We start from the raw sequence: 56,313 nt of genomic DNA, 5'->3' as shown, positions 1-56,313 counted from the left end.
AGCGCGCCCAGGCCGCGATGGAAAAAGGCTACTTTGATAACGAAATTATCGGTGTTGAAGGTCATGACCAGCGCGGTTTTAGGGTGCTGGTGCAGCGTGACGAAGTAATCCGTGAAGATGCCAGTCTTGAATCAATGGCGAACTTGAAGCCGGTGTTTGATCCCCGCAACGGCACCGTGACGGCGGGTACTTCTTCAGCGCTTTCAGTAGGTGCCTCGGCGATGGCCGTCATGAGTTACGAGCGTGCACAAGCGCTGGGCTTAGAGCCTATTGCTCGGGTGCTATCCACAGGGGTTGCGGGCTGTGATGCCTCGATTATGGGCTATGGCCCGGTGCCCGCGTCGAAGAAAGCACTCAAGATCGCGGGGCTGTCAGCTGCTGATATTCAGACCGTTGAGCTCAACGAAGCCTTTGCCGCTCAGGGTATTCCGGTGTTGAAAGATTTAGGTTTCCTGGACTCGCTAGATGACAAGGTTAACTTGCACGGTGGCGCTATTGCCTTAGGGCACCCATTAGGTTGTTCGGGCTCACGTATCTGCACCACGCTACTTAACGTCATGCAGCAGCGCGATACCACACTGGGCTTAGCTACCATGTGTATTGGTATGGGGCAGGGGGTTGCGACGGTGTTTGAGCGTTTGAAATAACGGCGGTACTGGCATTGCCAACGGCACCTTTCGAGGTGCCGTTTTTGTTTGTCAGGTTTTATTCAGAAAACCACTCTTCAGAAGGGCTCTATTCAGACTCAAAAGCCGTGCGGTGGAAATCCGCCGCGGCTTGGACTTCTGCAATACCGCAGGTGTCGGGTACCGGCACGGTGTTGCCTGCCAGTACCGCAAGCACGGCCCTGGTGCCGTTGGACAGTGATTCCAAGTTGTAGCCGCCTTCAAGTACGAAAACCAAACGGCCCCCACAGTACTGTTCGGCCAGCTGTTGCATAAAGCCGGTCAGCGCGCCGAACCCTTCATAGGAAACGTTAAGCGCTAAGTCATGCCAGTGGGGATCAAAGCCTGCCGACACTAAAATAATATCCGGCTTAAACCACTCAGCCGCTGGGGCCAGGATGTCGTGAAACGCTTTCAAGTACGCTTCATCACCGGCGCCGGCGGGTAGCGGTACGTTGATGGTGGTGCCTTCGCCTAGCCCAGCACCCACCTCTTCCAGGTGACCAGAGCCCGGGTAGAAGGGGGCGGCGCGGTGGATGTCGAAAAACATCACATCGGGCTCTGCCCAGAAAATGTCCTGGGTACCGTTGCCGTGGTGAGCGTCCCAGTCAACAATAAGGACTCTTTCGCAGCCCAGCGCACTACGGGCATGGGCAGCTGCCACCGCGACATTATTAAATAAGCAGAAGCCGCGTGCGCGCACGGGTTCGGCGTGGTGCCCAGGCGGGCGTACGAGCGCAAACGCCGTTTTAGTACGCTTCTCCATTACCGCTTCTACCGCTGCAATGGCGGTGCCCGCGGCGACTTCTGCGGCATCGACGCTTCCTGGTGAGACCGCCGTGGTATCTACATCCAACCAAGCATTTTTACCGCGCAGGCTAAAAATGTCGCTGAGATAGGAGGTAGTATGCACTCGTGCTAGCTGCTCATGGGTGGCTGCTTTGCCACCTTCAAACTGGAGGCCATCAATGGGAGCTTTCTCAAGCAGATGATGAATAGCTTTCAAACGGCCTGGATGCTCGGGATATTTCCATGGCACCGGGAGCCCTGCAAGCAGGTGCCGAATGCGCTTATCGATTCGTTGGGGTAGAAAATCGGCGTCAATGTTGGGCTCGTGAGCGAGTACCCGATCATCATAGAAAGCAATGACTTTATGCATAATGGCTACCTAATGTGCGTGCGATAAGTCACAGCAGTAATTTCAAGCAAGATACTGCAGCCCTTTAATCGCACAATGGGCACGAAATGCTTATCGACAGTAAGGCAGGCTGGGCGAGGTTATTCAATGTCACTCTCAAACAATGCCACTCTCAACGCTAAACGCTAGGGTCATGCTGAGTTCTTCTACTTGATCTGTAAAAGAAGGCTGCCATTCGCCGCGTAAAATGAGCGGCGGTTGTACCCATCGCCAACGCAAGCCGGTCACAATACTTTCTACTGCGCGCTGGGTGCCCGTGCCATCGTGCCCTGCGCGAATATAGAGTGCGCAGGGTAATCCCTGTTTCTTTTCAATGACAGAATAGTAGCTACGATCAAAAAAATCCTTGAGGGCGCCGCTCATATACCCCAGGTTTTCCGTGGTGCCGAGCAGAATCGCATCGCAGGCCAGTACATCCTCTGGGCCAGCTTCCAGGGGCGCTTTTACCACGCAGTGCATCTGTTCAAGGTCGGGATGGCTAGCACCCTGGAAGGCCGCATCGCGCAGTAGGCGCGTATTTGCCGAAGGGGCATGGGCAACAATTAATAGCTGTTTTTTGAACTCAGGTATCATGGTAGTAGCCTAAATCAGCATTGAAAATGTAAAGGTTTGCGACTAGTACTGAAAATGCCACACTGCTTTAGTGACGTTAACTAGAGAGGCTATATGCCCAAGAACACCTCTATCAATGTCTACTACGATGCGCAGTGCCCGCTTTGCCGTAAAGAGCGCCGCCGCTATGAACGATGGTCGGGGCGGCGTGCGGGAGAGATCGGTTGGCTTGATGTGAGCGAACATGAGCAAACCCTGCGGGAAAAAGGCGTAGTGCCGGCCATGGCGCTTCGTTCTTTGCATATTGAAACCGCTCAAGGCCAGCTTATAGAAGGCATTGACGCCTACCGTTTATTGATGAAGCGCATTCCCTTACTGGTGCCGATCGCCTGGATTATTAGCCTGCCGGGTATTAAATCAGGCTTGCGGACGCTTTATGATGTGTGGGTAAAGCATCGCCTAAAGAAACAGGGCCGGTGGCCCTCTTAAGATTTAGCATAGGAAGCCTGATAATGCAGCGAAGTGGGGTTTTAATATGGGCAGTATGTATTGGGATGGGGGGGAGCCTATTATTGGCGGGCTGTGCTAGTGGGCAACGCCCTGCACCAACTCCCAATCAAGCGGTGGCGGAGGCACCACCGAACACAGTGCAGCCTGTGTTAGGAACGGCTGCTAACAGTTCGGCACCTGTAATCGCCATGACGAGTGACTGGGTGCCACCCCTGTTTGTTAGCCCAGAAGAGGAAGCGTCCTACTACGTTAGTCGTTTAGCCGATCAGCGTTTTGTCGCCAGTTATGGTGACCGTGATAACCCTCGCCCTTGGTACATTGCTGCTGAGCGGCTGGGAGAAATTGGGCTTCCTTCAATTCCATTGCTATTTTCTCGTTTAGACACCTCCGATGCCTATGAGCAGATGCTCGTACTCTATGCCCTTCAACTAGCGACTCAAGACCCTCAGCTTATGGTCAGAACAGGCAGCGAGTACGTTCAATTAGGGAGCGTGCTGGACCCAGCGCATAATGCTGAGAATGTCGCTACTGCTCGGCAGTGGTGGCAAAAGCACGCTGAGCAGGTGACCCGCTGATAGACTCATAGCATTCCAGTTCAGCAACGACTCATTCGATAGATCAAGGAGCGAAGCATGGCATTTGCACTTTCAGCACTGAACGTTACCAGTCCGGCGTTTGCTAACCACCAGGCGATTCCTTCCAAGCATACTGGAGAAGGGGAAAATGTTTCGCCAGCGCTGGCCTGGAAAGATGCCCCAGAAGGGACGCAAGGTTTTGCGGTGATCTGCCACGACCCAGATGCTCCCTTGGTAAAAGAAGGCGTCTATGGCTTTGTACACTGGGTGCTATATAACTTACCTGGGGATATCACCGAATTAACCGAAAAAACTGCGGAGGGTACCCCTGGCGTTAATGATAAAGGCGATGTCGGCTATTTTGGTCCGATGCCTCCTGAAGGGCATGGTAAGCATTTTTACTATTTCTGGGTGTTGGCGCTGGATCATCAAACATCGCTGCCTGAAGGGCTCACTTTGGCTGAGTTGCTTAAAGAACTAGAGCCGAACCTGCTAGGCATGAACCGTTTGGTAGGCACGTATCAGCGTGACTAATATCGTCCTAGCTGGACATTTTGCTTAACCCGTGTAGGCTCCATCGCTTTCCAAGACATTGTTAGCGTCTTTTGTGTTAGCCAAGTGATGGAGCTGTTCCATGAGTGATATCCCTAACTGTCCTGCCTGCGCTTCTGAGTTTAGTTACGATGACGGCCTTCAATACGTGTGCCCAGAATGCGGCCATGAGTGGTCAAAAGTGGCAGCAGAAGAGGGCGCTGATGACGCTTCAGGCGTGCGCGATGCTAATGGCAATATGCTGAATGACGGCGATAGCATAACGGTCATCAAGGATCTGAAGGTTAAAGGCAGTTCACTGGTGGTTAAAGTGGGCACCAAAGTGAAGAGTATCCGCTTGGTAGAGGGTGATCACGATATCGACTGTAAGATTGACGGTATCGGGCCGATGAAACTTAAATCCGAGTTTGTTAAAAAAGCCTAACGGTTAAGACAGGTAGTAAAAAAATAGCCCCCTGGCATTAGTCAGGGGGCTATTTGCTTGCTTATCTTTCGCCACGTTGATTACGCAGTCGTATTAATTTGCGTACCCACACTGCCGCTCGTGGCCAGTTGAGGCATCTGAGCAACGCTTTCCATGAGTGCAGAAATGTGCGCTGCTTGACCGTCTAAAGCGTCTTTAAAAACGGTCAGTTGCGCCTGTTGTGCAACTTGTACTTGCTGCATCGCCAATGACGCATTGACCATATTGTTGACTGCTGAATCCATCTTAAATCCTCGAATAGCAAGCCGCCATCCAGGGTGATGGCACTCAATACTCAGTCGAAATTACCAGAAATCGCTCATTAAAGTAAAGCCGCGGATAATAACGGACTGCGTCATTGTATTTTTAAATGATAATGATTGTTGTTTTTGATGCGATTAGCGTCGATCGTGCTGTTATTTTGCTCAAATTGCCAACCATTTCGCTCAAGGGCTTCACATCAAATTTATACAGGACTAAAATGGTACTCAATTGATGCGGGCAGCCATTGTTGGCCTGCATACTCAGTACATAAAAGGGGAGTCGATATGCTCAAGCTTTCTCGGCTGACAGATTATGCCGCTGTGGTGATGGCGCAAATTGCCCGTCACGCTCACGCATCACACGCAGCGGCCGATTTGGCTGAGGCTGTGCAACTGCCACACCCCACGGTAAGTAAGACGCTTAAAATGCTGGCGCGTGCCGGGTTGTTAGTTTCCCAACGCGGTGCTCAAGGCGGTTATCGCTTGGCACGGCCAGCATCACAAATTACCGCTGCCGACATTATTGCGGCGATTGAAGGCCCCGTTGCCATGACCGAATGCAGCCAAGCAGAAGGGGATTGCGAGCTTGTCGCTACCTGCGGTGTGGCAGATAACTGGCAACGGGTTTCATTGGCGATGCGCACCTTGCTTGAAAGCGTGACGTTAGCGCATTTAGCCGATACAGCACCGATAAAATTGCCGGTGCAACTGCCTATTCAAACGATCAGCCTGTCGGCGGCGTCGGCCTAACCGCGGCGCAAGTACCACAGGCCTAATTTCTTATTAAAGGCGATGATTTCGCCACCCAACTGCCCGGAGGGTATCACCATGGCAAGCGAAGAAATGGAACAGTTGGTTCGTCGCGAATACAAAGACGGCTTCGTAACCGATATTGAGAGCGACACCCTGCCACCTGGCCTGGATGAAAACACCATCGCCTTTATCTCCAAGAAGAAGGGCGAACCCGAGTGGATGCTGGAGTGGCGCCTGGATGCCTATCGCCAATGGCTGAAAATGGAAGCGCCATCATGGGCGCATCTCGATTATCCGCCGATCGATTACCAGTCGATCTCCTATTTCAGTGCGCCCAAGCGCCCGGAAGACCGCCCCCAGAGCCTGGATGAAGTCGATCCTAAGCTGCTGGAGACCTACGAGAAATTGGGTATTCCGCTGCACGAACGAGCCGCGCTGGCTGGTGTTGCCGTCGATGCGGTATTTGATTCTGTTTCGGTGGCCACCACTTTCAAAAAGCAGCTTGGCGAAGCAGGGGTTATCTTCTGCTCTATCTCGGAAGCTATTCGCGACTATCCGGAACTGATCAAGCAATATCTGGGCACCGTGGTGCCGGTGGCGGATAACTACTTCGCGGCGCTCAACTCAGCAGTCTTCACCGACGGCTCTTTCGTATTTGTGCCGGAAGGTGTGACCTGCCCGATGGAGTTGTCTACGTACTTCCGCATTAACGCGGCCAATACCGGCCAGTTTGAGCGCACGCTGATTATTTGCGAAAGCCGCGCCCAGGTTTCCTACCTGGAAGGCTGTACCGCGCCGATGCGTGATGAAAACCAGCTACACGCCGCCGTCGTTGAGTTGGTCGCTCTGGACGATGCCTATATCAAGTACTCCACCGTGCAGAACTGGTACCCCGGTGACGAAAACGGCAAGGGCGGTATCTATAACTTCGTTACCAAACGTGGCGACTGCCGTGGCGACCGCTCACGCATCAGCTGGACGCAGGTAGAGACCGGCTCGGCCATCACTTGGAAATACCCTTCCTGCGTACTGCGCGGCAAGGACAGTATCGGCGAGTTTTATTCCGTTGCAGTCACGAACGGCCGTCAGCAGGCTGATACCGGCACCAAGATGATCCACATTGGCGAAGGCACCCGTTCCTATATCGTTGCTAAAGGCATCTCAGCCGGTAAAAGTGATCAGTCTTACCGTGGTCTGGTAAAAATTGGCCCGCGTGCCAAAGGGGCGCGTAACTTTACTCAGTGCGATTCGCTGTTGATTGGTGATAAGTGCGGTGCGCATACCTTCCCCTATCAGGAAATTGGCAACAGTACGGCGACTATCGAACACGAAGCGACCACGTCCAAAATCGGTGAAGATCAGCTGTTTTACTGCCAGAGCCGCGGTATTTCAGAAGAAGACGCGGTTAGCATGATTGTGAATGGCTTCTGTAAAGACGTCTTCCAAGAGCTGCCGATGGAGTTTGCCGTAGAAGCCGAAGCGCTGCTCAACGTCACCCTGGAAGGCGCGGTAGGTTAATCGTTAGCCGTTCAGTTCACTCATTTAATTAGTGTCGCCGTAGCGACTCGCCAGAATTAGAAGGTAATCAATATGTTGCAAGTGAATGATTTACACGTCACCGTCGAAGGCAATGAAATCCTCAAAGGCCTCACCCTGACCATCAATGCGGGTGAAGTTCACGCCATTATGGGGCCGAACGGCGCGGGTAAATCGACGCTATCGGCGGTTATCGCTGGTAAAGATGGCTACGAAGTCACCCAGGGCACGATTACCTTTGAAGGCAAAGACGTGCTTGAAATGGAAATTGAAGAGCGCGCCCAGGCGGGCCTGCTGCTGGGTTTCCAGTATCCGGTCGAGATCCCAGGTGTAAAAAATATCTACCTGTTGAAATCGGCGTTGAATGCCCAGCGCGTGGCGCGCGGTGAAGGCGAAATGCCTGCGCCGGAGTTTATGAAGCTGGTGAAAGAGAAGCTGGGCTATATGAAAATGGACGCTAGCTTCCTTCAGCGTGCCGTTAACGAAGGTTTCTCTGGCGGCGAGAAAAAGCGCAACGAAATTCTTCAAATGTTGGTGCTGCAGCCGAAGCTTGCCATGCTGGATGAGATCGATTCCGGCCTGGATATCGATGCCATGAAAGTCGTGGCGGACGGCGTCAACAGTATGCGCGCTGAAGACCGCGCCATTCTGCTGGTTACTCACTACCAGCGTCTGCTGGATTACATCGTGCCTGATCAGGTTCACGTGCTGGTCGATGGCCGTATCGTTAAGACCGGTGACGCCGAACTCGCTAAGCAGCTGGAAGCCAATGGGTACGAAGGTATCGAGGAGTCTGTGGCATGAGCGATACGCAAACCTTTTTAGACACATTGAAGGCGCGCAGCCCGCACTATCAGGCGGAGCCAACCTGGATTGCTGCTCGTCGTCAGGCGGGTGCCGCCCGCTTTGAAGCGCTGGGTTTTCCGACTCGGCGTGATGAAGAGTGGAAATACACCGACGTGCGCTCAATTGCACAAGGCAACTTTGCGCTCGCCGATAACGCCGAATTTTCTCAAGCCAGTGCTGCAGCGCTTACGCTGCCAATTGATGCTTATCGTCTGACGTTTGTGGATGGGGTCTTTTCGGCAGCACTCTCGGATGTGGACTCGCTGCCTTCAAGCGTTCAGGTGTTACCGCTTTCCAAAGCGCTAACGGAGAATCACGAAGCCGTTGGCGGCCCCCTTGGTCGGCTGACCGGGGTGGATTTTTCACCTTTTGCGGCATTAAACACAGCGTTTATGGAAGAGGGCGCTGTTGTTCGCATTGCACCCGGTACGGTGGTTGAGAAACCCATTCTGCTGCAGTTTCTGTCCCGTGCCGGCGAGCCGGTGATGAGTCACCCGCGCGTGCTGGTAGAGGCGGGTAGCCGAAGCGAAGCCACGCTGATCGAGCATTATACCGGTGAAGCGGAAGCGGCTAACTTCACCAACGTAGTTGGCGAGCTAATGCTCGACCGTGGCGCTATCCTGGCCCACTACAAGCTGCAAGAAGCGCCGCTTGGGGACATGCACGTGGCGAGCATTCACGTGGAACAGGGCCGTGACACGCGTTATACCTCCTACAACCTGAGCCTGGGCGGTGCGCTGGTGCGCAACGACTTGATCAGTGATCTTAATGGGCAAAGGGCTGAAACCAACTTTTTGGGCTTGTTCTTCGGTCAGGGGCGTCAGCACGTCGATAACCACACCAAGGTGAACCACAATGCGCCGCTGACGTTCTCTAACGAGAACTACAAAGGTATTTTGGATGATCGCGCCCACGGCGTATTTAACGGCAAAGTTTACGTCAAACGCGATAGCCAGAAGATTGAAGGTTTTCAAAGTAACCAAAACCTACTGCTGTCGGACCGTGCGCATATTGATGCCAAGCCTGAGCTTGAAATCTACGCGGATGACGTTAAGTGCTCACACGGCACTACCACGGGCCAGCTGGATGAAGAAGCGATCTATGCCTTGCGCACGCGTGGTATTGATGAAGCTACCGCACGCGGGCTACTAACCCTCGCCTTTGCTGGTGAAGTGTTAGATAAAGTTACCCTGGATGCGATTGCCGAGCGCGTTGAGCTAGCAGTAGCAGGCAAGCTGCCAGAACGCTTCAACCTTACGGGGCTTGTTGAAGCTGCGGTCGCACTCAACGACTAAAAGGAGGGTTTGATGCCACATTCCGTTATTGAGCCGACGCCTAAGCTTGAGCAAGCACCGTTTGATGTAGCACGTCTACGTCAGGATTTTCCGGTGCTGGCCCGTAAGGTACATGGCAAACCGTTGATCTACTTGGATAACGCGGCAACAAGCCAGACGCCTCAACAGGTAATTGACGTGTTTAGCGATTATTATTCACGTTATAACGCCAATATTCACCGCGGTCTGCATACGCTTGCCGATGAGGCGACGGCCGCGTTTGAAGGCACGCGTCACAAAGTGCGGGCGTTTCTCAACGCGGAGGATGCGCGTCAGATCATCTTTACTCGCGGCACTACCGAGGCCATCAATCTGGTTGTACAAAGCTGGGGGCGTAAGAATCTCGTCCCGGGCGATGAAGTGCTGATTTCCCTGTTGGAGCATCATTCCAATATTGTGCCCTGGCAACTGCTTGCCGCCGAAATTGGGTTTACCATCAAGGTCATTCCCGTTGAGGCTAATGGCGCGCTGGATCTGGGGGCTTACCGCGAGCTGCTGAGTGAGCGTACTAAGCTGGTCGCGGTCAATCACGTTTCTAATGCGCTGGGTACTATTAATCCGGTGCAAGAAATGGCGGCGCTCGCCCACCAGCACGGCGCGCTGATTTTGATTGATGGCGCCCAAGCAGCGCCTCACCAAGTGGTCGATGTGCAGGCAATCAATGCCGATTTTTATGCATTTTCGGGTCACAAAGTATACGGTCCCACCGGGGTGGGCGTCCTGTATGGCAAGCAGGCGCAGCTGGAGGCTATGCCGCCTTGGCAGGGCGGTGGGGAAATGATTAAAACCGTCTCCTTCGATGCCGGTACGACGTTTGCCGCTATTCCGCATAAGTTTGAAGCGGGCACGCCCGCTATTGCGGAAGTGATCGCCCTTGGCCGCGCGCTTGAGTGGGTGGAGAGCGTTGGTGTCAACGCGATCGGCGCATGGGAAGGGCAATTGCTCGATTACGCCACCCAAGCGGTTGGTGGTATCGATGGGCTGCGTATTTTAGGCACCGCGCCGCATAAAGCAGGGGTGTTGTCGTTTGTGGTTGAGGGCGCGCATTCGCAAGATATCGGCCTGCTGATCGATCAACTTGGCATTGCTATTCGTACCGGCCACCATTGTGCTCAGCCGCTACTGGCTCATTTTGGCGTGGATGCGACGTGCCGTGCATCATTTGCTGCGTATAATACGCTCGAAGAAGTGGATAGCTTTATTGAAGCACTACAGCGTGTCATTGGTATGGTACGTTAAGGTCAGTTCTTTAAGGCCAGCTCTTTGAGGAAAGTATTTAAGGACAGTATTTAAGGACAGTATTTAAGGACAGTATTTAAGGACAGTCATGGATCTTGAGCAAGTCGCCAGTCTCGAACGAGGCCAACAGTTACCGCTCCAGCGCGATGTGGAGGCTATTGCGATACCGTTTGGTAGTACGGAAACGCTGGCTGAAGACAGTGTTGTCAGCGTGATGCAGGCAAAAGGTAGCTCGGTCAGTGTTGGTTTCGAGGGGCGTCTTTACTTGATTGAAGGACGTAACCTTGATGCCTTGGGGCTTGAGTCGCTGCCTCGCCCTACGCTGCCTGAAACGGCCAGCGAAGAAGAGATAGAGCAGTTTGTGTGGGAACAACTACGCACCTGCTTTGACCCGGAGATCCCTGTCAATATCGTTGATCTGGGATTGGTTTACGGCTGTCGCATTGAACGCCTCATCAGTGGTGAGCGCATTGCTACTATCCGCATGACGCTGACGGCCCCCGGTTGTGGTATGGGCGATGTTATTGCAGCCGATGCGCGCAATAAGATCCTAGGCGCGCCGCAAATCAGCAAAGTGCATACTGAAATTGTCTTCAGTCCTCCCTGGAGCCGTGACATGATGAGTGACGAGGCCAAGCTTGAACTCGGCATGTTCTAACCCCGGCTGGGGAGCTGGATGCATAACGTTTTGTTGAAATGGTTAGGGCGTTTCTTAATGTCGCTAGGAGCTCTTTTGCTGCTGGCGACATTGCTGTTTATAGGTGGCAATTTTTGGGTATTGGCTACCACAGCTGCTTATATTGAGCGTCAGCCACAGCAATGCCGTCCTACCGACGTGGGTATTGTTTTTGGTACGTCGCACTGGACCCGTAGTGGCGTGCGTAATCCGCATTTCCATGCACGTATGCGGACTGCTGCCAGCTTAATTGAACAGTCTCAGGTCGATCATCTGTTGCTGTCAGGGGATAATCGTACCCAGGCGTATAACGAGCCACGGGCGATGTGGCGCGAACTTTATCGTCGCGGCGTAGCGTCTGAACAGATGACTATGGATTTTGCTGGCTTTAGCACTTACGACACACTGGTACGTGCGCGTGATGTCTTTCAGCTGGATAAAACGCTACTGATCACTCAGGGCTGGCACCTTCCCCGTGCCATATATATAGGCCGTGCATTGGGTATGGATGTCACGGGTTGTGTGGCGGATGACGCGACTGTAAACGTCGGGTGGCATTTGAAGTTGCGCGAATGGGCCGCACGCGTCGCCACTCTGGGTGATCTATATATATGGGGACGTGAGCCCTATTTTCTGGGTACGCCGGAACCTATTGAACTTAAGGAACGGGCACCCATAGACCTTATCCTGCCGTCGTTAAACGAACGCTTTACAGCCCCTTAGCGCTTCAAGCCAACAACTGTTTTCAACCCTTAGCGGTGCGTTTTGCGTTTTTGCAGCGCATACAGCTCGCGGATCAGCTTACGGCATCCCTGCATACATTCTTCTACCACCGGTTCGATAGGATCGGGTAAGGGATGCGTGAAGAGCGAGGAGAGAGCTTGCATCAATACGCGCTCTTGCTCTAGCAGTTCATTGATCAACACTTGGCTATCGTTACCCACAAAGCTTTTAAGGCGACTCCACAGCCATAAAAAGTCATCACGTTCAACGTCTGCATCACGAGGCAGCATTTTCAAATGTGCACGGGCAAGCTCCTGCAGTTTACGCATCTGCTTAAGCCGCTCAGTGTAATGGGGCTTTAAAGCGTCGCGCAGTGAGGGCCGCAGGCGTTCGATATTGTCTTGGAAATAATCAATGCTATCGGCCAGCGCTTCCAATACGCTGTCCATCGCCACTTGGCGATTATCGAGAAACATGAGCGTCTACCTCCTTCGGTGACGCAGATTGTGGGGGGGGCAGCGTCGATTTGCCACCCCTGAATCGGATTATTTTAATATTTTTGCCTTAGCCTTTAGGCTTGGGTGGCGCTTTACGGGCAGGCATGGCATTTTTTTCAATGTGTTCAATGATCATGCCAGCAATATCCTTGCCAGTGGCGTTCTCAATACCCTGCAATCCAGGCGAAGAGTTAACCTCCATAATTACCGGGCCGTGATTTGAGCGCAACAAGTCGACACCCGCCACGCGTAGGCCCATGGCCTTGGCGGCACGAATGGCCGTTGAGCGTTCTTCTGGGGTAATCCGAATGACGCTGGCGGTGCCACCGCGGTGTAAGTTCGAACGGAATTCACCATCCGCCGCCTGACGTTTCATTGAGGCCACTACTTTATCACCAATAACGAAACAGCGGATGTCAGCACCGCGCGCCTCTTTGATGTACTCCTGCACCATGATATTGGCTTTCATTCCCATGAATGCTTGGATGACGGATTCAGCGGCCTGGTTGGTTTCTGCCAATACCACACCAATGCCCTGGGTACCTTCAAGCAGCTTGATCACCAGCGGGGCGCCTTTAACCATAGTGATCAGGTCGGGAATATCATCAGGTGAGTGCGCAAAGCCAGTAATCGGCAGTCCCAGCCCTTTGCGCGATAATAGCTGTAGTGAACGCAGCTTGTCCCGTGAGCGGGTAATAGAAACGTTGTCGTTGATAACGTAGGTACCCATCATCTCAAACTGGCGCAGTACCGCGCAGCCGTAAAAGGTGACCGATGCACCAATTCGCGGGATCACTGCATCAAAAGGCTCAATCTCTTCGCCTTTATAATGGATTGAGGGGTGGTGCGAGGTAATGCTCATATAGCAGCGTAGCGTGTCCACTACACGGGCGGTATGCCCACGTTGCTCTGCGGCTTCAATTAAGCGGCGGGTAGAGTACAAGTTGCGATTGCGTGAGAGCAGAGCGATATGCATGTAAAGAGACTCCGAGCCTATAGTAAGGCGACTAATAAAAGGATTATGGCTCACCGTGCAAAAATGCAGCACCGGGTGCAACTAGCAGGCGACGCATGGCGCGGCGTCCTAGTAGCATGGGGTGGCGCATGTTGCTGCGGTCAGTCAGGGTCAGTTCAACCGGAAAATTCAAATCGCCCATTTGCATAGGGGTGCGTATAACATAGCGCCACTCACTATGGCCGTTGGAACTGGTGACTCGGCGTCGATCATGCAAGTGCAAACTGTATCGGTGGGCCGGTGTTGTTGGCCCGCCACTGTGGGTTATAAAACTGACCCACAGTTGACCATGTTCATCTTCATGCGTCTCTAGCTCTTCTGCATGCAACGCAGACGTCCGCGCGCCAGTGTCTGCTTTACAGCACAGGTGAAGCCCTAGCTCAGGTAACGTCACCATCTCACGGCGGCCGATGACCGCCTTGGCCTGATAGGGTAATTCCTTCACAGCTCACTCCTTGTCATTAAAAGTGGCAACATCAGATCATGCCTTTCTCTGCGAAAGCATCAAGTTCAAACGGCGTTGAATAGGAGAATCAGTCGGCGCATCCCGCAGTGCCATCATGACCGGTAAGCGTAACCGTGGGATAAGAGCAAGGTCACGCACTACGGCGGCAAAGTCGCTACGCGCATCTTCGGCCAAGCGTTGCAGAAAAAGTGGTAAACGCTGAGCATCTTCAAGATGTTGCCAGCCGCGCCCCGCGATGGCTGCTAGTACATCAGGACCACAGGCTGCTGTGTCGTTCAGTAGAGCCGTGTACCAATTGCCCACCGCTGAATCCTTTGTATTTCCCACTGCACGCAGGCAGGCGCATAAAGTCTCCATATCGCCCGTTTGTGCGGCGGACTCACCGCAACGATGCAGCGCGGCAACGAGTGACTTTGGCAATGGCTGGTGCTCTAAACAGTAACACACAGAGTGGATAACGGCGGTAGGCAACGTCGATAGTCGCAGCGCTAGTGATTCAGCGTCACATGTTTCCATCCTTACGACGTAATCGGCAATCCCTTGTAATCCCAACGCCTGCCAGTCAATCGCTTGTTGACCGCTGAGGTACGCGTCAACTGGCTCAAAATGCTGGCTGGCAGATAACCCTCTATCATGGTTAGCGCGCGCATTTAACATAGCTTGAAAGGTGACATTAGGCGTGAAAGCGAGTGGATTATCCTTCATTAAATGGTCCACGTCCGCTGTTTCTTCACGGCCTACCTGAGAAACAGTGCGGCCTAACGTTTCCAAGAGACGATTTAAAAACGCATCACGCTGAGCAGGGGAAAGCATGCCCTGTTCATCCAATGGCAGGGCTAGAAACCAAATGGCAGGTTCAGGCATATCGCCCAATTGAAACAGAATGGCTAAACGAGCTTGAGCTTGCCAAGGTTCTGGCCAAGCCATCTCGCCACGCTCAAAGGCAGCAAGTGACGCCCGCGGACAAGTAACGACGTGCCGGCCCATATGGTAGAGAGAGATCTCGGCGCCGCTGCGGGTAAAAAACTCATCAAGGGTTTGAATCGGTTGCATGACATCCTTCCGCGTTGCAAGCCTGCACTCTACCTTGATGATGTGTCACTGTCAGCCACAGTGATTGATAAACATTGCGCTAATGCCTGCCGTTAATGACAGTGCGGTTAAAAATTAAACAACTGGACGCAAGCCGCATGAGAGCAAGGCTTGCGAAACCTTTCCATAGTTTATCCACAGGCTCGTGCAAGTTTTCTGTGAGTCTATGGATAACTTTTTTCAGGCGATCTCAATTGGCAAGCCGTGCACTGAATGGGGATAATAACCAGGCAACAGAATTTTTCATTTTTTAAGGTGTTTATGGATACTTATCAGCCGCTGCAGACAGCGCTACTTGAGCTTGAGGCGTCGATGAAAGCCGCCAATTTATGGCGCATCCCGACACCGGATGCAGATGCATTTGCTAGCCAGCAGCCGTTTTGCATCGATACGATGACGCTGCCTCAATGGATACGCTTTGTGTTTATTGCTCGCTTGAACGCATTAATTGATGCACGGGCTGCCATGCCGGCCAAGTGCGAGGTTGCTCCCGCCGTAGCGGCCTATTTACAGCAGGAAAAAACGCCTGCCCATCACCAGCTGCTTGTGGTACGGGCGGTAGAGAAGGTCGATCAAATTGTGACCGAGAGCTGAATGGAAAGTATTGAGCGTTATATAGCACCAGCCTAAAAGCCTGCCGTAAGGCAGGCTTTGGGAATGACATATAAATGAAGTTTTTTTCAGGCGGCTTAGAAGCGGTAGCTAAGGCCTGCCATCACAACGACTGGGTCGATCTCAACGGTGCCAGCATCTGTGCCGTCCACTTTGGCATCGGTATCAATGTCGATGTACCAAGCTGCAGCGTTTAACGCCCAATGATCATCAATCAGAAGATCGACACCTACTTGACCCGCTGCGCCCCAAGAATCGTCGAGCTCCAATGACGCGCCGATATCGGTTTTTTCGTCAGAAAAACGGGTGTAGTTAATACCAGCGCCAACATAAGGCTGAACGCGGGCCTCGGTACCCCCTAGCGGATAGTATTGCAGCGTTAGGGTAGGCGGCAGGTGCTTGGTGGAACCATCGGTCACGCCTTCCACTTGCAGGTCGTGTTTGAAGGGAAGCGCGGCCAACAGCTCGACGCCCACCTTGTCGTGAAAGCGATAGCCCAGAGTGAAAGCAAAATTCGCTTCCGCATCGACATTAGTATCGGCGCCTAATACCTCACCGTTATTGCTTTTGGGGTCTACTTTCGCAATACCCACACGGGTGAAAAAGTCGCCAGCGCCGTAGGCGAATGCTTGGCTGCTGGTCATCAATGCCGCAGCGGCAATACTGGAAACGAGTAAGGTGGAAAGGGCGGCTTTACGCATGAGTTGACTCCTAGTGGCGTTGCTAAGCGGCTACTGATGAGCCACTTCATGATGCTTAAGAGTCTAATGAAGAGGAGACAACGGATTATTGATCTAGGGCAAGGGTTGGCTGTCTTCGCGCCAGATTCGCTGTTAACAGAATGATCTGAGGCCATGAAAAAGGCCACCCGAAGGTGGCCCGATCGCATACAGCTCAGAAGAGCTATAATGCATGGACCTTCCCAAGATCGGTGTACCTGACACGGGAAGGCCTCATAACCCACTTGTTGATTAGCGGGTAATGTGCTGATATTCACCTGCATCGGCAGTCATACTGCTGACGGCTATGATGGCGATCATAGAAGCGATGAAGCCAGGAATGATTTCGTACACGCCAGGGCCACCCATAAATTCACCGTTCCAACCCAAGGCAATCCAGATTATGACGGTAGCGGCACCTACCACCATACCTGCGATAGCGCCGGCACCATTGGTGCGTGACCACATCAGGGACAAGATAATCAGCGGACCAAACGCAGCACCAAAGCCTGCCCAAGCATTACTGACTAAGCCCAATACCTGGGAGTTTTCATCAGAGGCAATAATGGCGGCCACAATACCCACAAGCACGACGCAGACACGGCCTACGGCCACACTCTGTTGCTCGGTTGCATTCTTGTGGAAGAACAGGCGATAGATGTCTTCTGTCAGCGATGATGATGCCACCAGCAACTGACTGGAAATGGTACTCATGACCGCAGCAAGCAGGGCAGCATAGAGAAAGCCAGTGACCAGCGGATGGAATAACAAATTCGCTAGGATAATAAAGATGGTTTCCGGATCCTCGACATCCAACCCATTACGGATGGCATAGGCCCGACCAAATATACCCAGAGAAACGGCACCAATAAGGGAAATAAGCATCCAGCCCATGCCAATGTTACGGGCAATCGGAACATCCTTTTGTGACCGGATGGCCATGAAGCGCACAATGATATGTGGCTGCCCAAAATAGCCCAACCCCCAGGTAACCGCAGACAGCCAGCCGATAAAGGTGAGCCCCGACGTCCAGGATAGCAGCGTGGGATCGACCTCATTTAGGGTCTGTGATGCTTGGGAGAAGCCGCCACCGCCTTCGCCGAACAGTACCACCGCAGGCATGATCACCAGCGCTAACATCATGATGCAGCCCTGTACGAAATCCGTCATGCTCACGGCCAGGAAGCCACCTACAACGGTGTAGATAAGCACCACGCCGAGAGTGATCATGACACCCATGCCGTAGTTGCTCATATCGCCAAAGTTATAAACGCCTGTAAACGCGCTTTCAAACAGCTTGCCGCCTGCCACTAAGCCTGAGGCTGTATACACCGCGAAGAAGATAACGATAACGATGGCTGATACCGTGCGCAGGGACAGCGCGCGCGTTGGGAACCGGTTCGCCAGGAAAGCTGGAATGGTTATCGCATTGCCGTAGTGAATCGTCTGTTCACGCAGACGCGGTGCAACCAAAATCCAGTTGAAGAGTGCCCCTACGAGCAGGCCGATACCGATCCAGGCGGAACCCAGGCCTGAGACGAACATCGCCCCGGGTAAACCAAGCAACAACCAGCCGCTCATATCCGAAGCACCGGCCGAAAGGGCCGCCACTTGTGGGCTGAGGGTCCGGCCACCCAGCATATAATCTTCTGAGGAAGACGTAGATTTGCGCATGGCGTAAACGCCGATGGCGATCATGAGCGCAAAGTAACCAAATAAACTAATCCAAACACCAGTAGCCATGAAAGTTCTCCAGTTCGTTAGAACGGAACTAGGCTCTGTACGAAAATGCCTGCGTTCGCCGACTTTTCGTACAACCCTAGCGCCGCCAGGTTCAGCGCCTTTACCGAATGGAAATCGGTAGCAACACCGTCTTTTTTGTTAACCTATTTTTTATTCACGTGACTGGCCCCGGCGAGCGTCCATTAGAAATGTTGTCGGAGAGGTGGTTTGTACGTTGATACGAACGGTTCCCTATGCCCTGCATAAGGCCTAGATAGGCCATGAATGTAGAGGCAATCCCTATATTATTGTCGACCATAAGATGGTTTCCTGTTTAGGAGTTCAGGTTAGTGATTTTGATGAGCGACTTACTCATCACCTAGCGCCAGCAGCGACGCGTTCCCGCCTAAGGCAGCGGTGTTGTTAGTAATCGTTTTCTCAGTCACAAAACGATGCAGATAGTGAAGACCGCCGGCTTTTGGCCCCGTACCGGAAAGCCCTTGGCCACCGAATGGCTGAACACCCACCACCGCCCCGATGATATTACGGTTAATGTAAACATTACCGACGCGCATTTTCTGCGCTATTTCTGCGGCAAACGATTCGTTACGGCTATGCACACCAAACGTCAGGCCATAGTTGCGACCGTTAATGTCATTAATAACCTTATCAAGCTCGCTGGCTTTGTAGCGCACGATATGCAGTATGGGTCCGAACTGCTCACGGGTGAGCGAATCGATGTTATCAATAGTGAAGGCGACAGGCGCCACGAAAGTGCCATCTTGGGTATGTTCAGCGGCTATCGGCGTTTCCGCTACCAACCGGTTTTCGGCTTTTAATTTTTCGATATGCGCTAGTAAACCTTTACGGGCATCTTCGTCGATGACGGGGCCTACATCGGTACCTAAATCACGAGGATCACCAATATGTAGCTCAGCCATCGCGCCCTCAAGAATCTCGATCACCCGGTCGGCAACATCATCTTGAAGGTAAAGGACACGCAAAGCCGAACAGCGTTGCCCGGCGCTCTGAAACGCTGATTGAATAACATCAACCACGACCTGTTCGGGCAGGGCAGTAGAGTCGACAATCATGGCGTTCATACCGCCGGTTTCTGCAATCAGCGTAGCCAGCGGTGCATTTTCACGTGCTGCCAAAGCGCGGTTAATAATTTGTGCGGTATCGGTGCCACCAGTGAATACAACGCCAGTGATCCGCGGGTCGGAGGTCAACACGCTACCCACTGTGGGGCCATCACCAGGTAGTAGCTGTACGACATCACGTGGCATGCCCGCTTCGTGTAATAGCTCAATGACACGGTGGGCCACAATTGATGTTTGTTCTGCAGGTTTGGCCAGCACGGTGTTGCCTGAAACCGCTGCTGCGACAACCTGGCCGCAGAAAATCGCCACCGGGAAGTTCCAGGGGCTAATCGCCGCAAATACACCTTTACCCCCCATAAACAAGCGATTGGACTCGCCTGTGGGGCCAGGGAGCTCTATTACCTGGCCGAAATCTTCCTCAGCACGCATGGCGTAGAAACGGCAGAAATCGACAGCTTCTCGTATTTCGTCGACACCATCAGTGAGCAGTTTGCCGCCTTCACGCGAGCAAAGTGCCATTAACTCTGGCATATGCTCTTCCATCAAATCGCCCAGGCGACGCACGATAGCAGCCCGTTCTGCCACGGGGGTGGCATCCCAGCGGTGGAAGGCGGCCCAGGCAGCATCCAGCGCCTTCGTGGCTTGTTCTTTAGTTGCCCACTGGACGCTACCTACGGTTTGGCGTCGGTCATAAGGGGTCGTAACGCTATGGGTATTAGAGGCGTCGTCAGCGATATCAAAAGCGACAAGCGGCTTAACCGAATACTGCTTATCCATAAACGCAGCCATCTTCTCCATAAGCGGATAGTAGTGGCTACGGATATTCAGGTTCACACCACGTGAATTGCGCCGTTTGGGCCCATAAATATCCTTGGGCAACGGAATGTTCATGTTGGCCAGATGCTTCTGCTTGCGCAAGGTTTCGATTGGGTGCTGGCATAGCCACTCGACCGGGACATCCGGGTCGACCAACTGATGAACAAATGATGAGTTGGCACCGTTCTCAAGCAGGCGACGTACCAAGTAAGGCAGCAAGTCTTTATGCGCGCCAACGGGGGCATAAATACGGCAGTAGGTGCCTTTAGGCGCACGTTCAAGGGCAGCATCGTAAAGAGCTTCGCCCATGCCATGCAGGCGCTGAAACTCGAACGGACGGCTATCGTGGTTGGCCAATTCTAAAATAGTCGTCACGGTGTGAGCGTTGTGAGTAGCGAACTGCGGGAAAATACGCCCGCGGGTGTCATTGGAGAGCAGGAACTGGGCGCAGGCGAGGTAAGCCACATCGGTACCCGCTTTGCGCGTAAATACCGGGTAGCCGTCGACCCCGAGCTGCTGAGACTCTTTAACTTCGGTATCCCAGTAAGCGCCTTTGACCAAGCGCAGTGGAATTTCGTCTCCTTGCTGATCAGCCAAACGATTAATGTAATGCAGTACGGGCAGGGCGCGCTTGGAGTAAGCTTGAACGACCAAGCCGAAGTGCCCCCAGCCTTTAGCAGCCTCACTTTCGTAAACCGCACGGAAAACTTCCAGCGATATTTCCAGGCGATCCACTTCTTCCGCGTCAATAGTGACGGCTACCTCTAGCTCGCGCGCTTTGCTGACCAGCTTGATAACCGTGTCGACCAGTTCGGCGAGCACCTGCTCTCGACGGCCAAACTCATAGCGTGGATGCAGTGCAGAGAGTTTGATAGATACCGACGGCGCCGGGGTCTTATCGCTTAAGGTTTTGCACGTTTTACCTACTTGCTCGATGGCCCGGGCATAGTCGTCAAAATAACGCTTGGCATCATCACGTGTGCGGGCCGCTTCACCCAACATATCGTAGGAGTAGGTGTACCCTTTATTGAACAGTGGCTTGGAGCGCTTCAAGGCTTCGTTAATGTCGCGACCCAGTACAAACTGCTTGCCCATGATCTTCATCGCTTCATACATGGCGCGGCGAATAACCGGCTCGCCCATGCGGTTAACCATGCGATTAATGAAGTTGGCGGGCTGCCCTTCTTTAGGGTGGTCCATCTTCAACACGCGGCCGGTCATTAAAAGACCCCAGGTCGAGGCATTGACCATCCATGAATCACTTTTACCGACATGGGACTGCCAGTCGGCGGGGCCGAGTTTATCTTCTATCAAGGCATCGGCGGTGGCTTTGTCGGGAATACGCAGCATGGCTTCCGCTAGGCACATCAACATTAGGCCTTCGTGGGTATCCAGGCTGTACTGCTGCAGCAGCTCGTCGATGGTATCGACGGCCGTGTCCATTTTACGAACATCCTCAACCAGCGCAGCAGTGTTGGCTTCAATGCGGGCAAAGTCATCGCGGTCGGCATTCAGCACTTCGATCAGCTCGCTGACATAGGCACTTTCGTCCACTATGTAGTGGTCGCTAATACGATCCATGAGAGTGTCGAGATCAGTTTGCCAGATGGCAGGGTCACGCATTTTCTTGGCATTGAGCATTGAAGCCCCCGAAAGTCTGAACAGAACGAATGGGTAACAGGGCATGACGCCCAAGCTAATAAGCGAATGTAGAGCGGCGCCACTTCAGTTGTATGTTGGTTCCACGGTAAAACGTGTCAATTTCTCGGCAAGAGGAATAAGGTTACGACTTTAGTTGAGTCTCTAATGGCCTGTTAATGATCCTAGAGAAGAGTTCAAAGTACCAATCGCTACGGGCGACACATCGCCTTGGCGCAATTTGCGCGGCGACAGACCATAATTGCGCCGAAACGCATGGGAAAGCGCGCTTTGATTGGAAAAACCCGTTTGGAGTGCAATATCAGTAAGGGGGAGTCGGCTTTGCAGGATCAACTGACGAGCCGCATTTAGCCGCTGGCGCTTTACGTATTGCCAGGGGGAAAGCCCGGTTTGAGCACGGAAGCAGTCGGAAAAATGTGCCTCACTCAAGCAGGCAAGCCGTGCTAAATCGGCGACACGTAGTTCCTCTGCAAGATGCTGGCGGATAAAACGATTTATACGCGTCAAGTCTAAGCGTCGTTGGTTGGGATTGATTGCTGAGCCTAACCTTGCTTTGAGTGAGCCCAGTAGGGTGGCGGCTAAACGGTCTTGCTGAAAGGAATTGACGGAGGTGTCGATCCCTTGAGCAAGTTCGCTTTCCATAAAGGCTAGGTAATGACGCAATGCGTTGTCTAAGCCAAAGAAGCGGGGAGCGTCAAACAGTGCAACCAATTCGCGGTTTTCACCCGTTAAGGCAGGGGCATCTTCTGGCAAGTCGAAAATCAACTGCCGGTTATGTCCATGACCTGAGTAGTAGTGCTCATGGTTAGCGGGCACGATACATCCCGAAAACGCATTGACACGGCCACCCAGCCCTTCAATTTCAAATTCTGATGAACCACACATAGTAATAACGATCTGATGAAAATCGTGCGTGTGGTGGTGCGTGGCGCTGGCTAACGGAATTTGTCGAATAACGCTGGGCATAGCAGGTCTCCTGAACCGCAACAGCTACTGCTGTCGGAGGGCCGTATGGGCGGCCAAGTGATCGCGAAGGGCCTGAAGCTCTGCCTGACCCTCTTCATTGAGCAATGGTTTACCCTGAGCAATCATCCAGCGACGCCCGTGCTGCTCCATTAAATGCGCGGCACGTCGTCTAATGCCGTCCAAGTATTCGTTGTGTCGAATGGGGTAACCAATAATGGCATTCCACTCGGTTTCGCTCACTTGGCTGTTGAGTGCTTTATCAAAAAGCGCCAATAAATCCTTCGGTTCGGTGCGATAGCGGGGGGTGCTTGAGTTCATCAATACCAGTATCACCGCACCAATCACTAGTAAGCACACCCCAAATACTAATAAATACAGTGCCATTCGCTGTGCTCCCAGGCGTTATCAGTTGATGGATTGCCCTTTAATTATACGCCTGACGTCACCAAGGTCGAAAATTTTACTTTTTTGCGAACTTTTCCAGCACAGCGTGTCTGAGTAAGTACAGGCAACATCGCGATAGCAGTCGCTAAAGTTGTTGTTCTGGCTCTATTGTTTTGATCCCTTGCTACCGCTACTCATTGAGTAGCGGTTTTTTTTGGCTGCTACTTGGCTGTTATAGCTGGCTTAAAACAGTGTAACTACCATAAATGTTAATGGCTGCGAATAGTCAATAGAGCAATAAGGATATCACGTCGTGTTACGATTCCTATAAGCCGCTGCTGTTCAACGACCGGGTAAACTTTAGGTTTTTGACCACGCATTTCCTGCGCCAAGTCGGTAATGCATTTATTCGGCGACACGCAGAGTACTTCATGGCGCATCATCTCTTTAACCAGCGGTGCTTCGTCATCATGATAAATACTATCAAGTACACGGCCTATTACATCCTGCTCTGATATAAAGCCTATTAGACGATCAGCAGCATCAACCACCGGCGCACCAGGTAAGCGGTGCAGGGCTAGCCCCTTGGCTAAGGTAGTGATTGATGCCTCTGGTGAGACGCGGTAGCAATCACGGGACATGATGTCGCGGACGATGCTGGGGGCTGTTCTATTCATCATGGACACTCCTTGCTCATCGTAGTCAGCGCTGTGGCAACCATGGTGGTAACTAAGGCGCCGTAGGCAGTGCGTTCTGATAATTCGCCTGGCTAGGCATCAAGCTAGTATCGACTCTTTCACTGTAGGCGATTTAGCCCATAGCGTACTGCCTGCAAGGACTCTTTATTCAACGCTGTAAGTACTTGGCTAAAAGTGCTGGGTTGAAAGTGCTGGGCTATAAGTACTGGGCTATAAGTACTGAATTTTCTAAACCGTTAATTTTCTAATGCACGCGTTGTCTATTAATTAACGCATAAAGGAGCTTTCCATGGATGCACGTGAATACTTGAACCGTAAAGGGGTAGGTAATGACCGCGATCCCGATCGACCCAATACATTGGAAGAGAAAGCCTGGGAACGAGCCCGGGGCTCTGGACATCAGCGGCCTAAATCGGGTACGCCTCACGATTGGGAAGATTGGGAGCGCCATCACGATGACTTGGCAGAAGGGGCTGAAACTTTAGAGCAGAAAATTGATAAAGAAGCCCATCGTCTAGCCCAGGAGCGTGCAGCAAAAAAGGCGAAGGAACCCGCTAGCGTAGTGGAGCATTTTACGCCACCACCCAAAGCCGAGCAGGGAGCGGCATCGACCGTGCCATCCGAAACGACACTAGCAAGCCAGGAGGAACAAGCAGTACCAGAGCCCGCAGCCTTGAAGCTTGCCTACTATGCCCTGGCGGTATTTTTGCCACCCCTCTCAGTCGGCTTAACACAGGGCGGATCAAAGCGTGTGGGTATCGCGGTATTGTTAATGCTGGCAGGTTGGCTGCCCGGTGTTGTTTATGCGATTTGGTGGTTGCAGCAACGTTAGTCAAAGGTTGTTGCTTGCGTTTACTGCTTGGCAGCTTCTCCCATGTGCGTATAATCCGCGTAAACTAATTTATGCGCCGAGGTTTACAATGGGTTATCTGATTGCCGTCACCGCCCTGTGGGCATTCTCCTTTTCGCTGATAGGGGTTTATCTGGCGGGCCAGGTTGACAGCTACTTTGCGGTGCTTCTAAGGGTAACGCTTGCCATGCTGGTGTTTTTACCATTTCTACGCCCCAGCCTTCTTCGTGGTAAACAAAGGCTCGCGCTAATGGGCTTGGGCGCCATTCAGTTGGGGGTGATGTACACCTTCTTCTATCAATCCTTTCTGCTGCTATCGGTACCTGAAGTACTGCTGTTTACCATCTTTACGCCTATCTATATCGCCCTGCTGGATGATCTTTTGTTTGGGCGCTTTACCCCTATTTATATTGTAACGGCACTGCTTGCTGTCGTCGGGGCGGGGGTTATTCGCTATGACGGCGTTGATAGTGGTTTTTGGGCAGGTTTTCTTGTTGTGCAAGGCGCTAACCTCTGTTTCGCCATTGGACAGGTGGGCTACCGTCGCTTAGCGGCCGATTTACCCCCCAGCTTGGCATGGCATAACGTTTTTGGTTGGTTCTTTATTGGCGCGATGATAGTGGCATTGCCCGCTTATTTATTATTCGGCAATAGCGCAGCATTGCCCACCACCTCATTGCAGTGGGGTGTGTTGGCTTGGTTGGGATTAGTCGCTTCTGGCGTGGGTTACTTCGCTTGGAACCAGGGTGCCACTAAAGTGGATGCGGGTACGTTGGCGATTATGAACAATGCGCTGGTGCCGGCAGGTCTCATCGTTAACCTGGTCATTTGGAACCGGGATGCGGACATTCCTCGTCTGCTGCTGGGCGCTCTCATCATCGTGGCATCGCTATGGCTAAACCATTGGTGGTGCCAGCGTCGTCAAGCGGTCGTTAGTTAAGCCCATTTGCCCGATAGCTGACGTGTCTCCATAATGGCGGCTTATGCTAGCGAGAGTCGGCCCATGAGCAACCCTTTATCACCAGACGCTATGTCGCCTTCCGGCGACCGGCCAAGCAGACCCTTTAAAACTATTGGGCTGATTGGTCGGCTAGGCAGTGACAAGGTACTCGACTCTCTGCAACGTCTAGTCACCTACCTTGTTACCCATGAGTACTCGGTGTTGGTAGAAGACCGCACCGCGACTGCTTTACCGCACCATGGCCAACCGGAGGCTAGCCGTCGCATGCTGGGGGAGCTGTGCGACTTGGTCATTGTGGTCGGCGGCGATGGTAGCTTATTGGGCGCAGCGCGTACGCTTTGCCGAAGCGGGACACTCATTTTGGGAGTTAACCGGGGCCGCTTGGGTTTTCTCACCGACATCTCCCCCGATGAGCTGGAAACTCGCGTGGCCGAAGTGCTCGCAGGTGAATTTGAGATCGAACAGCGCTTTTTGCTTGACGCGGTGCTTTACCGCAATGGTGTCGCGGTAGGGAATGGCGATGCCTTAAATGAAGTGGTACTGCACCCTGGCAAAGCGGTTCGCATGATTGAGTTTGAGCTGTTTATTGATGGTCAGTTTGTTTACAGCCAGCGCAGCGATGGCTTGATTGTCGCCACACCCACGGGTTCCACGGCTTATGCACTCTCGGGTGGCGGGCCCATTATGCACCCCAAACTCGATGTGGTAACGCTGGTGCCGATGTTTCCTCATACGCTTTCGAGTCGGCCAATTGTGATTGATGCCGCTAGTGAAATTCGTATTCACATTGGCGAAACCAACCAAACCTATCCGCATATTAGCTGCGATGGGCAAACGCGGGCGGTGGCGAAGCCCAACGACGTGTTGGTGATCACACGCAAACCTGAGCGTGTTCAACTGGCGCACCCCATCGGACATAATTTCTACGAAGTACTACGTAGCAAGTTAGGTTGGAGCCATCGGCTGGGGGATTAAGTATGGAAGGATATGACCTGATTGGTGATGTCCACGGCTGTGGCGCTACGCTAGCTGCATTACTCGAAAAACTGGGTTACCACCAGCGCAGTGGCGTATATCGCCACCCTCGCCGCAAAGTGATTTTTCTCGGGGATTTAATTGATCGTGGGCCGCGTATCCGCCTGGCGGTCAATATTGCCAAGCGAATGGTTGAGCAGGGCGAGGCGTATATTGTGATGGGTAACCACGAATATAACGCTTTGGCCTACACCCACCCTGGGCCCCCAGGTAGCCACAAACGCTGGTTACGTGAACATACACCTCGACATAATCGAATTATTCAAGACACCCTGGAGCAGTATCGCGATTACACCAACGAGTGGGAAGATACGTTGGCGTGGTTTAAAACCATACCGCTCTGCCTTGAAATTGATGGCATCCGTGTGGTGCATGCGTGCTGGGATCAGGCGTTGATTGATGAATTTAAGCAGCGGCGCCCAGACCAATGCATGGATACCTCGTTTTTGGTCGAGTCCACAAAACCAGGTACACAGGCGTATAAGATTTTGGATCGGCTCACGCGAGGGCCCCACGTATCACTGCCTGAAGGGATTGCGATACATTCTGGTGATGGGTTTACGCGAAAAAGCTTTCGCGCCCATTTCTGGGCCAAAGATCCACAGCAGTGGGGCGATGTAGTCTTCCAGCCCGATAATTTGCCCGGCGATCTTGAGACACATGCTCTTTCAAACGAAGAACGCCAGCAGTTGAGTTATTATGGGCCGGACCAGCCGCCGCTATTTATCGGCCATTATTGGTGCGAGGGGATACCGGCATTACCTGCCCGCAATATCGCTTGTTTAGACTATAGCGCGGTTAAATATGGACGTTTAGTTGCTTATCGGTGGAACGGAGAAGCCACACTAAACGCTGACCACTTTGTTTGGATTAAGGTGCCGAAAGAAGAGAGGGCGTTGCCTAGGTCCTGGGAAATCGACTTTGATTAACGTTTCTTTCTTTAGGTTACGCTCCGTTACATTATTTTTGCAAATCGGCTGAACTAACCCTGCCGTCGGCTATCAGAGTAAGTGTTCCCTTGAATGATCCCTTGCTTTTATTCTCCGGCGGTCCCCACCGCCGGTTTTTTTTGCCTGTTTGTTGGTAGCTATCATTGCACTCAATTCTTACCCGCTGCGGAGAGCGTACCGTTAGCGCTTTGTTTAGAGAGATGTTATGCATCCAGTGATGCTTTTGCCCGACTATGCGGATACAAGCGAACTGCGCCAGGCGCTTTGGCGCCATCGAATTGGTCACCGCATTACCGACGAGGCCGATGGTCAGCTATTATGGATCGCTGACCCACGCCAATACGAAGAGCTTAAAGCATTGGTAGAACAGTGGCGGCGGGGTGAGCCCCTAAAGCTTCAGCAGTCTGCTAAGCGAGCTCATAACATGACTAGCTCCTGGGCCTCACTGAAACAAGTGCCGGTGACGGCACTGATGATTGCGATTAGCTTAATGGTGTTTGCATTGATTGGGGTGTTTGGCGACCAGTTGATCGTAACCTTGACCATCGTGCCAATCGGCATTTCAAGTGGCGAACTGGTGTTCGGCAATTTGATACAAACACTTTCGTCAGGGCAAGTGTGGCGTTTGCTGTCACCTGCGTTCCTACATTTTGGCTGGATGCATTTAATATTCAACCTGATGTGGGTGTGGTACTTCGGACGTCAGATTGAGGTGCTGCAGGGCAGCGGTACCATGCTATTGCTGCTTTTCTTGGCCGGTATCGGCGCGAATGTCGCTCAGTACCTGACCGGTACCGTGCTATTCGGCGGTATGTCCGGCGTGGTTTACGCCTTGCTGGCGCACGTTTGGTTGATGTCACGGCGAGTACCCCAAAGTGGTTTTTTTGTACCGCAAATGCTGGTGGTGTTTATGCTGGGGTGGATGGTGTTCACCATGACGGATATGGCGGGCAGTGTTGGCTTTGGTAACGTCGCTAATGAAGCCCATTTGGGAGGGCTACTCGTGGGGCTTGTCACAGGCTGGTATTATTCATCACGCCGTTTGAAAAATCGTTAAGAGGCTGGCAATGAGCGAAATGACGTTTGAAAAAATGATTAACCAGATGACCCCGGCGATCTATGAGAGCCTTAAACAAGCGGTATCGCTACGCAAATGGCCCGATGGACGCCGCTTAACGCCTGAACAGACCGAACTCTGTTTGGAAGCCGTGATGCGCTATGAAGCGGAGAATAACGTGCCGGAAGAGAACCGCGTCGGGTACTTGGAGCAGCGTACCTGCGGAGCGGCTGCCAGCGGCGCTGGTGTGATGCCTGAAATGGCGGGCTTGGCTCGGGATGCCACGCGTGATTGAAGCGGCAATACAAGGGTGTTTAAGCAAAATGGCGGCTGCGTTGCCTAGCCGCCAAGATGAGCAGGTGGTCTACCATTTGCGTGCTGGCGACCACCGTATTGCACTTAATGAACGTATCGGTGAGCCACTTAGTTTGCATTGGACAGGCGCTATTGCCTGTACTCATTGCGGACGCGCAACGAAAAAAAGCTTTGCCCAGGGGCACTGTTACCCCTGCTTCAAGCGGCTGGCGCAGTGTGATACTTGCATTATGAAGCCGGAAACCTGCCACTTTTTCCAAGGCACCTGCCGTGAGCCGGAGTGGGGCGAAAAACACTGTTTTCAGCCTCATATTGTCTATTTGGCCAACTCCTCTGGTTTGAAAATAGGCATTACCCGCAAAACTCAAATGCCTACCCGTTGGCTGGACCAAGGCGCCATTCAGGCGCTGCCAATCCTTGAAGTGAATACACGTCAACAGTCCGGCTTCGTCGAAATGCTGTTTAAAGAGCAAGTAGCTGATCGCACCAACTGGCGTACCATGCTGAAAGGTGAAGTAGAAGCACTGGATTTAATTGCCGAGCGTGACCGCTTGCTGAGTTTGTTAGCGGATGGATTGCGTCAACTGCGCGAGACCCATGGAGCGGATGCCATTCGCCTACTGGATAGTCCAGCGCAACATTTTTACTATCCTGTCAGCGTCTTCCCCAAAAAAGTGGTGTCACATAACTTCGATAAACAACCGCTGGTGGAAGGCGTGCTGCTAGGCGTAAAAGGGCAATATTTATTGCTTGATAGCGGCGTTATTAACCTCCGCAAATTCACAGGTTACGAGGTCCAGGTGAGTTAAACGGCTAGCCAGAGTGCGGCGTTTTGTCTAAGGTTAGGACAGGAATTATGTCGCCTTAAGCAATGCAAGGAAGCCCCGATGCCCTGGCTTAAACTGCTTCACATTGCCGCGCTAGTGATCTGGTGCGGTTCGCTGCTTTATCTGCCCGCCTTGCTGAGTCAAGCGCTGCAACTACGCAAAGATTCTGGTTTTGCTCAGGGCACACCTCCGATTCCGCGGTTTTTCTACAACTCTGTTGCTACCCCTGCCGCCTTGGTGTCCATTGCTTCGGGGACGCTGCTGTTTCTCGTCTATGGCATATTGGGCGGCTGGCTAATAATAAAGTTGGGTTCAGTGGTGGCCATGGTGGCGGCTCACGGCTGTTTTGGTTGGCTAATTCTGCGTGTGGAGAAGGGGCATTATCGTTGGATAAAAGCCGCCAACTGGGCAGCGCTATGCGTTGCGTTGGCGGGAATTTTAAGCGTTTTAATATTCGTGTTAGCAAAACCGCTGGATTGGAGCTAACCACGATGAAATTTAACCTATTTAGCCCAGACTTGTTTAGCTCAGTCGTCGATGTCGACGCCGACGGCATGTTCATAAACCAACTGGCCACCCAACAGGCCGGCCACCGAGATCAAGACGGCTGTCAACAGCGATACTGCCATCCCCCAAGGCAGAATGGCGCTGGGATCGTTGAAGCGCAACAACCAGTTCAGCGACGCCAACGAGAGCATTACGACCGCTACGATGGCATGGCTCCAGCCGGTAATCAGGCGACGGATACGCGGTACGGTTGTAAGGTCGATAATACCCGCCGTACTGGCTATCCAGCCGCCAAAAGCGCCCACACCTGCAAGCCACAAACTGGCACGCATCCAAAAGGGATCACCACTCAGCCAAAAACCAATGTCACTGGCCACCAGTGCCAACAACGCGGCGACGGGGAAATGAATCATCAATGGATGAAGCGGGTGGCCAGCGATAGAGGCGCGGCTGATGATCGAGAGTGGACGAGATTTTGCCATGGTCACTTCCTGTGGGCAGAAAAAGGAATTCAAGGATGAGGCTAATGATTCACCGTTTAATAAGTATTCAACGCTTAACCAAGCAGTGGGTCAACCGGCTGCTTGTAGCGTTCGCCCTATTAGCTGGATTGCTGCTAACAGGGTGCGCAGGTGATAAATCTATTCTAGACCCGGCAGGCCAGGCAGCGCGAGATATAGCGATGGTCTGGTGGGTGATGTTGGGCTTTAGCACCGTGGTTTTAGGGATGGTTACCCTCTTTTGGCTTTATACGTTTAAGCGTAAGGAGGTGACGCGAACACCCGTTGAGGAGCGTCGAATAGCGCGTCGTTGGATTGTTGGCGGCGGAATTATACTTCCAGTAGCCAGTATCATAGCGCTGTTGACCTTTGGCGTGCCGACTGGGCAGCGTATGTTAACGCTGCCATTGAGCGATCCGCCGGAAGTGATTGAGGTGATCGGACATCAATGGTGGTGGGAGGTGCGCTATCCGGGCGCGGAAGGTGGCGAAGTGGTTACCGCCAATCAACTTATCATGCCAGCGGGTGAGCCCGTAGATTTTCATGTCACCGGTGCCGATGTAATCCATTCCTTCTGGGTGCCGCGATTGGGCGGCAAGATCGATATGGTGCCCGGGCATGTCAACAAAATTCGCTTAGAAGCGGATGCGCCCGCGATATTTGGTGCGCAGTGTGCAGAATTTTGTGGTACTCAGCATGCTCAAATGCACCTTTATGTAGAGGCCGTTGAACGTGATGAATATGAAGCGTGGTTGGCAGCACGCCAAACGGATGAGCTGTCGTCGTTAGCGGTAAACGACCAACAGCATGAATTTGCCAGGGAGGCATTTATGAGTCATTGCGCGAGCTGCCATCGGGTAGCGGGGCTCTCAACCGGAGGAGAAGGGCCGGCTCTTTCTGATCTTGGTAGTCGAGCAAGTCTAGGCGCCGGTGTCATCGCTATGGAAGAAGGGGCGGTGAGTACATGGCTTAAACAGCATCAAGCGCTTAAACCTGGCAATAAAATGCCTCCTCACTACGATATTGATCCGGCTACCTTGGAGTCCCTGGGTGCATGGTTGGAGACGCTAACCCCATGACCAATATTAACTATGAAACGACTCCAGTGGGTGAGCTACCCGAAGATCCGCAGCGCCTACACGACCGTTTAAATGAAATATGGGGCAACCCGCGTGGCCTGAAAGCGCTAACTATCGTAAACCACACCACCCTTGGCCTGCGGTTTATGGTGACCGGGATGGTGTTTTTCTTGATCGGTGGCATGTTGGCCATGCTGATACGTTCTCAGTTGGCACTGCCCAATCAAGATTTCATGTCGCCCAATATTTATAACCAAGTCACCACCATGCATGGCACGGTGATGATGTTTCTATTTGCTATCCCGATCCTTGAAGGGTTAGCGATTTACATGATCCCCAAGATGATCGGCGCACGCGATCTAGTTTGCCCCCGCCTGACAGCGCTCGGCTATTGGTGCTACTTGTTTGGCGGCATCATTATCACCTTTAGTTTAGTGCTGGAAATGGCCCCTGATAGTGGCTGGTTTATGTATACGCCACTGAGCAGCAGTGAGTACTCGCCTGGTTTGGGCTCGGATTTCTGGCTGCTGGGTATCACCTTTGTCGAAATCTCGGCGCTCTCTGCCGGGGTTGAACTCGTGGTTTCCATACTGCGTACGCGTACTCAAGGCATGGCACTGCACAAGATGCCGTTATTTGCGTGGTACATTCTCGCCATGGCGATGATGATCGTGGTCGGTTTTCCGCCGTTGATTTTAGGCAGTATCTTGTTAGAGCTTGAACGAGCAGTGGGAATGCCGTTTTTCGACGTCGCTGGCGGTGGTGACCCCATTCTTTGGCAGCACCTGTTTTGGTTGTTTGGTCATCCTGAGGTGTACATTATTTTCCTGCCGGGGGCGGGTATTGTTTCCACATTAATCCCGGTCTTCGCCGGTCGTCCAATTGTGGGCTATGGCTGGGCTGTCTTCGCCATTCTTACTACTGGGTTTATCAGCTTTGGTTTGTGGGTTCACCACATGTTTACGGTGGGCATTCCCCAGTTATCGCTAGCGTTCTTTTCAGCGGCGAGCATGATGGTTGCCATTCCCACGGGGATACAAGTATTTGTATGGCTGGCGACGCTGTGGTTGGGTAAGCCTAAAATGAAACTGCCGATGCTATGGATCGTAGGTTTCTTGGTCATTTTTGTATGCGGCGGCTTAACTGGCGTTATGCTCGCCCTGGTGCCGTTTGACTGGCAGGTGCACGATACCCACTTTGTGGTGGCGCATATGCACTACGTTCTGGTGGGGGGGATGTTCTTTCCGCTGATCGCCGGGCTGTACTATTGGTTGCCCTTGTTTTCGGGGCGTATGCCGTCAGAAACCATAGGCAAATGGGGCTTCTGGCTCGTTTTTATTGGCTTTAATACTACCTTCCTCGTTATGCACTGGACCGGACTATTGGGTATGCCTCGCCGCGTGTATACCTATGAAGCCGGTACAGGTTGGGAAATTTTTAACCTCATCTCTTCAGTCGGGGGCTTCATTACGTCTGTTGGTATTGCCATGGTGCTGCTGGATATTGCGCTGCACTTCCGTTTTGGTAAACCTGCGAAACATAATCCTTGGAACTCAGACACATTAGAGTGGGCCAATAACATGCCCCCTCTTCCCTATAATTTTGTCAGCTTACCAACCGTCGACACACGCCATCCGCTATGGGATAGCCCAGACTTGCCACGCACTATGATGGAAGGCCGACATGGGCTGGCGATAGCCACTCATGGTCGACGCGAAATGTGGGGAACTGACCCCATCACTGGCAAACTGCGTGAAATCATTCACCTACCTGGTAACTCCTGGTGGCCGCTGTTCGCCGCGTTGGCGCTGGCTGTGGTGTGTTTAAGTTTGCTAACCCGTCTTTATCCATTGGCGGGTGTCGCCGTGGTGGTGGCGGTGATCTTTCTACTGCGCTGGTCTTGGGAAAATGGCGCGCACCCTAACGCTGCGCCGGATGCACGGGTAGAGCCAGGCGACCCACCATTACATTCGCGGACGATGGATGGCCCGGGCCTGTGGGCCATGGCGATTGCGCTGCTCGCGAATGGCTCGTTTTTCCTTTCCTATCTTTTTGGCTGGTTCTACCTTTGGACGGTCTCGCCTGAATGGCGAATGCCTGAGACATCACCGCTCTCATTGGTGGGGCTAATCGTCGCCGGATTGGCGTTGACCGCTGGCGCAGGATTACTGGAAAAGCTAGTGCGTGGTTTGCGCCGGCAACACGATGCAGGGCTGGCAGTGGGCATGTATAGCATTAGTGCGCTTGGCTTTGTGCAGGTAGCCATCACACTGTGGGTACTGTTTAACGCCAATCTCGCTGTCACTGAGACTACTCACGATGCGGTGATTATGGTGGGGCTGGCTTATGCGCTTCTGCACGGTGGGCTAGGTGCCATACTGGCCCTGTTGCAGGGCCTGCGAGTAGGCTACGGTTATGTCGGTGCCCACGCCCCATTCGAGCCTGTGGTGGTGGCACAATGGTGGCGTTATAGCGTGGTAACGTTTTGGATCATTGTGGGTTCGCTTGCCGTGTTGCCACGCGTAATAGGAGGCTAAGCCCAATGAGAGCCACGATGGAACGTCTGCATTTTACCCATCCGATTCATTTCATTGTCGGTTTAACGCTTTGGAGCGGTTGGTTCGTAACAGTTTACGGCGGGCATGCCCTGGCCTGTGAAGTGGCGCTCCCCGAACCAGAGCAGGGCGTGTTCACGTTGATTAACGCCACTCTACTGGTTATTAGCTTGCTGGCAGCGGCCCTATTGGCGTGGCTCACGTGGGGATGTTGGCAAGTAGCTAAACGTCACCATGGCAGACTACGCTTTAATGCTTGGCTCTCCACTGGCCTATATTTTTTCTCTACGCTAGGCGTTGTCTTTGCAGCGATGCCGATTGTTGGCATACCGCCTTGCCTGTAAGTGGCATGACGCAAGCCAACGCCGAGCAGCTCTATACTCTCCACGGTATGTGGTGCACCAGTTGCGCTCTCGCCGTGGAGGGTTCCCTCAATCGGCTTGATGGGGTTCACGAGGTAAGCGTGCACTATCCTAGTGCTACGCTTTGTATCAGCGGCACGCCTGCTGCGACTCAACTCTCAGTACTTGCCTCAAAAGTTAAACGTTTGGGTTATCGGCTTAGTGAACTTGAGCCGGTGGCCGATGCCCATGCGCGCCTAGAAGAGGAGAGCCGCTATTTAACCCTGAGGTTGATGGTGGGGGCGTTGTTCGGCATGTGGGCCATGCTTGCCTCACTATTAATATACGTTGGCGCGTTGCCCAGTGAGCAGGTTGAGCTAATAGTCGCCTGGGTGTCGGGGGCTTTTTCACTTCCCGTTGTGTTGTTTGCAGGTCTACCTTTTTACCGCGCGGGATGGCGTACCCTGCTTGCCAAGCGTCCCGGTATGGATGTGTTGATCAGCCTTGGCGTGTTTGGCGCGGTAATTGTCTCAGTGGTGCTTTTATGGCGTGGCGCCTCTGAAGTCTACTTTGATACAGCGGTCATGCTGATTGTGCTATTGCTGGTAGGGCGGCTGGTGGAAACGCTATGTCGCCACCGTGGGTTAAAAGCGCTGGATGCCCTTGCACTGCCAGATGACAACGTAAGCGTTTGGCAAAACGACACTTGTCGATCGCTCCCGGTGGGGGAAGTAAGCACTGGAATGCGTGTAGCGTTGGTATCGGGGGAGCTGTTGACGCTAGATGGCACCCTCGAAGCGCCCGGCTGGATCGATACCGCCTCCCTGACCGGCGAAAGCCTACCGCGCTATTTTAATGCAGGGCAAAAGGTATACGCGGGCTGCCGTTATCTTGGCGTAACGCCTGTCGTCATGCAGGTAAGCGCAGAGGTGGGCAAGCGTCGGCTGGATCGGCTATGTGATGAAATGCGCCGCTATCAGGCTAAAAAAGGTGAGCTTCAAAAACTTGCTGACCGGTTTGCTGCCTGGCTAAGCCCCCTTGCGCTGCTATTGGCGCTGTTAACACTACCGAGCGCGCTGCTAATGGGGCTGGGCTGGGAAGAGGCATTTGTTCGTGCACTGTCGGTGTTAGTCGTCGCTTGCCCTTGCGCCGTCGGGCTTGCAGTGCCGCTGGCAAGTCTTGCGGGTAGTGGCCAGGCTATGCAGCAAGGTATTGCGCTACGCGACCCGGCAGCGCTTGAAACCTTGGCGCGCATTCGCTCAGTCGCGCTGGATAAAACCGGTACATTAACCACCGGTAGCCATTCCGTGCTGCATTGGCAGGCCAGGGCGGGTATTGATGAGCATGCATTGCAACAAAAGCTCAGCGCTGCCGTTGCTGGAAGTGAACACCCGTTAGCCCACGCGTTGGCACGCTGGTCGAGCGATGAACGTTATCAGCACCCTGAGCAAAACCCCGGGCAAAACCCCGAGCAAAACATAGAAGTAAATGAATCGCCCGGGGAAGGGCGCCGTGTACGGTTAAATAGCGGCGAGTGGCTAACGCTAGGCAGCGCTAATTGGCTAAATCGACAGCAGATTGTGTTGCCATCCCAAGCAGAAGACCCCGCGATGGCGTTTGCTTCTCAGGTGATGTTGGCTGACAAAGCGGGCTGGCTGGCTACGTTCTATCTCACCGATCAACCCGTGGCTGATGCTGCAACTAGCGTAAAGCGCCTCCTTGAGTCAGGTTATGTGGTCGCCATGATCAGTGGCGACCGCCAGGGCGCAGTAAACTGGTTAGGTGAGCGGGTAGGGCTTACGCGAGACGCTTGCTATGCCCAACGCTCGCCTGAAGCCAAAGCGCGGCTGCTGCAGGCGCTGCCATCGCCAACGCTCTTCGTGGGTGACGGCTTGAATGATACGTTGAGCTTGGCCGCAGCTGATGTGGGTATTGCGCCACTGAGTGCCAGCGAGGCCGCCCGGGAAGGCGCTTCCGCACAGCTAATGACGCCCGGCATAAGTGGCGTGGTGCGATTGCTTAGTATCGCCAAGCGCACGCGGCGCATCATGGTGCAGAATCTGTTCTTTTCGGCGCTCTACAATACTTTGGCCTTGGGGTTGGTGGTGCTGATGGCGATACCCCCGTTAGTAGCGGTACTCGCCATGGCAGCAAGCTCGCTGACGGTGACCCTCAATGCTGCGCGGCTGGCTTGGGCGGAGCCGGATGAAAACGACTAACTAAATAGCATAGCCAAGCGCTTGCTTAAGTTGCTCGGCGTGTGTGGCTACCCAACGTGGGTCTATCGCTCCCCAGTCGCGTATCTGGTAGCGGCCAATATTATGGCGTTCGCCGTCATCTTTAGTGAACACGCACTCAATATCCAACTCGGCCAAGGACGCAATTGTGTCCTGGGCGGTGCGCCGTGGCATACCTGTGGCTTCGATTAATGCAGGCACGCTGGTAACACCTTGTTCGATCAAATGGGCAACATATAAACGTCGGTAAAAGCTCGACTTGGTTTTGCTAAGCGCGGTCATTCGGATTCCTTTGTAATAAATGAATTAACGTTGCGGCTTAGCTTAAAGGAATAAATCTCTCTGCGCGCGTGGTGGCCGGAAATCGCGTGTGTTTAAACCCTGCTCAGTGCGATCCTGCATGTTCCATTGGCGGCTGGCGCGGGCAAAGCGTTGCGCAATTAAATCGGCAAATACTCCTTCACCGCGAAAGCGCTTGCCAAACTTGGCATCGTACGCCTTACCGCCACGGCACTGACGCATTAGGCTCATCACTTTCGCCGCGCGCTCCGGGTAGTGGGCTTCCAGCCACGCCTCAAACAGCGGCGCTACTTCATAAGGTAAGCGCAGCAACATCCAGGCTGCCGTTCGTGCCCCTGCTCGGCTGGCGGCTTCGAGCAGTTTTTCAATTTCATGATCGGTCAGCCCTGGAATCACCGGTGAAATCAGGGTGCCCACTGGAATACTTGCGGTATTCAGTTCACGGATGGCTCGTAAGCGCGCCTGAGGCGACGCCGCCCTTGGTTCTAGCGTGCGCTTTAAATTGGCGTCTAGGCTGGTCAGGCTAACAAATACCCGCACCAAACGGTGCTCGGCCATTTCCGCCAGCAGTTCTAAATCGCGCAGCACTAGAGTGCTTTTGGTGACCAGCGTGACCGGATGGCGGCACTCCAGCAGCAATTCCAGCAGCCGGCGAGTGGTTTGGTAGGTAGCCTCTAACGGCTGGTAGCAGTCGGTATTGCCGGAAAGATTGATCGGGCGGCATACATAGTTAGGGTGACACAGCTCCTCCGTTAATCGCTCCACCAACCCACTACGGGCAATTAGCTTGGTTTCAAAATCTAGCCCGGGCGATAAATCCCAATAAGCGTGGGAAGGGCGAGCAAAGCAGTAAACGCAGCCATGCTCACAGCCGCGATAAGGATTTAGCGAGCGGTCAAAGGGCAAATCCGGCGATTTATTCCACGACAGTGCGCTTTTGCTTACTTCCTCGCGCACCTCGGTGGCGAGGGTCGTAGATGCTTCTTCCCGCCACCAGCCATCATCTTCTGCCACGCTATGGGTAGGCGCAAAACGATTGTGCGGGTCGTACGTTGCCCCGCGACCCTTATAGGAACTTGGTGGGCCAAGAGATGCCATGGTTCACCTTTTATAGTGGTTTTATATACAGTAGTTGTGAGATGGCAAGAAATCAAGAGCAAGTAAATGACTGAACTAGGCTGGGTGGCATGGTACAGCTACCCAAGCCACTATCACCGGGTTAATGTGCTAGGTGGGTTAGGTATCAAAAATAACGAGGAGGCACCATGTCGAAAGTAGTTATTGTGACGGGAGGAAGCCGAGGTATTGGGGCAGCGACATCTATGCTGCTTGGCTCCAAAGGCTATGCAGTGTGCGTTAACTATCTTGCTAACAAAGCACGCGCAAGTAACGTGGTTGATTCCATTATAAGTGAAGGCGGTCGAGCATTTGCTTACCAAGCGGATGTCAGCAGTGAAACAGACGTTATCCGACTGTTTGATGCCGCAGAGGAGCGCTTTGGCGGTGTGACCCACTTAGTCAACAATGCAGGCATACTATTTACCCAATCCAAGCTGGTCGACATCGACCTTGAGCGCTTCAACCAAGTGCTTAATAGCAACGTGGTCAGCTGTTTTCTTTGCTCCAGAGAAGCCGCCAGACGCTTTCCTGCAGGTAGTGCCATCGTCAATGTCTCATCGCTTGCCTCGCAAACAGGCTCGCCCTTCGAATATGTCGACTACGCTGCATCGAAAGGTGCCATGGACACCCTAACAAAGGGGTTGTCTCGTGAAGTGGCGGGTTCGGGGATTCGTGTTAACGCCGTTCGTCCCGGTTTTATCTACACTGATATGCATGCCGATGGTGGCGAGCCAGGACGGGTTGATCGTTTGGCTCCCCAAATTCCTATGCAGCGTGGCGGTAGCGCTGACGAAGTGGCTAATACCATCGCTTGGCTGCTGTCGGAAGAAGCCTCTTATGTAACGGGGTCATTTATTGATGTCGCAGGTGGGCGGTAACGCCGTTCTTCGCCTGTATTTCAAACGTTCTAAACGGGTGCTGCTTTTGACAAGGAAAGGTCTTAACTCATGACACTTCAACAACACTTCGAACAGTTAGCCACTTATAACCAGTGGATGAACGCTAAACTCTATAATGCCGCCGGTAAGCTGAGCGCCTCTGAACTGACTGAAGAGCGTGGCGCGTTCTTCGGCTCGATTTTTGGCACACTGAACCACATCGCGGTAGCCGACACGATTTGGCTCAAACGATTTGCAACACACGCCTCTTCTTCCGCAAGGACGCTTGAGGTAATGGTGGCACTACCTACGCCAGCTCGTCTTGACCAGATTCTCTTTGATGACTTGAAGGGATTGAAAGCGCATCGCCAATGGCTCGATACCGTGATTATTAACTGGGTAGCGGCGCTGACAGACGACGATTTGAGTACCACGCTGAGTTATCACAACACAAAAGGAGTGGCCTCAAAACGCCGCTACTCAAGCCTGATCGTTCACTTCTTCAATCACCAAACCCACCACCGCGGACAGTTAAGTACCTTGTTCTCCCAGGCCGGTATTGATATTGGCGTCACCGATCTCTTGGAACTGATTCCGAATGAGGCTTCAATATGATGGTTAATCACCTTTCTGACTTTCTAGTTCGTTGATGTTATGGAGCTTACCGTATAGGGGCAAGAATAAACGCCCTGGTTTTCTCAAACCAAGGCGTTCGTTTTTCTACCCGTTTACCAACCTAGCCTAGCGCTTCTTCTTCGCAGGCTTCTTATCGGCACTCCCTGAGGCGCTTTCCTTTTCGCCGCTACCGCCATTAGGGAAGTGAGCACGAACCAATTCCAGCAGGCCTTGAGTGGAGGCGTCGAAATCGGCGGCGTTGGTGTCGATGCGCTCGCTGATTTCGCCAGCGATGCGCTTGCCGAGCTGCACGCCCCACTGGTCAAAGGAGTTGATGTTCCAGATCACCCCTTGAACAAACACCTTGTGCTCGTAGAGCGCGATCAGCGCTCCCAGGTTTTTTGGCGTTAATTCGTCCAGCAATAAGGTGCTGGAAGGGCGGTTGCCGGGACAGCTGTAGGGGTCGTGTTGGCTGAGTTCTTTGCCATCCCCTTGGCTGCCTTCCATAAAGGCATTGGCCTGGGCGAGCATATTGGTCAGCAGAGCGAAGTGGTGGTCTTCCACGCCGGGCTCGGGCTTGAGAGAGGCAATAAAATCAATCGGCACGTAGCGGGTGCCCTGGTGGAGTAGCTGGAAGAAGGCGTGCTGGCCGTTGGAGCCGGTTTGCCCCCACACAATCGGGCCGGTTTTGTAGTTCACCGGGTGGCCGAAAATATCCACCGATTTACCGTTGGACTCCATATCCAGCTGCTGAAGGAATGATGGCAGTTGGTTCAGCGCTTGGTCGTAGGGCACGATGGCGTGGGTCTCGGCGCCAATAAAGTTGATGTACCAAATACCAATCAGCGCCATCAGCACCGGCATATTTTGCGAGAAGGGCGCGTTGATGAAATGGTTATCCATTTCATGAGCGCCTTCCAGCAGCTCGATAAAGCCTTCAAAACCGATCGAAAGCGCAATCGGCAGCCCGATGGACGACCACATGGAGTAGCGACCGCCCACCCAGGCCCAGAACTCGAACACATTCTCTTCGCGAATGCCGAACTCCATCGCTGCCTTGCGGTTGGTGGAAGCAGCGATAAAGTGCGCGCCCACGTCGGCGTCTTCGCCAGCGTTTTCCAGGAACCAGCGCCGTGCGGTTTTGGCGTTTAGCAGTGTCTCCTGGGTAGAGAAGGTCTTGGTAGAGACGATGAACAGCGTAGTCGCCGGATCAAGGCGCGAGAGCACCTTCTGAATATGCGTACCGTCCACGTTGGAGACGAAGTGGAAGTGCAGCTCCGGGTGGCGGTATTTGAGCAGCGCGCGAACCGCCATATTGGGCCCAAGATCCGAGCCGCCAATACCGATATTGACCACGTCTTTAATGCGTTTGCCGCTGTAACCTTTCCACTCGCCGCTGCGCACCGCTTCCGAGAATAGCTTTATCTGCTCACGGGTACGGGTGATCTCAGGCATGACATCTTCACCGTCCACATAGACCGGCTCGTCGCCTAAGTGGCGCAGGGCGGTATGCAGTACCGGACGGTTTTCCGTCACGTTGATAATATCGCCGGAGAACATCTGCGCTCGGCGCTGAACCAGCGCCGAGTGGTCGGCTAGCTCAATCAGCTTGGAAAGCACTTCGTCGGAGACGTGGTGCTTGGAGTAGTCAAGAAACAGACCGCCCACCCGTAAGCTCATTTTCTCAAAACGCTGCGAATCATTGGTGAAGTAATCACGAATGCGGTCGTTAGCGGTCTTGTCGCGCAGGCGGTCAAGCGCCTGCCAGGTAACACTACGAGTGAGCTGAAACATAGAGCGATCCGTTTGTTATAAGTGAACGTGGTAATCAAATACAAAAGAGGCGTTATGTAAAAATACTACATAAAAAATGACAAAGAGTAGAGGGTATAAGTGGCGTGACAAAGCATTAAATGCGTAAAGCGACGTATTTAAAAGGACAGGCATGTTCGCCTGCCCTCTCTTTTTGGTAGCAGCGGTTAGGTGGCGAGTGCTACCTGTGCCGCATCACGTTTGATAAACGCATAGCCTAACCCCGTCACCAACGAACCAGCCACAATAGCGCCAAGGTAGAGCAGGGCCGGGGTAATGGCGTTGGGGATCAGTAGTACAAAGATACCGCCGTGAGGCGCCATCAGTTTTGCACCTACCAGCATCGAGAGAGCGCCGGTGAGGGCACCCCCTGCGATACAGGCGGGGATAACGCGTAGCGGGTCTTTCGCCGCAAAGGGGATCGCGCCTTCGCTGATAAAGCACATGCCGAGTACAAAGGATGCTTTGCCCGCTTCGCGCTCCGGTGCTGAGAACTTGTTGCGCGCGACAAAGCTGGCGATGCCCATACCAATGGCAGGCACCATCCCCGCTGCCATAATCGCGGCCATGGGGCCGTAGGTTTCCGAGGCGAGCAGGCCCACACCAAAGGTGTACGCGGCCTTGTTGACGGGGCCACCCAGGTCAAAGCACATCATTGCGCCCAGCAGAATACCCAGCAGCACCGCATTGGTGGAGCCCATGGATTCCAAGAAGCTAGTTAGGGCACTAAGCAGCGCCGCGACCGGTTCGCCAATTACGTAAATCATGGTCAGGCCGGTGACCAGACTGGCGACCAGCGGAATGATCAGAATCGGTTTGAGGGATTCAACACTGGAAGGGAGTTTGACGTGGCGAGTCACCGCCAGCGCCACATAGCCCGCCAGGAAACCCGCCAAAATACCGCCGATAAAGCCGGAGCCGATATTAGCCGCCAGCATGCCGCCAATCATGCCCGGTGCGATGCCGGGGCGGTCGGCGATGGAGTAGGCGATATAGCCTGCCAGTACCGGAATCATTAGCGCAAAGGCGGTGCCACCACCGATCTGCATCAGCGCTGCGGCTAGCGTGCCTTCCTGCTCAAAGGCTTCAATGCCAAACACAAAGGAGAGCGCAATCAGCAGGCCGCCCGCCACGACCATCGGCAGCATGAAGGAAACGCCGGTGAGCAGGTGCTTATAAACGCCTTTTTCTTTGACACTCTTATTCGCTGTGCCTGCATTACTGCTGCCGTTCTCGATGACGGCCTCGCTGAGCGCCGCTTCAAGCGTGGGACGAGGCTTTTTTAGCGCGTTGCCGGTGGAGGTGCGGTAGATCCGCTTGCCGGCAAACCGCGACGGATCAACATCGATATCGCAGGCCAGTACGACCACATCGGCGTCGGCGATTTCTTCTTCGGTCAATTTATCTTGCGCGCCCACCGAGCCTTGGGTTTCCACCCGAATGGCGTGGCCCATGGCTTTGCCTGCCTCTGCGAGTGCTTCGGCGGCCATAAAGGTATGCGCCACACCGGTAGGACAAGCGGTGACCGCAACTATTTTTTTACCGTTCGCCGCGCTAGTGGAGGCTGGCGCACTGGCGGCTTTGGGGGCGCTGTAAATGGGCGCCTCGCGCTTGGCCTGGGCCAGAAAGTCGCTGGGGTCCGGTAGGGCGCTGGCAATCGGCGCTTGGAATAGGCGTTTGCCTTCGAAGCGTTCCGGGGCAGGCACGTAATCAGCGGCAACCACGATCAAGTCGGCGTTAGCAATCTGCTCGGCAGTAGCGGCCTGGAGCGGAGCCACTTCACCGTGCATTTCCACGTGTGCCACCCAGCCTTGGCGCTGGGCAGCTTGTTCCAGGCGCTTGGCGGCGAGGAAGGTGGTTGCCATGCCGCTGGGGCAGGCGGTAATCAGAATAATATTCATAGCGTGGCTCCCTCGGTGATGGTGTCATCAAGACGCCGTATCCGGGTATGTTGTTGGAGTGAATCGAAATCGGCAGCAAGGGGGGTGCCCACGCCAATGTGGCGCACGGCCTCGGCCGAGAGCGCGGTGGCAAAGCGCAGCGTTTGTTCCGGGGTGTGCTGATTCAGTAAGCCGTGGAGCATGCCCGCGACAAAGGTATCGCCAGCGCAAACGGTATTCGTCGCGGTAACCTTGGGTGGGGTGGCTTGCCAGGCACCTTGCGCGTTAACCCACAATATCCCTTCGGCACCCGCTGAAATCAGCACATTGGCGATGCCGCTTTCATGCAAGCGCTTAGCAGCAGTTAAGCGCGCATCGAAAGACGTCATGTTTTTACCCGCCCACTCTGCCAGTTCGTTTTCATTGGGTTTAACGCTAGCGGGTTGAGTCGCTATCGCCGCATTGAGTGCCGGGCCGCTGGTATCCACCCAAAGCGGCACGCCGCTAGCGTTTAAATGGCTTAACAGCTCGCTGAAATCGTCCAGCGATAGCCCAGGGGGCAGGCTACCTGCTAGAACGACGGCTTGGGGTGGCGCTGCGCTGCCAAGCTCAACATCCAGCGTGTCGATCAGCGCCTGCAAATGCGTGGCGTCAATGGGCATGCCGGGGCCGTTAATATCGGTAACGCGACCGCTCTGTTCAGCAAGTTTGGCATTAATGCGGGTTTCCCCCGGCACGCGTACAAAGGCGTCGGTTAAGGAGTACTTGGCAAATGCCAGCTCGAAGGGAGCGCCGTTATCGGCACCTAAAAAACCGCTGACGGTGACGGCGTGACCAAGACCTGCCAGTACGCGGGCGACGTTAACGCCTTTCCCAGCCGCTTCTAATTGCGCGCTGGTGGGGCGGTTTACGCTGCCTGGTACGAGCACCTCAAGATTAAAGGCTAGATCCAGCGCCGGATTCAGGGTAATGCACAGCACGCGGGCCATTATTGAGCCTCCAAGACATCGCGCACGGCATCACTGGTCGCTTGGGAAAGTGCTAGCTGCGCGCTGGCCTGGGCGTCGGCGAAATCAAACTCGCGCAGGCGGGCCTTGACCAAGGGAATCTGCCGTGCGCTGACTGAAAGCTCGTCGACACCCAGCCCCACCAGCACGGGAATAGCCATGGCGTCGGACGCTAGCTCGCCGCACACACCGACCCACTTGCCTTGGCTATGCGCTGCGGCCACGGTCATTTGGATTAAACGCAGCACTGCGGGGTGTAACCCATCAGCTTGAGCGGAAAGCTCCGGGTGGCCGCGATCAATTGCTAATGTGTACTGGGTCAAGTCGTTGGTGCCGACGGAGAAAAAATCGACTTCGGCGGCAAGGCTGGGTGCTAGCAGCGCGCTAGAGGGTATTTCAATCATCACCCCCAACTGCACATCAGTGGCGCGTTGAGACGTAGGGATCTCTTGCAGTAGGCGGTCATAAATGTTTTTGACCGCACGGAACTCGGCAATATCTTTGACCATCGGCAGCATAATTCGCAAAGGCTGATTCGTGCCAGCCATTAGCAGGGCGCGTAGCTGAGTTTCCAGTACGTCGGGTTGCGTCAGCGCTAAACGAATACCGCGCAGACCGAGGAAAGGATTGTCTTCTTGGGGCACTGGCCAGTAGGGCAGAGGCTTATCACCACCGACATCTAATGTGCGCGCGACCAGCGGGCGGCCATCGAGTGCGTCAATCGCCTGCCGGTACTCGCTAACCTGGGTGGCTAAATCCGGGGCGCTGGCGTGGGCCATAAATAGGAATTCGGTACGCAGCAGGCCAACGCCTTCGGCGCCGCGCTCTACCGCATCGGCGGCGTGGGCAGTATTGCCCAGGTTGGCGGCGACTTCGATACGGAGGCCGTCGCGGGTCTGCGCCACTTCAAAGCGGCTTTCCCAGGCTTCGGCTTCGCGTTGCTGATGATCGAGCAGGTGCTGCTCGGCGCGCTGTAGCCTCTGCTCTGAAGGCTGTGATGTTACCCGGCCACGGTCGCCGTCCAAAACCATCATGCTGGCGTTATTAAGCGCCATTACCGATTGACCCGCGCCCACCACGGCGGGAATACCCAGTGCGCGGGCCAAAATTGCGCTGTGCGCCGTGGCGCCACCGCGAACGGTCAGCAGGCCGCGGACACGTGATGTATCCAATCGAGCTACATCGGAAGGACCTATATCGTCCATGACCAGAATGTAAGGGTGATCCGGCGGTTCGGGCAGCGCCACATCACACAGAACTCCCAACACCCGACGGCCTACATCGCGCAGGTCGGCGGCACGTTCGGCCAGCAGACGGTCGGCAAGCATTTCCTGGGCGTGAGCAGCGGTTTCAATTGCCTCCCACCAGCCCGCTTCCGCCGTGCGTCCTTCACGGATAGCATCCGTAGCAGCGTGGTGAAGCTCTGGGTCGGCGAGCATCTCTTCGTGCATTGAGAGAATGTCGGCTACCTCGCCGCCTGGAGCATTGTGCACCAGCGCCTGTAGCTGGGCCCCGCCCTCCTTGATGGCGTGATTCAAGCGAATCAGCTGCTGCTCGGTGTCATCGGCATGCTGCGGATAATTAAACTGCATTGGGCGAATGACGAACACCGGTGCGATCGCTAACCCAGGCGATGCCGCGATGCCAACGTGCGGCGTATCCGCACTTAGCGGAATCACCTCGGCCTCAGGCGCAATGCCCGTTAGGTCGGCGTTCGCTGGGGCCGTGTCGCGTCCACCTTCGAAGGGCGTCACTTTTTCGCCCAGGCCCGCCTCAATTATTTCCGCCACATTCTCCAGCGCTTGCTGCGCGCCGTCGCCTTCGGCGGATAGCATCAGCCATTGGCCACGGCGTGCGCCAAGGCCAATCACTTTGGTCAAACTGGCTGCCGATACCGGTGTGGCGTTGCCTTCCTCTAAACGCACATTAATAGGCATGGCCTGGGCGCGTGCGATTTGCACTAACTGTTTAGCGGGACGGGCGTGCAAGCCATGGGGGTTGAGCACGCGTACACGACGGGTTTGGGTATTTGCGGTTTCGCCCGCCAGAGTGGCCAGTAGCTGCGCGCTGGTTTTGCCCACCAAATTGTCGCTTTCTCCACTTTCTAGCACCGCCATCAATTGCTCTAGCAGCGGACGGTGGGATTCGCCGTGGGCAGCTAAACAGAACAGGGCATGTACCGGGTGGCCAGCGCTTTCCAGAGTGTGCTCCGCCGGTGTGGCAACGCCTAGCGCGGGCTGGTTAACGCCCTGAGCGCTGCTGGCCAGCCACAGCCCTTTACCTAACCAGGTCGGTTGTGATGCGGCGACTGCAGTAATAAAACTATTATCGACACAGCCGCTTTGGCGTAAGCGGGCAGCGGCAGCCAGGGCCAGCTCTTGCGGGTCACGAGCAGGAAAGTTAACGCACAGGGTGTCGGTATCCAGACGCGGCGCTAATGCTGGTTTGGAAAGCAACCGCGCTACATCAGCAGCGGAACTGGCGCTGGCCAGCTGTTCGGAAACGCCTTCGCGATCCAGTACGTGAGTGAGCTGGCGCAGAATATCCAGGTGCTCATCGTTTTGAGCCGCAATAGTCACCAACACATGTACCTGCTGGCCATCGTGCCACTTCACGCCTTGAGGAAATTGCAGCACGCGCACGCCAGTACGTTTTACATGTTGGCGGCTTTCTGGCGTGCCGTGGGGAATCGCAATGGCATTGCCTAAAAACGTTGATGACTGGGCTTCACGCGCGTGCAGACCATCGCGGTACTCGGCCTCAACGAATCCGGCGTCTGCCAGCGCTTCAGCGGCTAAGTCTAGCGCTGTTTGCCAGCTATCAGCATGGCGGTCCAGCAAAATGTCATCGGGGCCGAGAGTCAACATGGTATTCTCCTGTATACGCATTCTGCTGACAGCTCTGTAAATTCGTAGCAAGACAGAGGCGTGTACATAAACTGGTCATTGAGTGCCATAAGGAAGCTGGGTGAATCGGTTCACCTGATTTTAATGCTATGCTGAATCGATTCACTGAATGACACAAGGTTTGTGTTTTTAGACTTTGGTCTTGTATGCGCTGACTTGCTGATAAACTGCTCGGTTACACCAAGAGGAACCTGAATGACACTTGCCGATATTGCCCGGCTAGCCGGCGTCTCGCGCACGACCGCTAGCTACGTGATCAATGGTCAGGCCGAGCAGCGGCGCATTAGCGCGGCAACGATTGAAAAAGTAATGATGGTGGTTCGCCAGCATCGCTATCACATTGATCCGCAGGCGGCAGCGCTACGCCGTGGGGCGAGCCGCTTGCTGGGCCTTATCGTGCCGGATTTGGAAAACATCAGCTATGCCCGGCTGGCTAAACGCCTGGAACGTGGCGCGCGGGAGCAGGGCTATCAGTTGCTGATTGTCAGTTCTGATGACTGTGCAGAAAGCGAACGTACGCTCGCCTTGGCGCTGCGCGCCCAGCGCTGTGAAGTGTTAATTACTGCCAGCTGTTTGCCCAGCGACGATACTTTTTATGCGGACTTGGTCGCCGAGGGTTGGTGTGTGGTGGGCATGGACCGCGGCCTGGACCCAACGCTTTTTTCCAGCGTGGTGAGTAATGACTGCGAAGCGGCAGAAGTGTTGACTCGCTCGGTGATTGATAAGGCAACCAAACGCATTGCGTGGCTGGAAGCGATGCCGGATTTGTCGATTAGCAGTGAGCGTCGGGCGGGCTTTCAGGCGGCACTTAAAGGCACTGATATTGAGCCGCTTATTTTAAGCGGCACGCGCTACGAGCGTAGCGAAGGGGCAAGCTTAGCGGCTGAGTTGCTGGATAAACAAGGTGGTGCTGATGCGTTGGTCACCGCCTCTTACACACTGCTGGAAGGGGTTTTTGACGAATTCTTGGAGCGTGGTGGTTTGCCGGACACTATGCGCCTGGCAACCTTTGGCGATCATCGACTGCTGGATTTTCTTCCCCAGCCGGTCAACTCGGCGCTGCAGGATTACGACCGAATCGCCGAGTTAACGTTGAAATGTGCATTAGCTGCCATGAACGGGCGCTACGAGCTTGGTCTGCAGGTAGTCGCGCGTCATCTGCATACACGATAGGCGTGGCGTGTAGGCTAGGTCGTTCTAGCTTGGGCCCAGGCGTTGGCATCTGGGATCGACATATCGTAGCTTTCGCTTAAGTAAGGCGATGAAAGCAGGAAGTCGGCGGTGGCTGCATTACAGGCGACGGGTACATTCCATAGCGCAGCTAATCGTAGCAATGCTTTGACATCCGGGTCATGGGGCTGAGGCGAAAAGGGGTCCCAAAAGAAAATCAGTACATCTAGTCGCTGTTCAGCTATTCGCGCGCCAATCTGCTGATCGCCACCCAGCGGTCCGCTCATCAACCCTTCCACGCTAAGCCCTAACGCTGTTTTTAGCCGTCCGGCGGTCGTGCCGGTACCAATCAACTCGTGCTGGCTGAGCGCGTTTTGCCAGCGGGTCGCCCACTCGAGCATTTCAGATTTTTTGCCATCATGAGCAATTAGTGCAATGCGTTTGCGCGCTTGCAAGGTGCGAATGGTTTGGCGGGGCGGTTGCGCGTCAGTCATGGCGTCAGTCTCCTTATTGGCCCTATGGCCTTATCAATTTTTCTTATATAGCTCACAACGTTATTGCCCTGCTATTCGCTAGCAAGGGCACCGTTATTCAGAGCAAGAATTTTCATTGTATTGGTACCTCCATGGGCATTCATATGATCGCCACGGGTGAGGATGGCATGTTCGCCTGGGTGTATAAGACCATGGGCTTGTAACCGTTGCAGAGCTTCTTGATCAAGCTCGGTTGGCGCCATATGCGTCGTGTCGAAAGGAATGGAAACAACGCCGCGATAAAGCGCCATGCGCCGTTGGGCGATAGGGTTATGAGCCAAACCGACGATAGGCAGCGCTGAACGAATGCGCGACGCAATGAGTGGCGTATAGCCGGTTGCCGTCATGCAGGCAATGGCGCTAACGCCGGATAGATGGTTGGCGGCATACATCGCCGACAGCGCAATGGTTTCATCGATGCGCTCAAAGCCTTCATGAATGCGGTGGCCTGATTCCTGAGCAAGGCGTTCCCGCTCGGCACCTAAACAGACACGATCCATCGCTTCGATGGTTTCAACCGGATAATCGCCCGCGGCGGTTTCCGCTGAAAGCATGACCGCGTCAGTGGCGTCGAGTACCGCATTGGCCACATCGAAGACTTCGGCGCGGGTCGGCAGCGGCGACTCGATCATCGATTCCATCATTTGGGTAGCGGTAATCACCGCGCGGTTCAAAGTGCGCGCATGCTTGATAATACGCTTCTGGGTGCCAATAAGGGCTGCGTCGCCAATCTCTACGCCCAAATCGCCGCGAGCTACCATGACTGCCTCTGAGGCTTCGATAATGCCATCCAGGGTGGTGTCGTCGGCAACGGATTCGGCACGTTCGAGCTTAGCCACCAAACCGATTTCTTTGCCGCTTTCTCCAAGCAATTCGCGTGCTTCCTGCATGTCAGCAGCACTGCGTGGAAAAGAAACGGCCAAGTAATCAACACCGATTTCAATGGCGGTTTTCAGGTCGGCCTTATCTTTATCGGTGAGGGCGGGCGCGGATAGGCCGCCTCCCTGTTTGTTAATACCTTTATTGTTGGAGAGCTTGCCCCCAACGTGAACACGGGTGTGTACTTCCTGTCCGACTACTTGGGTCACGTCCAATACTAAACGGCCATCGTCGAGCAATAGTCGGTCGCCTTCAGCCACGTCATCGGGCAAGGTTTTGTAATCACAGCCCACCCGCTCTGCAGTGCCGCTATCGGCATCCAGCGCCATATCCAAGACGAAAGCTTGGCCCGCATTAAGCTTGACAGCGCCCTCGACAAAGCGAGCGATACGAATTTTAGGGCCTTGTAAGTCGCCTAATGCGGCAACACTACGTCCTATGCGTTCAGCGATCTCGCGTACTTCGCTTAACCGGCGACGATGATCGTCGGCTGAGCCATGCGAGAAATTAAGCCGTACAACGTCTACGCCTGCTTTCAGCATGGCTTCCAATACGCCGGGGCGATCACTGGCGGGGCCGAGAGTGGCAACAATCTTGGTACGTCTTAAGGGCGTATGGGAATCGAGGGCAGGATTGGAAAGAGGGGGAGTCGAGGCTTGGGCTGCTGTGTTCGAAGTTGCTTTCATCACGTGTGCACTCTCCTAATAACGGGTGTAGTTGTTGGCGATTAAATATTGGACTACGATAGCGCTCATATAGTAATTTTACTACATATCGGATGATTACTAGCCTTTTGGGGCGGTTGTAACGCGATTCATCAGCCTCATGACGCTTAAATACGTATTTTTAGTAAATTTGCTACAAAGTACGCCACTTGCAAACACTGGTTGATTGAGGAGCTATCATGACAATAAGAGTTGCGATTAACGGTTTTGGCCGTATCGGCCGCAATGTGCTGCGCGCCCTTTACGAAAATAACTATCGTGACCGCATTCAGGTGGTTGCTATCAACGACCTGGGCGATCCTTCTTTAAACTCTCACCTGCTGCGTCACGATACCGTGCACGGCCACTTCCCTTTTAAGGTAGAGCATGACGCTGAAAGCATCACGGTGGATGGCGACCGCATTGCGATTTCTTCGGAACGCGATCCGGCACAACTGCCATGGTCAGAACAAAAGATTGATTTGGTGATGGAGTGCACAGGGTTATTTACCAAGCGTGAAGCAGCAGCCAAGCATATTGCTGCTGGCGCCAAGCGTGTTCTGATATCCGCGCCTAGCCCCGATGCTGATGCCACCATTGTTTATGGGGTGAACGACCAAATACTCACCGCGGATCACACGGTTGTTTCCAACGCTTCCTGCACCACCAATTGTTTAGCGCCGGTCGCGAAAGCCTTGAACGATGCAGTTGGTATCGAGAACGGTCTGATGACCACGGTGCACGCCTACACCAATGATCAGAACTTGTCGGATGTTTATCACTCCGACCCTTACCGTGCGCGTAGCGCCACCCATTCCATGATTCCTACCAAAACGGGTGCGGCAGCAGCGGTGGGGATAGTGCTGCCGGAGCTTGCTGGCAAGTTTGACGGACTAGCGGTTCGTGTGCCGGTTATCAATGTTTCACTGGTAGACCTTACTTTCACCGCCAGCCGCGATACGACCAAAGAAGAGATTAACGGCATTGTTGAAAAGGCCGCTGCAAATTCACCAGTACTCGCTGTTAACGCCGAGCCGCTGGTATCTATCGATTTTAACCACGATGCCAACTCATCGACTTTTGACGCCAATCACACGCGTGTGAATGGTCGTCTGGTAAAAATCATGGCGTGGTACGACAACGAGTGGGGTTTCTCCAACCGTATGCTGGATACGGCACTGGCGATGCAGGCGACAGATAAGTAACGTTACTGGCTTAAGGGCAGGTGTCACCTAATATCAACTCAGCTTTTAGCAGCTGCTGGGCAAGAGGCGTTCGGCCCAAGATCATCTGCGCCGCGACCCGCCCCTTGCCGACGCTATCCTGTCGCACCGTGGTTAAACGCGGTGCTCGGTGTTGCCCTTCGGCAATGCCATCGAAACCAGTAATGCGGAGATCTTCGGGCACCCGGATGCCGCGCTGTTCTGCCAGTGTTAGTGCTGTCAGCGCGATGCGATCTGTCATGCACAGCAATAAATCAGGCCGTTGAGCTGCAGGCTGGTCAAGGATCTCAGCAATCACCTGCGAACATACTTCAAACGTATTCTCTTCGATATTCCATAGTGGCACCTGCGTTGTATCCACGCCCTGTTCAGTCAGTGCGGCATGAAAACCTGCCAAGCGTGCCCGGCTAGGCGTGCCAGTGTCGGATAACAGAGTGTGCTCAGGCTTGATCTGGCCATTGTGATGCTCCTTGGTTAAACGCAAATTGATGATAGCCGGACGCTTGGGCGGAGTGCGAAGTGCATGCATAGCGATTATGTAGCTGGCAGCGGTGTCATCGATATGTACCGTCGGGCAGCCTTCAATATTAAAATCGACCGATACCAAGGGGCGCTGATTGGGCAGCTCGTTGAGCAGTTTGTTATTTGTCATTGAGCCGTAAACGATAAAACCGTCGGCGATATTTGCAGCGCCGGGCGGCTGCGAGGCGTGATTGCGGCCGGTAAGTAGTAATAGCGTATGGCCGTGGGCATCGAGGACTTCGGCGACACCCGATAGAAACTCGCTAGACACGGCATCGTTCAAACTGTAGGGAAGGCTCTCAGCAAGAATTACCGCAATAATCCGCGAGCGACCGGTGCGCAGGCTACGCGCTTTGGCGTCGGGGCCGCTATAACCTAGCCGTTTGGCTTCCTTTAGCACGCGCTCACGCAGCGCCGGTGATAGCTGGTCGGGTCGGTTAAAAGCATTGGAAATCGTTGCAGTGGAGACGCCGAGTTCCTGCGCAAGGTCCTTGAGAGTCATTTGGCGTTGATCAGGCACGATGCCTCCTATAAAAACTAATTATTAATAAGCTATTTAGTTGAATACTGGTCACAAAATAATCCGAACCCCTCTGTGCGCGGCGCCGCCCTGATCATAAACGAAGGGTACGATAGACAACTATTAAAATGCTCGAATTCTCGCTTGGATATCTCGCCTTAGACATTGGTCGCTAATCAGCCTTTGGCAGTTGGTAATTAATGACTTAATCGATTAAGTTTTGTCTATCTTTCCCTAACAGTGGTTGCTCACGGTGGGCGAGTTGCGAAAGGGAGAGTGCCAACACCATGCTCATAGACGGCGTATCTAAACGATTTTTCTTAATCGATTAAGGTAAGGTGCTTTAAAAAATAAGAGCCTAAAGCTGGAGGCATGTTTTCGCCCCATAAAGGCAGGGCAATAGAGCGGGAACGGGCCTTTAAAAGCGTGGTATCAAACAACAGCTAGCTAATAACAATAGGGTATTCGTAATAATGCATAACATGACATTCAAGACGCCGTTAGCGATTGCCATTGCCGTCGCAAGCATGGGGATGAGTGTTGTCGCTTCGGCACAGATGACGATGGAACAGCGCCTTGCAGAATTGGAAGCGCGCATTGAAGCGGCGGAGCAGCGGGCCGATGCCGCCGAGCGCCGTGCCGAGGTTGCCGAGCGGTCCCAGGCCGTGCCGGAAAACGACGCAGAAATCGAAGAGCGCCTAGCACGGGTGGAGCGTTACGCCGATGGCGAAGAAGGATTCTCGTTTAATGTTTATGCCCGCTCAGGGTTGCTGATTGGCGAAGATGGCAAAAGCGAAAATGCTGGCCCCTATTTAACCCCCGCGGGCGGTGAGGGCGGCGCCGTTGGTCGTTTGGGTAATGAGCCTGATACCTACGCGGAAGCTATTTTCAATTACCGTATGCAATTTGATAACGGCGCCAAAGCGCTATACCGCACCATGATTGCTGACGGTACGACTTCCAGCAATGATTGGACAGGCGGTGAATCGGATATCAACGTGCGCCAGGTTTTTGCCGAATTCAGTGATCTTCCCAGTTTTACCGGCGTATTTGAAGATGCTTCTATTTGGGCCGGTAAGCGCTTTGATCGAGACAACTTCGATATTCACTGGCTCGACAGCGACGTGATTTTCCTCGCCGGTACCGGGGGTGGTATTTATGACATGCAACTGGCTGATAACTGGAAATCCAACCTTTCGATTTATGGGCGTAGTTTTGCCGACTTTGAGTTGGTAAGCAGTGAAGATCCTGGCCTTGAAGGCGATACCGACAACCTGATTTTGACCTCCAATAACTATTTTGGTAACTGGCAGTGGATGGTTAACGGTATGTCTGCTGCTGATAATGACGAGCGCGATATTGGTGTAGGCCAAACCGCCGCCGATACAGGCTTCCACACCATGATTGCTTATCACGGTGACAGTTTCTTCGGCATGGGCGAAGGTAGCTTCAAGGCGGCAGTACTGCATGGCCAGGGACTCGGCGCCGAGACCAAAAACATTGGTGCGCGCGGTGAGCTAACGGATGACGCTACCGCCACCCGTCTGGCGATCTACGGCACTACCTATATTGCCCCTCAGTGGCGTGTAGCGCCCTCTATATTGGCTGAAACCAGCGAAGACCGTTATGTCCAGGGCGACAAGTACAACTGGGCAGGCCTTAACGTCCGCCTGGCAAATGAGCTAACGCAAAACTTTGAAATGCAGTACGAAGCTGGCTATCAATGGATGGATCTTGATCCGCAGGGCTATAACGGGCGTAACGTGGTAGACGGTGGCTTCAGCAAGTTCACAATCGCACCTACCTTCAAACCTGAAGTAGGTGGCTTCTGGCAGCGCCCTGAGATCCGTCTGTTTACTACCTTCAGCGATTGGGATGACGACCTGAACAATTATGGCGCAAGCTCATTAGGTAATGAAGGTTTTACCGGCGGACAGTGGACCTTCGGTGTTCAGACTGAGGTGTGGTTCTAAGCTATGCGAGACTAGCTTGTAGCTGTTTCTCTTTCATTGCTCTTTGCCCGCGACCTGTCGCGGGCTTTTTATTGAGATAATAGAAAAGCAAAAGTGTCCGTTTTTTTTCAATAAAAGTGCATCCAATACGTCTCCTCGCGGGTAATCCCTATACCGCTGCTATTGATGGCGGCTGATAAAAATCTTTTAGGAGACTGAAAATGACCATCCAACCTCTTACGCGTGCAACACTCGCCGCTACCTTGATTGCCTCCTTCAGTCACGTCGCGATGGCCGACATGACGCCCGCGGACGTCCAGGTGCCGGGCGGTAATACCGTCGCCCTCGAAACCGTGGGTGTTGGTGCTATTACCTACATGTGCGAAACCAAGGACGACGGCAATATGGGCTGGGTATTCAAAGGCCCCCACGCTGCACTGAACGACAGTGAAGGCACACAAGTGGGAAGCTACTACGGCCCGCCCGCTACCTGGGAGGCGCTGGATGGTTCAAAAATTACCGGTACTCAGCTAGCCACGGCAACCAATGGTGATGGCAACATTCCGCTACAGCTTGTCGAAGCCAACCCCGCGGAAGGTGAAGGCGCAATGACCGGCGTTAGCTACATTCAAAGGCTGAATACCCAGGGTGGGGTTGCACCTGATGTGGCCTGTGATATGGATCATGAGGGTGCGATCGCCGTAGTGACCTACCAAGCCGATTACCACTTCTGGACGGCTGAATAAGTCGGCAAAAGTGCTAATTCAACTGGGGCTCGTTTGGCGAGTCCCTAGCGGCTATGCTGTTTGCGAGAACGACGACCGGCGTCGGTGCCGTCACCAGGGAGCTGAGGTTTGACTGACGTGTCTTCAGAATTTGATCATGCTGCTGCATTGGCTAACTGTGCTCGTGGCGAGCATAACGCTTTGCACCAACTCTATGTACATGAGGGTGCCCGACTACTAGGCGTAGTCATAAGAATCGTCAAAGATCGTGGTATGGCCGAGGATATTGTCCACGATGCCTGTCTTAATATTTGGCAGCGTGCCGATAGTTTTGATCCCGCTAAGGGATCCGCGCGAACGTGGATATTTAGCGTGGCGCGTCACCTGGCACTGAACGCCATCCGTTATCGCGACCGTGAAGTCACTTTTGATAGTCACGATCCCACCGAATTAGATCTCGATGAACATTTTCAGCACACCTCTGTTGCCGATGAAGCCTTCGATTGGCAAACCGGCCAGCGGATGGATAGCTGTTTGGAAGCGCTTGAGCCGGAGCGGCGTAACTGCGTACTCCATGCCTATGTTGACGGACTTAGTCACGCGGAAATTGCTGCGCATACCGGCGCGCCGCTGGGAACCGTAAAAGCCTGGATAAAACGCAGTTTGCTGCGCCTACGGGAGTGTATGGCATGACCCGTCCCAGTCAGAACGAACACGAAG

Annotated in this window: 56 protein-coding genes (2 of these 56 running past the window's edge); 33 read left to right on the top strand and 23 right to left on the bottom strand. The window is 53.8% G+C overall.

What is annotated here, in order from left to right:
• A protein-coding gene (gene fadA / locus ACUVOF_RS18220; RefSeq protein ID WP_447045670.1) for an acetyl-CoA C-acyltransferase FadA crosses the window boundary here: on the top strand, positions 1-647 show its 3' portion. 532 nt of this gene lie to the left of the window's left edge; 647 of the gene's 1,179 nt are visible here — the last part of the coding sequence; its start codon lies beyond the left edge, outside the window; it ends in the stop codon at positions 645-647.
• A gap of 88 nt (positions 648-735) precedes the next feature.
• Here the strand turns inward: fadA and ACUVOF_RS18215 are convergent, their stop codons facing one another.
• Together ACUVOF_RS18215 and ACUVOF_RS18210 are read right to left on the bottom strand one after the other, a co-directional pair.
• Positions 736-1,824 carry a histone deacetylase family protein gene (locus ACUVOF_RS18215; RefSeq protein ID WP_447045669.1) on the bottom strand — a complete coding sequence of 363 codons (1,089 nt, stop codon included), beginning with the start codon at positions 1,822-1,824 and terminating at the stop codon, positions 736-738.
• Positions 1,825-1,959: 135 nt separating this feature from the next.
• Entirely contained in the window at positions 1,960-2,436 is a 477-nt protein-coding gene (locus ACUVOF_RS18210) for a flavodoxin family protein (protein ID WP_447045668.1), read from the bottom strand.
• Between the two features lie 93 nt (positions 2,437-2,529).
• Here ACUVOF_RS18210 and ACUVOF_RS18205 point away from each other — a divergent pair, with 93 nt between their 5' ends.
• The 4 genes from ACUVOF_RS18205 (at position 2,530) to ACUVOF_RS18190 (ending at position 4,476) form a co-directional block, all read left to right on the top strand.
• Positions 2,530-2,904 (top strand): thiol-disulfide oxidoreductase DCC family protein, encoded by a 375-nt coding sequence (locus ACUVOF_RS18205; protein WP_447045667.1) that lies wholly within the window; start codon positions 2,530-2,532, stop codon positions 2,902-2,904.
• 209 nt (positions 2,905-3,113) lie between these two features.
• Entirely contained in the window at positions 3,114-3,500 is a 387-nt protein-coding gene (locus ACUVOF_RS18200; protein ID WP_447045666.1) for a hypothetical protein, read from the top strand.
• Between the two features lie 57 nt (positions 3,501-3,557).
• The gene (locus ACUVOF_RS18195; protein ID WP_447045665.1) at positions 3,558-4,034 is read left to right on the top strand and encodes a YbhB/YbcL family Raf kinase inhibitor-like protein; all 477 of its coding nucleotides are present in this window, start codon (positions 3,558-3,560) and stop codon (positions 4,032-4,034) included.
• Positions 4,035-4,134: 100 nt separating this feature from the next.
• Positions 4,135-4,476, top strand: a complete 342-nt coding sequence (locus tag ACUVOF_RS18190) for a zinc ribbon domain-containing protein YjdM (protein WP_447045664.1) — start codon at positions 4,135-4,137, stop codon at positions 4,474-4,476.
• Between the two features lie 80 nt (positions 4,477-4,556).
• Here the strand turns inward: ACUVOF_RS18190 and ACUVOF_RS18185 are convergent, their stop codons facing one another.
• Complete coding sequence (locus tag ACUVOF_RS18185) at positions 4,557-4,760, bottom strand: putative motility protein (RefSeq protein WP_447045663.1); 204 nt, start codon at positions 4,758-4,760, stop codon at positions 4,557-4,559.
• A 303-nt stretch (positions 4,761-5,063) separates the two neighbouring features.
• Between ACUVOF_RS18185 and ACUVOF_RS18180 the strand changes: the two genes are divergently transcribed.
• From ACUVOF_RS18180 to ACUVOF_RS18150, 7 genes are all read left to right on the top strand, one after another.
• Positions 5,064-5,528: an SUF system Fe-S cluster assembly regulator gene (locus ACUVOF_RS18180; RefSeq protein ID WP_447045662.1), complete on the top strand. Its 465-nt coding sequence runs from the start codon at positions 5,064-5,066 to the stop codon at positions 5,526-5,528.
• 78 nt (positions 5,529-5,606) lie between these two features.
• Entirely contained in the window at positions 5,607-7,049 is a 1,443-nt protein-coding gene (sufB, locus tag ACUVOF_RS18175; RefSeq protein WP_447045661.1) for a Fe-S cluster assembly protein SufB, read from the top strand.
• 72 nt (positions 7,050-7,121) lie between these two features.
• Positions 7,122-7,871, top strand: coding sequence for a Fe-S cluster assembly ATPase SufC (sufC, locus tag ACUVOF_RS18170; RefSeq protein WP_447045660.1), 750 nt, complete (start codon positions 7,122-7,124; stop codon positions 7,869-7,871).
• On the top strand, positions 7,868-9,208 hold the full coding sequence (sufD, locus tag ACUVOF_RS18165; protein ID WP_447045659.1) for a Fe-S cluster assembly protein SufD: 1,341 nt from the start codon (positions 7,868-7,870) through the stop codon (positions 9,206-9,208). The genes sufC and sufD overlap by 4 nt, the downstream gene beginning before the upstream one ends.
• Positions 9,209-9,220: 12 nt before the next feature.
• Positions 9,221-10,486, top strand: a complete 1,266-nt coding sequence (locus ACUVOF_RS18160) for a SufS family cysteine desulfurase (protein ID WP_447045658.1) — start codon at positions 9,221-9,223, stop codon at positions 10,484-10,486.
• 88 nt (positions 10,487-10,574) lie between these two features.
• A complete protein-coding gene (gene sufT / locus ACUVOF_RS18155) occupies positions 10,575-11,144 on the top strand; it encodes a putative Fe-S cluster assembly protein SufT (RefSeq protein ID WP_113270845.1) in 570 nt (189 codons plus the stop codon).
• Between the two features lie 18 nt (positions 11,145-11,162).
• Positions 11,163-11,885, top strand: a complete 723-nt coding sequence (locus tag ACUVOF_RS18150) for a SanA/YdcF family protein (protein WP_447045657.1) — start codon at positions 11,163-11,165, stop codon at positions 11,883-11,885.
• A gap of 29 nt (positions 11,886-11,914) precedes the next feature.
• On the opposite strand, the gene ACUVOF_RS18145 is transcribed toward ACUVOF_RS18150, so the two are convergent.
• The 4 genes from ACUVOF_RS18145 to ACUVOF_RS18130 form a co-directional block, all read right to left on the bottom strand.
• Positions 11,915-12,361 (bottom strand): hypothetical protein, encoded by a 447-nt coding sequence (locus ACUVOF_RS18145; RefSeq protein WP_113270843.1) that lies wholly within the window; start codon positions 12,359-12,361, stop codon positions 11,915-11,917.
• Between the two features lie 88 nt (positions 12,362-12,449).
• Positions 12,450-13,358, bottom strand: a complete 909-nt coding sequence (rimK, locus tag ACUVOF_RS18140; RefSeq protein ID WP_113270842.1) for a 30S ribosomal protein S6--L-glutamate ligase — start codon at positions 13,356-13,358, stop codon at positions 12,450-12,452.
• A gap of 43 nt (positions 13,359-13,401) precedes the next feature.
• Positions 13,402-13,842, bottom strand: coding sequence for an ATP-dependent zinc protease family protein (locus ACUVOF_RS18135; protein ID WP_113270841.1), 441 nt, complete (start codon positions 13,840-13,842; stop codon positions 13,402-13,404).
• Positions 13,843-13,878: 36 nt separating this feature from the next.
• Positions 13,879-14,916 carry a DUF3549 family protein gene (locus ACUVOF_RS18130; protein WP_447045656.1) on the bottom strand — a complete coding sequence of 346 codons (1,038 nt, stop codon included), beginning with the start codon at positions 14,914-14,916 and terminating at the stop codon, positions 13,879-13,881.
• A gap of 300 nt (positions 14,917-15,216) precedes the next feature.
• Here ACUVOF_RS18130 and ACUVOF_RS18125 point away from each other — a divergent pair, with 300 nt between their 5' ends.
• On the top strand, positions 15,217-15,549 hold the full coding sequence (locus ACUVOF_RS18125) for a YqcC family protein (RefSeq protein ID WP_447045655.1): 333 nt from the start codon (positions 15,217-15,219) through the stop codon (positions 15,547-15,549).
• Positions 15,550-15,644: 95 nt separating this feature from the next.
• Here ACUVOF_RS18125 and ACUVOF_RS18120 read toward each other — a convergent pair whose 3' ends face one another.
• From ACUVOF_RS18120 to ACUVOF_RS18095, 6 genes are all read right to left on the bottom strand, one after another.
• Positions 15,645-16,268, bottom strand: coding sequence for an OmpW/AlkL family protein (locus ACUVOF_RS18120; RefSeq protein ID WP_447045654.1), 624 nt, complete (start codon positions 16,266-16,268; stop codon positions 15,645-15,647).
• Between the two features lie 270 nt (positions 16,269-16,538).
• Positions 16,539-18,029 carry a sodium/proline symporter PutP gene (putP, locus tag ACUVOF_RS18115; protein WP_113270837.1) on the bottom strand — a complete coding sequence of 497 codons (1,491 nt, stop codon included), beginning with the start codon at positions 18,027-18,029 and terminating at the stop codon, positions 16,539-16,541.
• 347 nt (positions 18,030-18,376) lie between these two features.
• On the bottom strand, positions 18,377-21,568 hold the full coding sequence (putA, locus tag ACUVOF_RS18110; RefSeq protein WP_447045653.1) for a bifunctional proline dehydrogenase/L-glutamate gamma-semialdehyde dehydrogenase PutA: 3,192 nt from the start codon (positions 21,566-21,568) through the stop codon (positions 18,377-18,379).
• Positions 21,569-21,730: 162 nt separating this feature from the next.
• Positions 21,731-22,552, bottom strand: coding sequence for a helix-turn-helix domain-containing protein (locus tag ACUVOF_RS18105; protein WP_447045652.1), 822 nt, complete (start codon positions 22,550-22,552; stop codon positions 21,731-21,733).
• A gap of 24 nt (positions 22,553-22,576) precedes the next feature.
• Positions 22,577-22,936, bottom strand: coding sequence for a hypothetical protein (locus ACUVOF_RS18100; protein ID WP_447045651.1), 360 nt, complete (start codon positions 22,934-22,936; stop codon positions 22,577-22,579).
• Positions 22,937-23,205: 269 nt separating this feature from the next.
• Positions 23,206-23,613: a CBS domain-containing protein gene (locus tag ACUVOF_RS18095; RefSeq protein ID WP_447045689.1), complete on the bottom strand. Its 408-nt coding sequence runs from the start codon at positions 23,611-23,613 to the stop codon at positions 23,206-23,208.
• Between the two features lie 310 nt (positions 23,614-23,923).
• Between ACUVOF_RS18095 and ACUVOF_RS18090 the strand changes: the two genes are divergently transcribed.
• The 8 genes from ACUVOF_RS18090 (at position 23,924) to ACUVOF_RS18055 (ending at position 30,115) form a co-directional block, all read left to right on the top strand.
• The gene (locus ACUVOF_RS18090) at positions 23,924-24,466 is read left to right on the top strand and encodes a YqaE/Pmp3 family membrane protein (protein ID WP_447045650.1); all 543 of its coding nucleotides are present in this window, start codon (positions 23,924-23,926) and stop codon (positions 24,464-24,466) included.
• A gap of 88 nt (positions 24,467-24,554) precedes the next feature.
• Positions 24,555-25,424 carry a carboxylate/amino acid/amine transporter gene (locus ACUVOF_RS18085; RefSeq protein ID WP_447045649.1) on the top strand — a complete coding sequence of 290 codons (870 nt, stop codon included), beginning with the start codon at positions 24,555-24,557 and terminating at the stop codon, positions 25,422-25,424.
• Positions 25,425-25,487: 63 nt separating this feature from the next.
• Positions 25,488-26,420: an NAD(+) kinase gene (locus tag ACUVOF_RS18080; protein ID WP_447045648.1), complete on the top strand. Its 933-nt coding sequence runs from the start codon at positions 25,488-25,490 to the stop codon at positions 26,418-26,420.
• Between the two features lie 2 nt (positions 26,421-26,422).
• Complete coding sequence (locus tag ACUVOF_RS18075) at positions 26,423-27,409, top strand: metallophosphoesterase (RefSeq protein WP_113270831.1); 987 nt, start codon at positions 26,423-26,425, stop codon at positions 27,407-27,409.
• Positions 27,410-27,635: 226 nt separating this feature from the next.
• The gene (locus ACUVOF_RS18070) at positions 27,636-28,487 is read left to right on the top strand and encodes a rhomboid family intramembrane serine protease (RefSeq protein ID WP_447045647.1); all 852 of its coding nucleotides are present in this window, start codon (positions 27,636-27,638) and stop codon (positions 28,485-28,487) included.
• A gap of 10 nt (positions 28,488-28,497) precedes the next feature.
• A complete protein-coding gene (locus ACUVOF_RS18065) occupies positions 28,498-28,782 on the top strand; it encodes a YeaC family protein (protein ID WP_447045646.1) in 285 nt (94 codons plus the stop codon).
• Complete coding sequence (locus ACUVOF_RS18060; protein ID WP_447045645.1) at positions 28,766-29,611, top strand: DUF2797 domain-containing protein; 846 nt, start codon at positions 28,766-28,768, stop codon at positions 29,609-29,611. The genes ACUVOF_RS18065 and ACUVOF_RS18060 overlap by 17 nt, the downstream gene beginning before the upstream one ends.
• 78 nt (positions 29,612-29,689) lie before the next feature.
• A complete protein-coding gene (locus ACUVOF_RS18055; protein ID WP_113270827.1) occupies positions 29,690-30,115 on the top strand; it encodes a CopD family protein in 426 nt (141 codons plus the stop codon).
• Between the two features lie 41 nt (positions 30,116-30,156).
• On the opposite strand, the gene ACUVOF_RS18050 is transcribed toward ACUVOF_RS18055, so the two are convergent.
• The gene (locus ACUVOF_RS18050) at positions 30,157-30,618 is read right to left on the bottom strand and encodes a DUF2231 domain-containing protein (protein ID WP_447045644.1); all 462 of its coding nucleotides are present in this window, start codon (positions 30,616-30,618) and stop codon (positions 30,157-30,159) included.
• A 44-nt stretch (positions 30,619-30,662) separates the two neighbouring features.
• Between ACUVOF_RS18050 and coxB the strand changes: the two genes are divergently transcribed.
• Genes coxB through ACUVOF_RS18030 form a run of 4 tightly spaced genes read left to right on the top strand, consistent with a single transcriptional unit; the run spans position 30,663 to position 36,830 of the window.
• Complete coding sequence (gene coxB / locus ACUVOF_RS18045) at positions 30,663-31,715, top strand: cytochrome c oxidase subunit II (protein ID WP_447045643.1); 1,053 nt, start codon at positions 30,663-30,665, stop codon at positions 31,713-31,715.
• Positions 31,712-34,252 (top strand): cytochrome c oxidase subunit I, encoded by a 2,541-nt coding sequence (gene ctaD, locus ACUVOF_RS18040; RefSeq protein ID WP_447045642.1) that lies wholly within the window; start codon positions 31,712-31,714, stop codon positions 34,250-34,252. The genes coxB and ctaD overlap by 4 nt, the downstream gene beginning before the upstream one ends.
• Positions 34,253-34,269: 17 nt before the next feature.
• Positions 34,270-34,614 carry a hypothetical protein gene (locus tag ACUVOF_RS18035; RefSeq protein ID WP_447045641.1) on the top strand — a complete coding sequence of 115 codons (345 nt, stop codon included), beginning with the start codon at positions 34,270-34,272 and terminating at the stop codon, positions 34,612-34,614.
• Between the two features lie 5 nt (positions 34,615-34,619).
• Positions 34,620-36,830: a heavy metal translocating P-type ATPase gene (locus tag ACUVOF_RS18030; RefSeq protein ID WP_447045640.1), complete on the top strand. Its 2,211-nt coding sequence runs from the start codon at positions 34,620-34,622 to the stop codon at positions 36,828-36,830.
• Here ACUVOF_RS18030 and ACUVOF_RS18025 read toward each other — a convergent pair whose 3' ends face one another.
• Positions 36,831-37,130: a winged helix-turn-helix domain-containing protein gene (locus ACUVOF_RS18025; protein ID WP_447045639.1), complete on the bottom strand. Its 300-nt coding sequence runs from the start codon at positions 37,128-37,130 to the stop codon at positions 36,831-36,833.
• 42 nt (positions 37,131-37,172) lie between these two features.
• Positions 37,173-38,246 carry a PA0069 family radical SAM protein gene (locus ACUVOF_RS18020; RefSeq protein ID WP_447045638.1) on the bottom strand — a complete coding sequence of 358 codons (1,074 nt, stop codon included), beginning with the start codon at positions 38,244-38,246 and terminating at the stop codon, positions 37,173-37,175.
• 167 nt (positions 38,247-38,413) lie between these two features.
• Between ACUVOF_RS18020 and ACUVOF_RS18015 the strand changes: the two genes are divergently transcribed.
• Together ACUVOF_RS18015 and ACUVOF_RS18010 are read left to right on the top strand one after the other, a co-directional pair.
• On the top strand, positions 38,414-39,145 hold the full coding sequence (locus ACUVOF_RS18015; RefSeq protein ID WP_447045637.1) for an SDR family oxidoreductase: 732 nt from the start codon (positions 38,414-38,416) through the stop codon (positions 39,143-39,145).
• A gap of 69 nt (positions 39,146-39,214) precedes the next feature.
• Positions 39,215-39,760, top strand: a complete 546-nt coding sequence (locus ACUVOF_RS18010) for a DinB family protein (protein WP_447045636.1) — start codon at positions 39,215-39,217, stop codon at positions 39,758-39,760.
• Positions 39,761-39,886: 126 nt separating this feature from the next.
• Here ACUVOF_RS18010 and pgi read toward each other — a convergent pair whose 3' ends face one another.
• From pgi to ptsP, 4 genes are all read right to left on the bottom strand, one after another.
• Positions 39,887-41,554, bottom strand: a complete 1,668-nt coding sequence (pgi, locus tag ACUVOF_RS18005; protein ID WP_447045635.1) for a glucose-6-phosphate isomerase — start codon at positions 41,552-41,554, stop codon at positions 39,887-39,889.
• Between the two features lie 185 nt (positions 41,555-41,739).
• Positions 41,740-43,473: a PTS fructose-like transporter subunit IIB gene (locus tag ACUVOF_RS18000; protein ID WP_447045634.1), complete on the bottom strand. Its 1,734-nt coding sequence runs from the start codon at positions 43,471-43,473 to the stop codon at positions 41,740-41,742.
• Positions 43,470-44,441: a 1-phosphofructokinase gene (gene pfkB, locus ACUVOF_RS17995; RefSeq protein WP_447045633.1), complete on the bottom strand. Its 972-nt coding sequence runs from the start codon at positions 44,439-44,441 to the stop codon at positions 43,470-43,472. The genes ACUVOF_RS18000 and pfkB overlap by 4 nt, the downstream gene beginning before the upstream one ends.
• Positions 44,441-47,326, bottom strand: a complete 2,886-nt coding sequence (gene ptsP, locus ACUVOF_RS17990) for a phosphoenolpyruvate--protein phosphotransferase (protein ID WP_447045632.1) — start codon at positions 47,324-47,326, stop codon at positions 44,441-44,443. The genes pfkB and ptsP overlap by 1 nt, the downstream gene beginning before the upstream one ends.
• 234 nt (positions 47,327-47,560) lie before the next feature.
• Between ptsP and cra the strand changes: the two genes are divergently transcribed.
• On the top strand, positions 47,561-48,538 hold the full coding sequence (gene cra / locus ACUVOF_RS17985) for a catabolite repressor/activator (RefSeq protein WP_447045631.1): 978 nt from the start codon (positions 47,561-47,563) through the stop codon (positions 48,536-48,538).
• Between the two features lie 14 nt (positions 48,539-48,552).
• Here cra and ACUVOF_RS17980 read toward each other — a convergent pair whose 3' ends face one another.
• Positions 48,553-49,029 (bottom strand): methylglyoxal synthase, encoded by a 477-nt coding sequence (locus tag ACUVOF_RS17980; RefSeq protein ID WP_113270812.1) that lies wholly within the window; start codon positions 49,027-49,029, stop codon positions 48,553-48,555.
• 71 nt (positions 49,030-49,100) lie between these two features.
• A complete protein-coding gene (pyk, locus tag ACUVOF_RS17975) occupies positions 49,101-50,636 on the bottom strand; it encodes a pyruvate kinase (RefSeq protein ID WP_447045630.1) in 1,536 nt (511 codons plus the stop codon).
• 215 nt (positions 50,637-50,851) lie between these two features.
• On the opposite strand from pyk, the gene gap reads away from it, so the two are divergent.
• On the top strand, positions 50,852-51,856 hold the full coding sequence (gene gap, locus ACUVOF_RS17970; RefSeq protein ID WP_447045629.1) for a type I glyceraldehyde-3-phosphate dehydrogenase: 1,005 nt from the start codon (positions 50,852-50,854) through the stop codon (positions 51,854-51,856).
• A gap of 10 nt (positions 51,857-51,866) precedes the next feature.
• Here gap and ACUVOF_RS17965 read toward each other — a convergent pair whose 3' ends face one another.
• A complete protein-coding gene (locus ACUVOF_RS17965; RefSeq protein WP_447045688.1) occupies positions 51,867-52,898 on the bottom strand; it encodes a LacI family DNA-binding transcriptional regulator in 1,032 nt (343 codons plus the stop codon).
• 491 nt (positions 52,899-53,389) lie between these two features.
• Here ACUVOF_RS17965 and ACUVOF_RS17960 point away from each other — a divergent pair, with 491 nt between their 5' ends.
• The 4 genes from ACUVOF_RS17960 to ACUVOF_RS17945 form a co-directional block, all read left to right on the top strand.
• Positions 53,390-54,889: a carbohydrate porin gene (locus ACUVOF_RS17960; RefSeq protein ID WP_447045628.1), complete on the top strand. Its 1,500-nt coding sequence runs from the start codon at positions 53,390-53,392 to the stop codon at positions 54,887-54,889.
• A gap of 200 nt (positions 54,890-55,089) precedes the next feature.
• Positions 55,090-55,614 (top strand): DUF3455 domain-containing protein, encoded by a 525-nt coding sequence (locus ACUVOF_RS17955; RefSeq protein ID WP_447045627.1) that lies wholly within the window; start codon positions 55,090-55,092, stop codon positions 55,612-55,614.
• A 117-nt stretch (positions 55,615-55,731) separates the two neighbouring features.
• Positions 55,732-56,286, top strand: a complete 555-nt coding sequence (locus ACUVOF_RS17950) for a sigma-70 family RNA polymerase sigma factor (protein ID WP_447045687.1) — start codon at positions 55,732-55,734, stop codon at positions 56,284-56,286.
• A protein-coding gene (locus ACUVOF_RS17945) for an anti-sigma factor (RefSeq protein ID WP_447045626.1) crosses the window boundary here: on the top strand, positions 56,283-56,313 show its beginning. The gene runs 707 nt beyond the window's last position; 31 of the gene's 738 nt are visible here — the first part of the coding sequence; it begins with the start codon at positions 56,283-56,285; the stop codon falls past the right edge of the window. Before ACUVOF_RS17950 ends, ACUVOF_RS17945 begins: the two co-directional genes overlap by 4 nt.

The sequence above is a fragment of the Vreelandella sp. H-I2 genome (assembly GCF_052959335.1).
Note: the sequence above shows the minus strand (reverse complement) of the source record. Positions and strands in the feature narration are given on the sequence as shown.

What these genes read in the sequence shown, in the direction of transcription:
- ACUVOF_RS18215 (WP_447045669.1), bottom strand. Translation starts at nt 1,824, where the DNA reads ATGCATAAAGTCATTGCTTTCTATGATGATCGGGTACTCGCTCACGAG.
- ACUVOF_RS18210 (WP_447045668.1), bottom strand. Translation starts at nt 2,436, where the DNA reads ATGATACCTGAGTTCAAAAAACAGCTATTAATTGTTGCCCATGCCCCT.
- ACUVOF_RS18205 (WP_447045667.1), top strand. Translation starts at nt 2,530, where the DNA reads ATGCCCAAGAACACCTCTATCAATGTCTACTACGATGCGCAGTGCCCG.
- ACUVOF_RS18200 (WP_447045666.1), top strand. Translation starts at nt 3,114, where the DNA reads ATGACGAGTGACTGGGTGCCACCCCTGTTTGTTAGCCCAGAAGAGGAA.
- ACUVOF_RS18195 (WP_447045665.1), top strand. Translation starts at nt 3,558, where the DNA reads ATGGCATTTGCACTTTCAGCACTGAACGTTACCAGTCCGGCGTTTGCT.
- ACUVOF_RS18190 (WP_447045664.1), top strand. Translation starts at nt 4,135, where the DNA reads ATGAGTGATATCCCTAACTGTCCTGCCTGCGCTTCTGAGTTTAGTTAC.
- ACUVOF_RS18185 (WP_447045663.1), bottom strand. Translation starts at nt 4,760, where the DNA reads ATGGATTCAGCAGTCAACAATATGGTCAATGCGTCATTGGCGATGCAG.
- ACUVOF_RS18180 (WP_447045662.1), top strand. Translation starts at nt 5,064, where the DNA reads ATGCTCAAGCTTTCTCGGCTGACAGATTATGCCGCTGTGGTGATGGCG.
- sufB (WP_447045661.1), top strand. Translation starts at nt 5,607, where the DNA reads ATGGCAAGCGAAGAAATGGAACAGTTGGTTCGTCGCGAATACAAAGAC.
- sufC (WP_447045660.1), top strand. Translation starts at nt 7,122, where the DNA reads ATGTTGCAAGTGAATGATTTACACGTCACCGTCGAAGGCAATGAAATC.
- sufD (WP_447045659.1), top strand. Translation starts at nt 7,868, where the DNA reads ATGAGCGATACGCAAACCTTTTTAGACACATTGAAGGCGCGCAGCCCG.
- ACUVOF_RS18160 (WP_447045658.1), top strand. Translation starts at nt 9,221, where the DNA reads ATGCCACATTCCGTTATTGAGCCGACGCCTAAGCTTGAGCAAGCACCG.
- sufT (WP_113270845.1), top strand. Translation starts at nt 10,575, where the DNA reads ATGGATCTTGAGCAAGTCGCCAGTCTCGAACGAGGCCAACAGTTACCG.
- ACUVOF_RS18150 (WP_447045657.1), top strand. Translation starts at nt 11,163, where the DNA reads ATGCATAACGTTTTGTTGAAATGGTTAGGGCGTTTCTTAATGTCGCTA.
- ACUVOF_RS18145 (WP_113270843.1), bottom strand. Translation starts at nt 12,361, where the DNA reads ATGTTTCTCGATAATCGCCAAGTGGCGATGGACAGCGTATTGGAAGCG.
- rimK (WP_113270842.1), bottom strand. Translation starts at nt 13,358, where the DNA reads ATGCATATCGCTCTGCTCTCACGCAATCGCAACTTGTACTCTACCCGC.
- ACUVOF_RS18130 (WP_447045656.1), bottom strand. Translation starts at nt 14,916, where the DNA reads ATGCAACCGATTCAAACCCTTGATGAGTTTTTTACCCGCAGCGGCGCC.
- ACUVOF_RS18125 (WP_447045655.1), top strand. Translation starts at nt 15,217, where the DNA reads ATGGATACTTATCAGCCGCTGCAGACAGCGCTACTTGAGCTTGAGGCG.
- ACUVOF_RS18120 (WP_447045654.1), bottom strand. Translation starts at nt 16,268, where the DNA reads ATGCGTAAAGCCGCCCTTTCCACCTTACTCGTTTCCAGTATTGCCGCT.
- putP (WP_113270837.1), bottom strand. Translation starts at nt 18,029, where the DNA reads ATGGCTACTGGTGTTTGGATTAGTTTATTTGGTTACTTTGCGCTCATG.
- putA (WP_447045653.1), bottom strand. Translation starts at nt 21,568, where the DNA reads ATGCTCAATGCCAAGAAAATGCGTGACCCTGCCATCTGGCAAACTGAT.
- ACUVOF_RS18105 (WP_447045652.1), bottom strand. Translation starts at nt 22,552, where the DNA reads ATGCCCAGCGTTATTCGACAAATTCCGTTAGCCAGCGCCACGCACCAC.
- ACUVOF_RS18100 (WP_447045651.1), bottom strand. Translation starts at nt 22,936, where the DNA reads ATGGCACTGTATTTATTAGTATTTGGGGTGTGCTTACTAGTGATTGGT.
- ACUVOF_RS18095 (WP_447045689.1), bottom strand. Translation starts at nt 23,613, where the DNA reads ATGAATAGAACAGCCCCCAGCATCGTCCGCGACATCATGTCCCGTGAT.
- ACUVOF_RS18090 (WP_447045650.1), top strand. Translation starts at nt 23,924, where the DNA reads ATGGATGCACGTGAATACTTGAACCGTAAAGGGGTAGGTAATGACCGC.
- ACUVOF_RS18085 (WP_447045649.1), top strand. Translation starts at nt 24,555, where the DNA reads ATGGGTTATCTGATTGCCGTCACCGCCCTGTGGGCATTCTCCTTTTCG.
- ACUVOF_RS18080 (WP_447045648.1), top strand. Translation starts at nt 25,488, where the DNA reads ATGAGCAACCCTTTATCACCAGACGCTATGTCGCCTTCCGGCGACCGG.
- ACUVOF_RS18075 (WP_113270831.1), top strand. Translation starts at nt 26,423, where the DNA reads ATGGAAGGATATGACCTGATTGGTGATGTCCACGGCTGTGGCGCTACG.
- ACUVOF_RS18070 (WP_447045647.1), top strand. Translation starts at nt 27,636, where the DNA reads ATGCATCCAGTGATGCTTTTGCCCGACTATGCGGATACAAGCGAACTG.
- ACUVOF_RS18065 (WP_447045646.1), top strand. Translation starts at nt 28,498, where the DNA reads ATGAGCGAAATGACGTTTGAAAAAATGATTAACCAGATGACCCCGGCG.
- ACUVOF_RS18060 (WP_447045645.1), top strand. Translation starts at nt 28,766, where the DNA reads ATGCCACGCGTGATTGAAGCGGCAATACAAGGGTGTTTAAGCAAAATG.
- ACUVOF_RS18055 (WP_113270827.1), top strand. Translation starts at nt 29,690, where the DNA reads ATGCCCTGGCTTAAACTGCTTCACATTGCCGCGCTAGTGATCTGGTGC.
- ACUVOF_RS18050 (WP_447045644.1), bottom strand. Translation starts at nt 30,618, where the DNA reads ATGGCAAAATCTCGTCCACTCTCGATCATCAGCCGCGCCTCTATCGCT.
- coxB (WP_447045643.1), top strand. Translation starts at nt 30,663, where the DNA reads ATGATTCACCGTTTAATAAGTATTCAACGCTTAACCAAGCAGTGGGTC.
- ctaD (WP_447045642.1), top strand. Translation starts at nt 31,712, where the DNA reads ATGACCAATATTAACTATGAAACGACTCCAGTGGGTGAGCTACCCGAA.
- ACUVOF_RS18035 (WP_447045641.1), top strand. Translation starts at nt 34,270, where the DNA reads ATGGAACGTCTGCATTTTACCCATCCGATTCATTTCATTGTCGGTTTA.
- ACUVOF_RS18030 (WP_447045640.1), top strand. Translation starts at nt 34,620, where the DNA reads ATGACGCAAGCCAACGCCGAGCAGCTCTATACTCTCCACGGTATGTGG.
- ACUVOF_RS18025 (WP_447045639.1), bottom strand. Translation starts at nt 37,130, where the DNA reads ATGACCGCGCTTAGCAAAACCAAGTCGAGCTTTTACCGACGTTTATAT.
- ACUVOF_RS18020 (WP_447045638.1), bottom strand. Translation starts at nt 38,246, where the DNA reads ATGGCATCTCTTGGCCCACCAAGTTCCTATAAGGGTCGCGGGGCAACG.
- ACUVOF_RS18015 (WP_447045637.1), top strand. Translation starts at nt 38,414, where the DNA reads ATGTCGAAAGTAGTTATTGTGACGGGAGGAAGCCGAGGTATTGGGGCA.
- ACUVOF_RS18010 (WP_447045636.1), top strand. Translation starts at nt 39,215, where the DNA reads ATGACACTTCAACAACACTTCGAACAGTTAGCCACTTATAACCAGTGG.
- pgi (WP_447045635.1), bottom strand. Translation starts at nt 41,554, where the DNA reads ATGTTTCAGCTCACTCGTAGTGTTACCTGGCAGGCGCTTGACCGCCTG.
- ACUVOF_RS18000 (WP_447045634.1), bottom strand. Translation starts at nt 43,473, where the DNA reads ATGAATATTATTCTGATTACCGCCTGCCCCAGCGGCATGGCAACCACC.
- pfkB (WP_447045633.1), bottom strand. Translation starts at nt 44,441, where the DNA reads ATGGCCCGCGTGCTGTGCATTACCCTGAATCCGGCGCTGGATCTAGCC.
- ptsP (WP_447045632.1), bottom strand. Translation starts at nt 47,326, where the DNA reads ATGTTGACTCTCGGCCCCGATGACATTTTGCTGGACCGCCATGCTGAT.
- cra (WP_447045631.1), top strand. Translation starts at nt 47,561, where the DNA reads ATGACACTTGCCGATATTGCCCGGCTAGCCGGCGTCTCGCGCACGACC.
- ACUVOF_RS17980 (WP_113270812.1), bottom strand. Translation starts at nt 49,029, where the DNA reads ATGACTGACGCGCAACCGCCCCGCCAAACCATTCGCACCTTGCAAGCG.
- gap (WP_447045629.1), top strand. Translation starts at nt 50,852, where the DNA reads ATGACAATAAGAGTTGCGATTAACGGTTTTGGCCGTATCGGCCGCAAT.
- ACUVOF_RS17965 (WP_447045688.1), bottom strand. Translation starts at nt 52,898, where the DNA reads ATGACTCTCAAGGACCTTGCGCAGGAACTCGGCGTCTCCACTGCAACG.
- ACUVOF_RS17960 (WP_447045628.1), top strand. Translation starts at nt 53,390, where the DNA reads ATGCATAACATGACATTCAAGACGCCGTTAGCGATTGCCATTGCCGTC.
- ACUVOF_RS17955 (WP_447045627.1), top strand. Translation starts at nt 55,090, where the DNA reads ATGACCATCCAACCTCTTACGCGTGCAACACTCGCCGCTACCTTGATT.